The following is a 57671-nucleotide window of genomic DNA, read 5'->3' on the forward strand; positions in this document are numbered from 1 at the left end:
GCTAATTGGCTTTCGAGATTTTGCTTTTCGGTAGCGAATTGGTGCTGTAAAGAAGCGATCGAACTTTCGCGTTCACTCAACTGCTGCTGTAAACTTTCGTAACTTTCTGGCAACGGATTTGGCTTTACACTCACCGAATCCGATAGAGTTTCTGCCGTTACAGCGTCATTAAATTCGCTTTCTTCGGCTGTTTCCCCTTGCAAGTGGGCTGCCTCTACCTCAGTTTCTTCACCTTTTTTCCAAGTGACAGTAACTTCCGTCTTGTCCTTAGAAATATCCAGAGCGCCTTGTGCCAAGCGTTCTAGGAGTTCCGACCTTGATATTCCGAGCTTGCGAGCGATCACGTTTAATCGATCGGCACTAGAAGAAGTCAGCGAAAGTCCGACTTTGACTTTACTTTCTGAATTGGAACTAACTACATTGCGATTTTTTTTGACCATTGGCATTTTCCTCATGCCAACCTACACTTATTAGTGTAGTGGCTGAAGCTTCTATTAAAATTAATTCTTGTTACTTACCAATTGTGCCAGCTTCTGTTCCCAATTGAACAAAAATCCGTGAATATACTCTTCGGTCCATTCCTCGGCGTAGAACCGCTTAAACATTCCCTGACCCGGGGTTTTTTCGGCACGATAGCGCAGATAGCACAGTTGAGCTTGTAAGCCCTTGTTTTAAAGCGAAGCTTCCAAAGTCGCACCTGCAACCCGATGATCTCGATCTTTTGCCAAATAGCTCACAGCAGCGCGAGCTTGAGGATTGTCAAATCTGCTCAGCGCGCGAGCAACTCGCAGCCGAATTCCCCAGTTATGCGAACTTACTAGAGATAATAGTTGCTGTAATGCCTGTTCTTGCTTCACAGTATTTGCCAGCAGACCAAATCCGTCAATTGCTGCTTCCTGAACTGGTAAATCTTCGCCGCTAAGAGCGATCGCACAAATTTCAAATACTGCATCAGGACACTGCATTTCATACAGCGCAGCCATGATACTGCGGCGGACGAGCCAATTGTCATCGCGGCGGAAAGCTTCCACCAAGTGAGAAATTGCCTCGGTTCCGAACCTTGACAAAGAGTTAGCAGCTTCGGCGCGCACGTTTGGATCGCGATCAAACTGCATCATTTTTAACAGCGCCGCAAAAGCTTCCCCTGTTTGAATCTGCCGCAATCCCATCGCCACGAACGATCGCACCATAAACTCGCGATCGTCCACTTTGCTCAGCAACATCGGCAGCGCCACCGCAGAATCGCAGTTTCTCAGAGCCGTTACCCCCCGCAGCCTCTCTTGAGAATCCGAACTTTGCAGCGCTGCTTGGATTTCGTTAATTTTCATAAGCCAATTATAAATTTTTGTTACGTTTCTTTACAATTTTAGCAATTATTCCCGGATTTTGGGCAGATTAAAAAAAACTTCACTGCTGAATAATAAATTTTGTGGGTATTTAAGCGAATTTTTGTATTACTAATGAAGGCAATCAGTACCCTATTTATTTGAGTATGCGGAGGCATCATTATTATCTCGCGCGTAAAATCCCAAATGATTGGAAATTGGACGTTCCTGCATGGGAATTTTATTCTGAATCGGAGCATTCAACAGTTTCGCTCCTGACGGCGATGCTACTGCAAAAGTTACCGACCCGCCGCCATCTAAATTCAGCACTGTCTCGGCTCCCAACTGCATCGAAATATCAGTTATTTCGCTCAATTTCAGCCCTTCACTGTAAAGCCTCTGCTTGCCGTCTGCCAGAATTAACCACAACTTGTCGCCTGTTTTGTCGATCGCCGCGACGGCACGGGGATAGGGTTTATCCTGTGTGCGTTCTTTCTGGCTTTGTGCTACGGGTTGGCCATTTTTTACCAGCAAAGTATCTCCGGCAACTGCATAGGCTGTTCCCGCAGGACAAGTACCGTTTTCGATTATTTGAGCGCGGTTTTTGGCATCAAAACAAAGGGCGGGAAAGCCTGAATGTGGTTGAGAATAAGCTTGGCTTTTGGCAATGGCGTGTCCGACATTATTTACTCGATCGCCACTGCGGGGATAGTAATCCCAAGGTGCTTCCTCGATGCAGGGATAAAAAAAATTGCCGTTGACGGCTAATTGCAATTTAAATTCTTTCAGGAATTCAGTAGCGGTGCGGGCATTGGTTTCTGTTAAATCGGGTGTTGGGTTTCCGGGAGTGACAAAAATTCCTATTCCCGGCGCTTTTAGGTCGATGCTAACAATGTGAATTAGGGTGGGACGCGGATTAGTCCGAAATTCCCTGCGGTAGGCTATTCCTTGAAAGAGCGATCGGGCTTCGTTTGTTTGTTGGGGGCGCAAAAAGTAGGGAATGTTGTAGAGTAGTATTGGTGCGAGCAATATTCCGAGACCGAGAATATGCCAAATTGGTTTGATCGTGGGTCGATAATTCATACCATTTTAGATTTGAGATCGGGGAGGGGAAAACTGACAGATTTATATATTTTCAAGCATCCTGTACTAATATGAAGTATTCGGGTTCCAATAATTTTAGCAATCAAATTTTACGAAATAGATCGTTCCAAGGACAAGTTCTTAGCGGTGCTGATTTCAGCGGTGCGGATGTTCGAGGCTGCAATTTTAGAAATGCTCAGTTAGCGGGTGCGAATTTTATCGGTGCGAAAATCGGGCTTTCTCGGCGACAGATAGCTGTTTTGAGTGCTGGGGCGATCGCGATTTGTTTGGTTGTGGGCGATGTTCTGACTCGACTGATTTTGGGAACTCAAGGACAACTACCGGGCTCTGGCAGTTGGCCTTTTGTTCTGTTGCTGTACGGGGTTTTGAGCGCTGCTGGCTTCGCTTCGGCGATCGCCAGCAAACAGCCAAAAACCTCAAAAGCGGGTAGATTGGCACGAACAATTTCTGCTATTCTATCAGGAGCTTTGCTGGGATTTTTCTATGCTGGGACTGCAACTAATAATAATTCCCAGGCTGCTCTTGCTGGAATGTCGATCGGCGGGGTGTTAATGTTTTTTGTGAATTCCCGGATTCGTAGCCAATTTTCACAGGTGGCGATCGCATCGGCTGGAAGTGTGGCGACTTACGCAGCAGCTTTTTTGTTCAGTGCAACGGCGAGCGCTTTTCTGAGCACTCACAAACTGTTTTGGGGTATGTGTTTCGTTTTGCTGTCGCTGCTGTATCTTTGGTTTGCGTTTGTGTCATTCTCGGCTATTGTTCGAGAGATTGGAAATGCTGAGGGTACTTCGTTCAGAGGGGCAAATCTCGCTGATGCTAAGTTCGATATAAATTACCTCAATCTAAAATCTAAAATTTAAAATCTAAAATTACCCCACTGATATTCAAACAGAAATTGATCCAGGCGAAAGCGACGCTTTGCTGCAAACGGTGAGGGAGCAAATGGTCCTCGCAACTTTCAATCTCAGCGACAGCAAACTGCTCAAAAAGATGGTCGAATGTATGGGAGATTCGCAGGGAATGGTGAGGCTGAGTTTAGCAGAAAGTCTCGGCTCAATTGGCAAACCTGCAACTTTTTTTTGCTGGAAGCTCTAGCACATCACCCCAACCCTGTCGTGCGTAGAGCCTCTGCTAAAACGCTGACTCTGATTTGCGAGGCGATCGCCCGAACCACGCTGCTAGAAGCTTTTTTACACGATGAGGATAAAGTCGGGGGAGGAAGAGTGGGATTAAAGACAAAGCCTGCGGTTTCCAACCGCGCCTACACACACAAAACCCACTTGGAGTGCGTTAAAGAATTTTTACTCGATCGGGCCTTGACGTTTTCCTCTCAAAATGAGAGTATAAGCATAGTATGCAAGCAAAACCAAACGAAAGTAAAACGAAAGTAAAACGAAAGTAAAACGAAAGTAAAACGAAAGTAAACGAAAAACAGAGAAAGCTATGCAGAAAAAAAGAATAAATCCCAGAAAAACCCATGCACCTAATTTCTATTCAGAACCTCCGTAAAGATGCTGCCCAGTATCCCGATGTCAAAAATAAAATTGATAGCTGGAACGAAACTGTAAAGAAAGCAGAATGGCAGAATTTGGAGGAGGTTCGCAAGATTTACCGGGATGCCGAAGCAGTAGGAAACTTCACAGTCTTTAATATCAAAGGCAACGAATATCGCCTGATTGTCGGCATCAACTACGAGGAGCAAACTATTTTCTACAAATATTTCCTAACCCACGCTGAATACGACAAAGACAAATGGAAAAATGATCCTTACTTTTGATGGAGCCACTTATAGCAACTTGCTTGCAGAAATCGCTCCTAGGGCGATCGAAACCGAAGAGGAATACGATCGCCTCCTGGCTGTGGCAGAACGGCTAACGTTCGCTAAAAACCTCACTCCAGAGGAGAAAGTTTTATACAAGTTGTTAGTCACGCTGATTGAAGTTTATGAGACGGAAAATTATCCGATCGAGAAATCGGAGCCTCATGAGATTTTGCAACACATCATGGAATCCAGCGGCACCCGTCAAGCGGACTTGGTAGGTATCATTGGATCGAGCGGCGTGGTGTCTGAGGTTGTGAATGGGAAAAGAGCGATTAGCAAGGCACAAGCTAAGGCACTCGGCGATTATTTTAAAATCTCACCTAGCTTGTTCATTTAATTTGGAAATTGGGCATTGCGAATAGGGCATGGGTTATTTGTGATTAGAAAAACTACTAACCAGTAACCACTAACTATTACCCATGCCCGATGGCCGATGCCCAGGTCAGAGGCATCTAACCCTAGAAAAGCGAGATCCCTTGAGTTTTCTAAAAGAATTCAAGGGATCTCGCTCTAATCAAAGTATTTATCTCATATCAGAGATTTTTGTTGCAAGCTGTTTTTTTTGCCTGAACAGCTTGTTTAACGGAGAGGGAGGGATTCGAACCCTCGTTAAGTTGCCCTAAACACACTTTCCAGGCGTGCGCCTTCAACCGCTCGGCCACCTCTCCAGGGCTAAATACATTCATTTAGCCACAGCTAAACTATCTTAGCAGAACAAATCTGATTTGGGAAGGGGTAACGACATAAATTTGCGGTTTAATATGGGTAGGGTGTGAAACGGGCAGGCTTGGGTTCTCCTCCCTGGGTCGCAAACCCATTCATTTCAAGGATCTTGCCGCGCCAACCCCAATCTAAAATCTAAAATCTAAAATCTAAAATTCCATGACTAACTCTTACACAATTAAAATTCATAACAGACAGACAGGCGATCGCCACACCGTGCGAGTACCCGAAGACCGCTATATCCTCCAAAGTGCCGAAAATCAAGGAGTAGAATTACCATTTTCCTGCCGCAACGGCGCTTGTACCGCCTGTGCGGTGCGCGTCAATTCGGGGGAACTGCACCAGCCAGAAGCAATGGGGCTGTCTGTGGAACTGCAAAAAGAAGGTTATGCCCTGTTGTGCGTCAGCTATCCCCGTTCCAACATCGAGGTAGAGACGCAAGACGAAGACGAAGTGTACGAACTGCAATTCGGTCGTTACTTCGGCAAAGGTAAAGTTAAAGCCGGTTTGCCGTTGGATGAAGAGTGAGGCAATTTGATAAATAATCAACTACCAATTATCCATGCTTTATCGGTTATTTGCGATCGCCCTTTGTCTGTTGTTAGCTAGCTGCCAAAAACCAGAAATGCCCCAAGGTACGATCGCCAAAGTAGAAAGGGCCATCAGCGGGCAAACAATCGAAGTTATCAGTACAGCCGACAAAATAGCCTTATTGGAACAAATCAGGCTGATTGGTATTGATGCACCGGATTTAAAACAGCAGCCTTGGGGAGAAGCAGCCAAACAAAGACTAGAACAGCTAACTAGGGGAAAACAGGTATTGTTAGAATCCGACATCGAACAGAAAGACCAGTTCGATCGCAAACTAGCCTACTTGTGGCAAGATAAAAATTTGCTTAACGAACAGCTAGTCAAAGAAGGTTATGCCCTGGCCTCGGTGCGATCGCCCAACACCAAATATCAGCAGCGACTCATCAACGCTCAAGAATGGGCGAGACTCATGGGTAAAGGCTTGTGGAATCCAAAACGAGCTTTGCGCCAAACTCCCGCAGAATTTCGCCAGCAAAATCGGAAATAGTCAGTAGTCATTAGTCATTAGTCAATGACTAAAAACTCCTCAGTCAGTAGTCAGTAGTCAGTAGTCATTAGTCAATGACTAAAAACTCCTCAGTTATAACTAACAACTAATGAGCAATGATTTCATTCTTCCCTCTTCCCTCTTCCCTCTTCCCTCTTCCCTCTTCCTTCCGCTATAACAACTAACAAATGACAGACAATCAACTGCAAAACTTCTTAGAAATAGCCACCGAAGCAGCCCTAGCCGCCGGTTCCGTCCTGAAATCTTTCTGCGGAAAATTAGAAAAAATTCAAGAAAAAGGCCGATCGGGCGATTTAGTCACAGAAGCCGATAAAGCCTCAGAAGCCGTCATTTTAGAAATTCTGGGCCGCCACGTACCCGACCACGCCATCCTCGCCGAAGAATCCGGCAAATTAGGAGATGCCAGCAGCAAATACCTGTGGGCGATCGACCCTTTGGACGGCACAACCAATTATGCTCACCAATATCCTTTTTGGGCCGTGTCGATCGGACTTTTAATCGACGGCATACCACAAATTGGAGTAATTTACGACCCCTTTCATAATGAATTGTTTCGGGCAGGCAAAGGATTGGGAGCAACCTGCAACCGTTTGCCGATCGAAGTTTCCCAAATCTCAGAATTGAGAACCAGCTTGCTAGTCACTGGCTTTGCATACGATCGGCGGGAAACAGCAGACAATAATTATGCCGAATTCTGTCACCTCACCCACCTCACCCAAGGCGTGCGGCGCAGCGGTTCCGCATCCCTAGACCTCGCACACCTGGCGATGGGGCGATCGGACGGATACTGGGAACGGGGACTCGCCCCTTGGGACGTAGCAGCAGGTGTACTCATCGTCTCCGAAGCCGGAGGTCAAGTGACAGCTTATGACGGCAGTGCCTTTGAGATGAACTCGGGTCGGGTTTTGGCCACAAACAGCAAAATACACGCCGAACTCAGCAGCGCACTGCTAGCAGTTCCTCCCTTATCTTCTTGGAAGTAGCGCCCCCCAGCAATAGATCGGGGGTAGTACGGGGGTCAGAACCCCTTGACTCAAGCTACATTAAAGAATAGTGAAAAGCCAGGAAAGGAAGAGTAAAAGTTATGTCTTTTGAAATGACAAAAGGGCTGTTCAAGTATGACTTTACAGATCAGCACGCAATTTTGGGAATTCCCTTAGACGCCGAGTTTAACGACATCCGCAAGCGCTACATGAAAATCGCCCGCCGGTTGCATTCGGATACTTGCTCTTTTGAAAGCCAAGCTGATAAAGATTGGGCTAACCAATTTTTGTCAAAAGTAGTCAATCCGGCTTACAATAAATTCTCTAAGGAAAGCGATCGCAAAGAATACAGCCTGCTATTAGCAGCCATCGCCAAGCGCGTCGTTAAAGAACAGGCGAAAATGCAAATCGAAAGCGAAGCAGCCAAACAGTTAGCTACCGCTAAAGATTGGGAAGAAGCTTACAAAACAGCAGTTAGCAAACTCGCTCTCAAGCAGTACGAATCAGTTAAGGAAACGCAAGAGGCGATCGATCAAATTAGCGAACTTAACATGGTTTACCTGCTGCGAAAAGAGCGCATTGGCATTGCAACCCCGCCACCACCCCCAACCCCAATTCCCCCAACCCCAGTTCCAACCCCAACCCCAACTCCACCTCCACCTCCGCGCCCCAACCCGCAGACCGAAGCCTATTGCCGCCGAGCTCAAGGATTTATGGACAGCAAAAATTACGCTAAAGCAAGTTTGGAGTTGAGGGAAGTCCTGAAGGGTGATTCAAAACACAGCAAGGCTCACGCTATGTTAGCAATGTGTTACCTTGAACAAAATCAAGCCACAATGGCAAAACTTGAGATGAACAAAGCTTTGGCATCAAATCCTGAAGAACCGACGGCTTTGGAGGTTAAGAAAAAGCTGGAACAAGCTTCCGCAAAAGCCAAAAAAAGTGACGATAAACCAGGATTTTTTGCAAGTTTGTTTGGCGGCAAGAAGAAGTGAGAAGTTGTGAATTGTGAGTCAGGAATATTTAGAAATTGGTAAACTGCTCAGCAGTGAAGTGATCTCGCTCAAAAGCATCAAGAGCTGGTGAGATCACCTCGGAACCCAATCGGAATTGTACCGTCAGTGCGATCGTCCCGCGATCGCGGCTGCTCCAGAAAGAGCGGGACGCTTGCACTGACGGGGAAAATGATTATTCCCATGCAAACCAAAACGCTATCACGCCTTAATTTGTTAAAGTCGAAGGTTAAGCTTGCCTGATTCGACTTTAACAGCCTCTCCTAAAGCTAAGCTTCTAAGCCCAATCTAAAATCTAAAATCTAAAATCTAAAATTGATATGACACATTAATTTGTTAAAGTCGAATGTTAAGCTTGCCTGGTTCGACTTTAACACCGTCCCCTAAAGCTAAGCTTCTAAGCCCAATCTAAAATCTAAAGTCTAAAATCTAAAATTGATATGGTTCACCAACCCCCATCGGGTGCAAGAGATTTATTGCCCCTTGACGTTGCTCAAAAAATTTCGATCGAACGGCGCTTGCAGCAGGTTTTTCACCGCTGGGGCTATCACCGGATTATTACCTCTACTCTAGAAAGGCTGGAGACTTTGATGGCTGGGGGCGCGATCGACCGATCGACCTTAATTCAATTGCAAGACGCCGAGGATGGAGAACTTGGTTTGCGGCCGGAATTGACAGCATCCATCGCGCGCGCGGCTGCAATGCGGATGGCCGGGACTCGCTGGCAGCCTCAGCGCCTCTACTACAACGCTAACGTGTTCCGCAAAGGCCCAGATACTGGCTCAGGCGGGCAACAGGAGTTCTATCAAGCTGGCGTAGAGCTCCTCGGCGCGGGGGGGGCGGTTGCGGATGCGGAAGTGCTGCTGCTGCTGTCTGAGTGCTTGCAGAGCTTGGAAATTGATGAGTGGCATTTGGTTTTGGGAGAAGCGGGCTTGACTGCAACATTGCTAGAACCGTTTCCGCCAAACGTGCGCCAAAAAGTTCGGGGGGCGATCGCCAATCTGGACCGAATTGCCTTGGAAACTTTGCCGCTGTCAACCGAATTGCGAGAAAGAGCTCTGCTGTTATTTGACTTGCGCGGCCGCCCAGAAGAAGTGTTGCCAATTGTTGCCAAGCTGGATTTAGATTTGCCGCAGCAAGCCGCGTTAGATAATCTCAAATCTGCGATCGAATTGCTGCACCAATGCCAGTCAAAAATTCCCAATCTCAAATCCCACATTCACCTCGATTTGAGTTTAATTCAAACATTTGACTATTACACTGGAATTGTGTTTGAAGTTGTCAGCAGCAGTAAGACAGGACAGCGAGTTCTAGGACAAGGGGGACGTTACGACCAACTGTTGGGACTGTTTGATCCGCAAGGGCAAAATTCCCCCGGCATCGGGTTTTGTCTGAATATTGAAGAATTGCACCAAGTGTTGCTGACAGAGGGGCAATTGCCCAGCCAGACGCCTGCTAGCGACTGGTTGGTTGTGGCTCAAACTCCTGAAGCTAGTGCCGCCGCGTTTGCTTACGCTCGCAAACTCCGAGACTCTACTCACCTAGTTCGGGTGGAAATAGATTTGGAGAGTCGGGAGACAGCAGAGTCGGCACGGGAATACGCGCGCGATCGACGAATTGCTCAAATTGCTTGGGTAAATGCCGAAGGATTGCCAACTATTGAAACGGTAAATTAGGCTAATTGGTAATTGGTAATTAGTAGTTGGTAATTGGTTAAAAATCACCCGATATGATATTATGTATCCTGCTGATTCAGAGAAGGTTTTGCCAATTACTAATTGCTAATTCCCTATCTACCTAAAATGTTTTGAGAGAACACTATGGCACACACTATTGTTACGAATATTTGCGAGGGAATTGCTGATTGCGTTGGCGCTTGTCCGGTTGCTTGCATTCATCCCGGCCCCGGCAAAAATGTCAAGGGTACTGATTGGTTTTGGATTGATTTTGATACCTGTATTGACTGCGGTATTTGTTTGCAGGTGTGTCCTGTCGAAGGGGCGATCGTTCCAGATGAGCGGCCTGAGTTGCAGCAAACTCCCTCTTAATTGCAACTTGATTGCAATTGAGGGCTAGATAGGTACATAAACTAAGGGGTAAGGTGCGCGACCCGGCGCACCCTACAGTAACTTTTTTATGAACCGCAGAGGGCGCAGAGGACACAGAGAAGAGAAGTGAGAAATAGTGAAAAAATCTAACGTTTAGATATCTAAGTGCAGGTAATTAATGAGGTTATTTTTGTAAGTTCTTTCTCTTCCCTTCTCTTGTCTTCCTACCCTCCGGGAACGCCTTCGCCGAACGTGTCCTTCGCGTCTTCGCGGTTCGTTTAAAAAAAAGCCCGATCGCACTTTACAAAAAAATCTACACTAAAATCCTATGCAGCCGATCGCACTTTCCGACTCTCACATTTTATCCATCCGCACCCACGCCGAAAGCGCTTATCCTGAAGAATGCTGCGGTTTGTTGCTCGGTCGAGTTACTGGCGATGTTAAAAATATAGTAGAAGTTTGGCCGACTGAGAATGCTTGGAGTGCTGAGGCCCAGGAGAATTGGCCTGACCAAAAAGAATTGACAGAAAGACGCAGATATGCTATAAAGCCCGAAGATATGTTGCGGGCGATGAAACACGGGCGCGATCGCACTCTGGATATTATCGGTATATATCATTCCCATACGGATTGTCCCGCAGTGCCCTCAGAGTGCGATCGGACATTGGCCTGGGCCGAATACTCTTATATCATTGTGTCCGTCCGACAAGGCTGTTCAGAAGACCTCCGCAGTTGGAGTCTTGACGGAGAGGGGAACTTTCAAGCAGAGGAAATTCTCGCACAGGAACCGACTCAGATTAAGAAATAATTAGTAAAAATAACAAACAGGTAAAAATGCGAAAGATTCAGATAGGATGTAATTCAAAATCTGCGCTACACACAATATCATGCTAAATCCTAATCTGGAGGAGATCCAGCTCAACAAACAAGAATACGAACGCTACTCTCGCCACCTGATCCTGCCAGAAGTTGGATTGGATGGGCAGAAGCGTCTCAAAGCTGCCAGCGTGCTCTGCATCGGTACGGGAGGCCTCGGTTCGCCGCTGCTGCTGTATTTAGCAGCCGCCGGTGTTGGCCGCATTGGGATTGTAGACTTTGATGTTGTAGACCATTCTAATTTGCAGCGGCAAGTAATTCATGGCACTTCTTGGGTTGGGAAACCGAAGATTGAGTCGGCTAAAAATCGGATTTTAGAAATTAATCCTTTTTGCCAAGTTGATTTGTACGAGACTCGCGTTAGTTCGGAAAATGCGATCGACATTGCCACTCCTTACGATATCATTATCGACGGCACGGACAACTTCCCGACTCGCTATTTGATGAACGACGTTTGCGTGCTTTTAAACAAGCCCAACGTCTACGGTTCCATCTTCCGATTTGAAGGGCAAGCAACAGTTTTTAACTACGAAGGCGGCCCGAATTATCGCGATTTGTACCCGGAGCCCCCGCCTCCTGGCATGGTTCCTTCTTGTGCCGAAGGCGGCGTTTTAGGCGTTTTGTGCGGAGTTGTCGGTTCTATCCAGGCAACGGAAGCTATCAAAATTATCTTGGGTCAAGGCACTACTTTGAGCGGCAGACTGTTGCTTTACAATGCCTTAGATATGACGTTCCGACAATTGAAACTGCGGCCTAATCCAGTGCGTCCGGTAATTGAAAAGTTAATCGATTACGAACAATTCTGCGGCATTCCTCAAGCTAAAGCGCAGGAAGCAAGCCAGCAAACGCAAATTCCTGAGATGACTGTCACGCAACTTAAGGAGTTAATCGACAGCGGTGCGAAGGATTTTGTATTGTTGGATGTTCGCAATCCCAACGAGTATCAAATTTGTCAAATTCCTGGGTCAGTTTTGGTTCCTTTGCCGGATATCGAACAGGGCGCAGGTGTCGCTAAGGTCAAGGAATTGTTGAACGGCCACCGCTTGATTGCACACTGCAAAATGGGCGGGCGTTCTGCCAAGGCTTTGGGGATTTTGAAGGAAGCTGGAATTGAGGGAATTAATGTTAAGGGCGGAATTACTGCTTGGAGTGAAGAAGTAGACCCGTCTGTACCTCAATATTAAAGCTAATCTTTTTCTCGGGTGGGCGATTTGCCCGCCCGGAACCGACATGATTAGACTTCTTGCACTCATTCGCAAACAATCTCAAAATTATCTGCGTTAATCTATGTTTATCTGCCTTAAATCTGAGGTTTCCGTATTAATCAAGGATTTATGCAATTCCAATCTATTGCGGCGGCAACTGCTTATTTTTACCGAGTAGATTCTTGAACTTACCCAATAGATTCTTGGAATTGGCACTCAGCATAACCACACCCCAAACCACAACCCCCGCACCGATACTAATCAACAATACCAACGCAAAAGAATTAATTCCCACCTTCAAGAAAGGCAAAGCAACCATTTGATTCGGCGGGTCTTGTTTAATTAAATAAGGAGCACTTCCAGTCACTACCCCGGCTACTCCCAAACCAAAGCCCACAGCTTGAATCGTTACCTCTAGTTTGGCATCCCGATAAGCTTCTTCGATCGCCACAATAGATCTAATTGCCTCGGTTGCTTGGTCTAGCAAGCCGGAACCGTGTTTGAAATAGCCTAAATCTGCTTGAATCTGCCTTTGAAACTGCGGGCAAGTTTCTTTACTGAATGTTTCGAGGAAACTTAAATCGGCATCACTATCATTGTACTTTTTAGCTGCTTTGATGTCAAGACTTATTTGATTTAATTTATCCTGGTAATTTTGGGCGTTAATGGCGATCGTATTTTGGCGAAACTCCAAATCAATCAGCATTCGGGCATACTTCACAGCCCGAGGTGGCATCTCAATCATCTGAGTTTCCAGATATTTTAATTCTTCCTCCTTTAAACCCGCACCTTTCGATTGCCTTTGCTGAGCTTTATCTCGCTGCAAATACTTAAAAGTATTGTCAATATCCAGTTCGATTTTTTCATATTCCTCGCGAATTTCGCGGTAATAGGCGCGACTTTCCCAAAAAGCAAGAAGAATTTTATTTCTGTACAAAAACAGCTCCATAAAATCGCTGTACCTGGCTGCATCCCAGATTTCATCTGTTGCCGGACTGTTTAAAAACCAGATCAGAATGTGGCAGTAGGAAGCCTGCTGATTCGGATTGCCATATTCCAAAATTGGACTGCCGAACAACTCGCCTTGACGGTAAAAAGCGGGCAAATTTTGACCGGAAATAAACTTTTCCAGACACTGTTGAGCCAAGCTTTTGAGAAAATGCTCATCTTGCCCCATTTCTTGGTTTTGTTCCGCACTCAGCCAAGCTGTAAGCAGCAGAGTTTGACCAAAATAACTGTTAACAGAATTCGGCAGCAAGCAGTTACTTGGATTCAACTCCTGAAAAATGCTAACATCGACATTAGATGTTTTAATACCATCAATTTCTTCGGGAATGCTAATGTTAAATCCCAAAGTATAACTGTCATCAATCCGCTGCGGTTGAGCAAATCCTTGGAGAAAAATCGGCTGGCTGTGATGCTCAATATTCTTCTCGAAAGGCAGAAAAGCCAGGTCATTTACAGAGTTTTCAACAATCAGGTTGACGCGCCATCCCGGAGGTGCTGTTTTCGCGCTGTATAAATTGCTAGAATTTAATTCCGCATCGACTTTGAGATTATTTTTCAATATCTCGTTGCACTTTTGCCACAAATGTTCGGGATTGACAGGGGAATTTGAGCTTGAAGTTAGGGCGGGCTGTTGAGAATTGACAGGGGAATTTGAGTCAAAACCTAGGGCATCCCAGAGGTGAAAGGCAAATAAATGAACGTTGGGAGCAGAGATTTTGCTATTTTGGTTCATTATCCGTATCCGAACTATTTTCTTGGTTGGGATTTTGTTGTTGATTGTACGCAGTTAGAATGCTGTCGCGCAGAATTTTAGTGATATTAGTTGTTGACCGCCCTGTCGTTAAAGTCGGTTTCGTGGGACGGATATCTTTCCGTGCATCACTTACATTATCAACAAAGTTTTGTTCCTCAATAGCATCTCTCAAAGTCGTTCCCAGTTCGTGTTTGCCACACCACTTGCTGATAGTCATGGCAATCGGGAATAATTCATCATCGGCCGATTCAGCTATTTGTGTTTCTAATTCAGGTAAATCACGCCATGCAGAGATAAAGATACTCGGTTTTTCGTTCAGCCAGTTCAGGAAAGTATTGATAATTTGTTCAGGTTCCATAGGACAGTTCCCCTTTGATAAAAATTTAGGTTTCGTAACTCATCTCACAGATTTTGCAATTACTTCTGGCTTGTTGTTTTTCTGGCGATCGCACTCGCTTTCACATTATACCAAATCTGTTTTCAATCGCCATGCTTTCTCTTAGCCCGCTAGGAGTAGACTTCGTTTGTGTAGTAACGATTTCAAGATGCGATTCCTCTTAATATCCAGTAGCACAGAAGGCAGCCCAATATTGTGGGTCGGAAAATAGTGATTCATCTGGTGTGAAAGACGTTAACCACAATTCGACTTTTTGACTCAATTTTTTATCTAAACCTAACGATTGCATCCAAACACGAAAATCTTTTTCCGTGACTGCGCGCATCCAGTTTTGCGCCGCATTCAAAGCGAGGGCTACTGAATCTGCCTCCGGCAATTCCTGATAAAATTTAATCATCAAAATTGCGGTGGCAAAATCATTGACAGCCCACAGACTGCTGACAACATTCATGCTACCTGCATACAAAAAACCGCTGGGTAAACCAATGTATTCATCCGTGATTGCGGTTGAGGTGGTTAACCCGGTTTCGCAGGCGGAAAGTGTGACGAGACTGCACTGCGGTAACTGCAATTCGGCAAAGATTTCTCGCAGGGTGAGGCATTTTTCTGGGATGGCTTTTCTGCCGCTGCGTAGGGTGACATAGCGCTGTTTTTCAGCGGGCTGATTTGACTCTGGGGGCGGGGGTGAGGTTTGCGGTTCCAGGGAATCGGCTAAGACTAGGGATGACAGCAGCGGATTGTCAAAGTTGAATACGCCGTGACAGGAAAAGTGCAGGTAGTTGGCGTTTGAGAGGTTTTCTCGGTTTTCGTTGAGGGCGGTTTTTGTGGCTTGTTTTTTGAGTAAAATTTGATGCGGATTGAATCTGGTTTTGATGGTTTCTACTTCCATATCCGCGTTGAATAAGTCTTCGGTGGGATTCTGGAGGGCGAATAGTTGTTGCTGATTTGGTGGGGGGGAGTTTCTGGTGGTGATGCGATTTTTTACGAGTTCCAGCAGTTGCAAGCTGGGGGCGTATTTCACGCCTGCGGGGAAGCCGTCGAGGAGGTAGCCGCGAAAGTTGGTTTTTTCTTGAAATCGGGTTTCTGAGGTGAATTGTAGGGCGTGGAGGGGGAATAGGTGCAGGTAGCGGTGGGGTACTAGGATTAGTTGTTTGCAGTTGGGGGGGATGTGGGCGATTATCTCGTTTAGTCGCAGGATTTCTGAGAGTTTTTCGAGTTTTTGGGATAGGGTTTTTTGCCAGGTTGGGTTGGTGTTTTTGTTGCGGTATTCGTCGAGATAGTTGTTTTTCCAGGTTTCTAATTCGGCTATTTCGGTTGTGGTATATGTGAGTGGTTTTATGCTGTCGCGGGTGATGATGAAGGCTGATCCGCCCCAGCTATCGTCGGAGTTGGAGTTATTGCCGATGTACCATTCTATGATTGCTGTTTCGGTGTCTAAGGTTTGTTGGAATTTGGTTATGTCTATGGGTTCGACTTTTTGAGTTAGGGTGAATTCTGGTTCTCGCTGTTTTATCTGTTCTAGCAGTTGGGCTAGTTGCTGTAAGGTTGTTTCTAGTTTGTCTTTTTCTTGTTGGAAAGATTCGGGGCTGAGGCTGCGGGTTTGGGTTGTGCGTTGTGAGGGAGAGTCTTCGGGAACCCCCCCCGGCCCCCCCTTGGTAAGGGGGGGAGAAAGAGGGGGAGGAGATGGGGTTTCTGTTTCTAGGAGTTGTTGGGAGGCGGCGATTTGGCGGCGCAGGTTTTGGAGTTGCTGTTTCTCGGTTTCGGTGGCTGTTTTGGGGTAGATTTCGCTGTTGGTGAAGAGTTCGACTAGGTAGCGGGATTTGCTGCGTTCGATTGTTTGCAGGGCTTTGTCATATTGTTGGTGATTGATGCAGGATTGCATCATTTTTTCGTAGACATCGAGATTTTCTTCGATGATTTCTCGTTTGCGGTTGTCGGAGGTTATCCACTCGCGGCTTTGTTCGACTGCTTCGATGGCTTTTTCGTAGCCGAAGATGGCTGTTTCCCACAAACTTTCTGCAAATCCTAAATTGCCTAGATTTCTGCCTGTTCTCAGACAATCAATTGGCCAAGCGGTGGGAGTGTAAACTTCTAAAGCTGCTTGAAAAAGTTGGATCGCCCTTTCGATATTCTCACCCCGTTCTCCTTTGATTCTGTTACGGTAAGCAATTGCCAAATTATTGTGAGTCGTCGCCCAATCTTGTGGAAAAGCATCGCGGGTGTAAACTTCTAAAGCTGCTTGAAAAAGTTGGATCGCCCTTTCGATACTCTCACCCCGTTCTCCTTTGATTCTGTCACTGTAAGCAGCAGCCAAATTATTTTGAGTCATCGCCCAATCTTGGGGGAAAGCATCGCGGGTACGAACTTGTAAAGCTGCTTCATAAAATGCGATCGCCCTTTCGATATTCTCACCCCGTTCTCCCTTTATTCTGTCTAAGTAAGCAGTTGCCAAATTATTGTGAGTCGTCGCCCAATTTTGGGGAAATGCTGCGCGGGTGTAAACTTCTAAAGCCAAATCATAACAGGCGATCGCCCTTTCGATATTCTCACCCCGTTCTCCTTTGATTCTGTCACTGTAAGCATTTGCCAAATTATTTTGAGTCATCGCCCATTGTTGGGGAAAAGCATCGCGGGTGCGAACTTGTAAAGCTGCTTCACAAAATGCGATCGCCCTTTCGATATTCTCACCCTGTTCTCCCTTGATTCTGTTACGGTAAGCATTTGCCAAATTATTTTGAGTCATCGCCCATTGTTGGGGAAAAGCATCGCGGGTGCGAACTTGTAAAGCTGCTTCAAAAAATGCGATCGCCCTTTCGATATTCTCACCCCGTTCTCCTTTGATTCTGTCATTGTAAGCAATTGCCAAATTATTTTGAGTCATCGCCCAATCTTGGGGAAAAGCATCGCGGGTGCGAACTTGTAAAGCTGCTTCAAAAAATGCGATCGCCCTTTCGATATTCTCACCCCGTTCTCCTTTGATTCTGTCACTGTAAGCACCTCCCAGACTATTTTGAAAGATTGCCCAGTTTTCTGAGTAAGCTTCGCGAGTAAAAATAGTTAATCCTATATCCAAACAAGCAATCGCAATCTCTATGTTGCTTGCCCGACTGCCTTGCGGAAGATTTGAAAAATCAATATGTAAATTGTATAAAATATTAGCAAGATTGTATGCTTGGTCTGCATCCAAGTTTTCCAGAATTTGAGTTGCCAACTCTCGCAAATATTGGGCAAAATCATCGTCTAATAATTCTAGATTGGCTTGCAGGATGGCGGTTTGTTCGTCCCTGGGACAGGTGAGGAGAGATTCAATCAGGGTGAGATAGGCTTGGCGGCGTGGTTGGTTCATTTTTGACTACCCATGTTTGTTTAATTTTACATTTTTGCGGTGGGAAATCAAGGGAGTTTTCAACCCCAGATGTTGGCGGATGGACGGGGATGAACGCAGATGTAAGGGCCAATATATGCGGTAGCAGCCTGCGAAGATTCAGGCAAACGGAAGCGATCGAACTGACGATTAGGCCCCGATCCCCCCTAGCCCCCCTTAAAGAAGGGGGGGACAAGATTCCGATCAAAGTCCCCCTTGTTAAGGGGGATTTAGGGCGATCGAGACTCGGCGATAAAGGAGAGATACAAAGAGTTTTTATTTCCTACAGAAAACCCAGACTAACCCAACCCTTCAACTAACAGATTGCGAGCACTTTCCAACGCTTCCTGCAACTTACTTGCATCGCGTCCCCCAGCTTGCGCCAAATTCGGCCGCCCGCCGCCTTTTCCGCCGCAAATTTGAGCAATTCCCCCGATAAACTTGCCAGCTTGCAATCCTTTCTTATTGACTTCAGGACTAAAAGCTGCCACCAAACTTACCTTGTCCGGTTCAGGAATTGATGCCAAAACAACCGCAGCATTTCCTAACTTTTGCTGCAATCTTTCCGCCGCAGTTTTCAGGGCTTCCGTATCCACATCACCCAATTGAGCTACAATGATTTTGAATTCGCCGATCGCCTCCGCCGCACTCAGCAACTGGTCAGATTTCGCGATCGCCAATTCCGACTTCACAGCAGCCAAATGTTTCTGAGTATCCTTCAACTCATTCTGCAAATTAGTAATCCGGTTCGGCAATTCTTCAGGCTTCGCCTTAAATCGATCGCCCAAATCGCGCACCACCTTATCGCGCACATTCAAATAATCCAAAACAGCTTGACCGGAAACCGCTTCAATCCTGCGAGTTCCCGCTGCTACCCCCGCTTCGGAAACAATCTTAAACAGCCCGATTTCTGCGGTATTGCTGACGTGAGTCCCGCCGCACAATTCCATCGAAACGCCGGGAAAATCGATAACCCGCACCACGTCGCCGTACTTCTCGCCAAACATCGCAGTTGCGCCTTTTTCTCTCGCAAGGGCGATCGGCATTTCTGCAACCTCAGCAGCGTGCGCCTCAGCAATCCAACTATTAACTAAATCCTCAATTTTCTGCAACTCTTCTGCTGTGACAGCGCGCGGAGAATTGAAATCAAACCGCAATCTCTCAGAGGATACCAGCGAACCAGCTTGCGAAATCGAATCGTCCACAATTTTCCGCAAAGCTGATTGTAATAAGTGAGTTGCTGTGTGGTTAGCCTGAATTCGGCGGCGACCGCTATTGTCAATTTTCGCCGTAATACTATCGCCAACTCTCAGCGTTCCCCGTTCCACAAAGCCGAAATGCACGAAGAAATCCGATTCCTTCTTCACATCATCAACTCTTACTAACAAACCCTCTGCATTCTCTCCCTGAATGCTGCCATTCAAATAACCTTTATCCCCAATTTGTCCGCCGGATTCAGCATAAAACGGCGTTTGGTTCAAAACAACTTGTACCTCGGTACCGGCGGCTGCTTCCTCGACAGATTTGCCGTCAACCAAGATAACTTCCACCTCAGCTAAACTCGACAATTCAGCATAACCAACAAACTCAGTTCCCTGGATTGTTTCAGCCAACTTATCCAAAGAACCCTGCACGGTCAAATCGATTGTTTGGCGAGCATCTTTAGCGCGAATTTGCTGTTCCTTCATCGCGGCTTCAAAGCCGTCCAAATCCACAGAAATTCCCTGTTCCTCAGCAATTTCTTGAGTCAGTTCTAAGGGGAAACCGTAGGTATCGTAAAGAGTGAAAGCATCTTGACCGCTGATTTGTTGGTGGGTTTGCTGTTTTGTGCGATCGACAATTTCCTCCAGCAGCTTCTCTCCGCGTTCCAAAGTCTTGAGAAACTGCGCCTCTTCCCTTGCCAATTCCGCCTTAATTTGAGCTTCCCGCCGCCGCACGTTCGGATAAGCTGCTTCCGAAAGGGCGATCGCACTTTCAGCCACCCGCACCGTAAATTCGCCCTGAATTCCAATCAGTCGCCCGTGGCGCACCACCCGGCGAATCAACCGACGCAAAATGTAACCCCGACCAACATTCGACGCGCGAATTTCGTCCGCAATCATGTGCACCACAGCCCGAATGTGATCGCCAATTACTTTCAGCGAAACCTTGACTTTTTCATTGCTATTGTGGTAATCAATCCCGGCAATTTCCGCCGCCGATTGAATGATCGGAAAAATCAAATCTGTTTCGTAATTATTGGGGACTTTCTGGAGGATTTGCGCCATCCGTTCCAGTCCCATTCCAGTATCAATATTTTGATTTTGCAGCGGTGTTAAATTGCCCTCTGCATCTTTATTGTACTGCATGAAAACCAGGTTGTAGAATTCAATAAACCTGCTATCATCTTCGAGGTCAATATTGTCACCTCTTTCTGGGTGGAAATCATAGTAAATCTCCGAACACGGGCCGCAGGGGCCTGTCGGGCCGGATTGCCAGAAATTGTCATCTTCTCCCATGCGCTGAATGCGATCGCCCGGAATGCCAATTTCATCGCGCCAAATCGCAAAAGCTTCGTCATCTTCTCGGAAAACGCTAACAACCAAATTGGACGCTGGTAAACCGAAAACTTCCGTGGAAAGTTCCCACGCCCAGGCGATCGCCTGTTTCTTGAAATAATCTCCGAAACTGAAATTACCCAACATTTCAAAAAACGTGTGGTGGCGGGCGGTGCGGCCGACGTTTTCGATGTCGTTGGTGCGGATGCACTTTTGAGAAGTCGTGGCGCGCGGTGATTCGGCGGTACGCTGTCCGAGAAATATCGGCTTGAATTGTAGCATTCCGGCGATCGTCAGCAACACCGTCGGATCTTCGGGTACCAAAGAAGCACTCGGCAACATCTTATGTCCCCGCTGGGCATAAAAGTCGAGGAATGTTTGGCGGATTTGGCTACCACTGAGAAACTTAGGAGAAATAGGCATGACAAGAAGTGTTAAGTATGTAAAGATGTAGCAATAATAGAACTTACATCTATGTGGATATTTATATCATTATACTTAGTAATGTAAAGACCTATCAAGTTTTGCAAATTGTGCTTTACTGCTCGGAAAGCTCATGCTAACTTAATAATAGACACCGGGACAGAAAGAGAAAGGAGGTCGCTATATTTAGAAAGAAAATTCGAGGATATAGGCATGGTGTCTCCGGTCTAGATTCCGAGGCGCAGCAGAAATTAACCGAACACAACTTGAAATAGTGGCGAACTGCCGATCGAGCAGTCAAGCCAAACCGCAGTCGAGTCAGACGTAGTTGTAGTTGGGGATTAACAGTAAAGCTGCAAAAGTTGTAAACCCTAGTAAGTCACAGTTCTCAACCGGAAACACATCTCGTTTGTTAGAAAAAACAAAGTTCTCATATTATTGGGTCTGATCGCTGTCGATCGGGCCCTATGAATTTTTATAGGGCGATCGCAGGAGAAGAGGCTTCGAGGGGGAGAGATGGGCCGAGTTCGGCTGTATAAATGGTTTCTGGTCAAACGCAACATCCCTGGGAGCCGATCGGCGAGCGATCTGTGCAGCTTTTGAGTTATATATTATATATAATGGGACGTGGAGCAAGCCCGCCCGCTTTTGGCAGGGACTCAAGCGCTGTGGTATGAGGCACTGTCAAGATGCGATATCATTGAGGATGTCAGTACAAGACATTAAAACCTACCCCGCTGTGCTGTATAGCAGCAAAATCTACGCTTCTAGGAGCTTGCTGCAAGCCAAGGATAGCCAACCGCCATTTTTGGTGACAAGACCAGGCTCAAAAATTTGAATCTCAGGATATTTAGAGTCAAGACTCTAAAAAATCCCATCCCCGACGCAGGGGTGAGAGTTCAAAAAATCAAAGCCCCCCCACTCAAAAAAGCTAGTGCCACCAACAACGGTAGTAAATCACTAGCACAGTTCTTAAACTCACAATTTCCGGAGATTCCAGGTATTATGGCCGAAATAACTAAAGAAGAAATGCGCGAACGGCTGGGAAATATCGACCAGATCCGGGATATAATTTTTGGAGCGCAGCTTAGAGAATACGACAATCGCTTCGATAAAATAGATTCCGACTTGTCGATGATGCAGCAAGATATGCAAACTCGCATCGAACAAGTAAAAACAGTTCTTTCAGGAGAAATGAGGGCTGCAGTTGATTCGTTAGAAAAGAAAGTTAAATCGCTCACCTCAAACACCCAAGAAGAAAGCGCAGACATCCGTCAGCAAGTCGATCGCGTTAACCGCAAATTTTCCAGCAGCATGGAAGCCCTCGACGAGGCTATAGACAATCAAACCAGTTCGCTTCGCGACGAACTCTCCCAAACCAGAGAGCGACTATCTGAAGAAACCCGCACTTTGAAAACACAGGTTTTTGAAGAGCTCGATCGTCGCTTTTCTATGCTCAGAGATGTTAAAGTTTCCAGAGACGACATGGCAGAAATTCTGTTTGAACTCGGCATGAGGCTCAAAGGAACAGAATTTGTGCCCGAACTTAAAGGCGTTGCGGATAATAAGTTAAATAACGAATTTCTGTTGCCGGAGCGCCACCATCACGGATAATAACGCATGGCTTTACCGAAAGAAAATCCGGCTGACGACAATGAGTTAGAGGGTTTTGTTTCTCAACCTGACGAGTCTGCTGCCGATGCGGCAACCCAGCTAGAACCCTTGCTGAATCTGTTAGTCGATCTCAAAATTTTTGCGGCTTCCAAGCAGCAAAATGCAGATCCCGAAGATGACAGCAGTGACGAAAATAATCAAGCTGGGGCCCTCGGCGGGTTGATGGATTTGTTAGGTATTTCTGAGCAAGCGCCAGAGGAAGTTGCAGCGAGTGTACCCGAAACTGGATCTCGCCAACCCGAGTCTAGCGATGCCCCGTCTGTTGCAGACGAGTTCAAAAGTTTGCTATTCGCTACTCACAAACTCAACACTTCAGAACTGGAAAAAGACTATTCCTCAGCTAAAACTATAGATGTTTCCGCGATCGCCCAGCCGGATTTGGAGGAGGAATCACAGCCTGTCGCAGAATTGTCTAACTTGACAACGAAAGATTCTTTACAGGAAGTACAGGGTGAAAAATCCCACGGGTTCGATCGGCATTTACAGGATTTTTCCCCTCCCGAAACCGAGTCAAAATTCTCGGTAATTCCCCATAACCCAATAGTTTCCCCAGTCTCAAATCCACCAGAAACTGGATATTTAGATGCTGCGATGGCTTCGGCTTTAGAAATCCCAAACTTACTAGAACAGCCGACAGAAATATTAGGTCAAATTAAACAAGACTTAAATCAAGCCGACAGCGCCATGGAAACGCTGCAAAATCTGATTTTCGGCTCAAAAATATCAGATATCGAGCAAGTCAAAAATCTTTTGGCAGAAAACGATTTGCCGGGGGTGCGCCACCTCATGGCAACAATCGACGATAAATTAGGGAAATTGGAGCACCAAATCTACGAGCCCCAAGAGTTGATTGAGTTGATGCTGCCTTGGATCGCAGAAATTCTCAGCCGCAAAATTGCTGATTCGAGAGAAGAAGTTGTTAACGCGATCGGGCCAATTATTGACGAAGTGATTAGGGCAAAAACTCAGGAAAATAAGTCGGCAATGAGTGCGGCAATAGCTGAGCTGCTGCCCGACGCACTTGCTCAACAAATAGTCAATTCGCCAGCGGATATTGCTCGCGCGATCGCCCCAGAAATCGGCCTGGCAATTAAAGAGCAAATTCGCCTCGACCAAGAGTCGATCGCTCAAGCCCTCGCCCCGGAAATGGGCAAAGCGATTACAGCCCAAATAAAACTCGAACGCGACTCTATGGTGGATGCGCTCTATCCCGTAATTGGCAGTACCATTGCCCGATACATGGCAGAAGCTATCAAGACAATCAATGAAAAAGTGTCAACTGCCATCAGCGTCGAAGGATTTAAGCGAAAAATCCGCTCCAAAGTACAAGGAGTCTCCGAAGCTGAATTAATCCTCCAAGAATCAGTACCCTTTACCGTCCAAGCAGCATTCTTAATTCACAAAGCATCAGGCTTGATTATTTCCGAAGTTCAAAACTCAGAAAGCTACCAGTTAGAATCAGAAATGGTAGCAGGAATGCTCACAGCTATTCGCAGCTTTGTTAACGAGTGCTTCGTGCAGCCGGGAGAATCTTCCGAACTCAATCAAATTGAATACGGCGACTCAAAAATTCTGCTAGAAGTAGCGGGATATTGTTACATGGCCGTAGTGATTAAAGGAGAACCGTCAAACTTCTTCATCCAAAAAATACGACAAACCGTTAGTGATCTCATCCTTAATTATGCTCAAGTAATTCACGAGTTTAACGGCGACCCCGGTACTATACCGGAGTCGCTGCACCCGTGTATAAAAACTTTATTCGATCCGATACTAACGGAAAAATCAACAAAACCCCCGATCGCCCTAGCTGCTATCAGTTTAGCCGCCTTGAGCTTGATCTTAGTACCTTGGGGAATTTATCAGTACCGCAGCAGCGTTGAGCGCCGCCTCGAAGCCAATGCCATCGCAGCTTTAGCATCAACTCCCGAATTAGCAGTTTACCGCTTAGATGTTGCAGTTGATGGCAAAACTTTAAAGCTAACCGGAAAGTTGCCCAATCAAAAATTGCGGGCACAAGCCGAAAAAATAGCTGCATCAACTGCACCGAAATTGCAATTAGATAATAAAATTATAGCTGTAGATGTTCCCCCTGATCCAGTTTTGACGGCGGCTGAGGTGCAGCGGATTACCGCCGTTTTGAATCAGAAAGAAGGCGTTTCTATTTCGACGCGGTATGGCGAACGTAAAGTGACTGTCGAGGGGACAGTTAGAGAGGGTGCAGACGGACAGAAAATAGCTCAGTCCCTGAAGCAAATTCCCGGTGTTCAATCGGTGATTAGCACAGTTAAATTAGAGCCGCTGAAAATTACAACCCGCATCTACTTCCAGCAAGGAACGGCAACATTAGACTCAACATACGGAGAAATGATCGCCAGTGTCAAAAATTTCATGGATCAATATCCTCAAAAACAGATTAAGATAATTGGGCACAGTGATCGAACTGGGGAAATTGCTACAAATCAACAGTTGTCCATCAGGCGTGCCACAGCAGTGCGAGATGCTTTGGTACGGCAAGGTGCTGACCCGAAGCGTCTCCAAACGGTTGGAATCCCCCATCCTCCTGCCGACGTGGAACCCAATCAACCACGACTTTTAAGCAGATGCGTGGTATTTGAACCAATAACTAAGACCATAAACAGTAAATAATTATGTCAGTTACTATATCTAAAAAAATGTGTATGATCGGCGATTTTGGCGTGGGTAAAACTAGCCTAATCCGCCGTTTTGTCGATCGGCAATTCAGCGACCAATACCTCTCCACTGTGGGAGTAAAAATTTCCAGCAAAATCGTAGAATTAGAAGGGGTAAAACAGCGGGAAAATGTGACTGCAAAGTTGCTGATTTGGGACTTAGAAGGACATACAAAATTCAAAGGAATAGCACCGACTTACTTGCAGGGAGCTAGCGGCGTTTTAATAGTTGCCGATGTCAGCCGCTCCGAAACAGTTGAGCGAATCTCCGAACACATTCAGCTTTATTCTTCGGTCAACCCTAAAGGGTCAATTATCGTCGCTTTGAACAAAGTAGACTTGATTGACGAGGAAAAATTGGCGCTGCTAGTGGAAATGTCCCATTCGATAGGTCAAGACAAAGTAATAGCAGTTTGCACAACATCTGCTAAAACAGGCAAAGACGTTGACGAAATTTTCTACAAACTAGCTTACACAATGGTAGAACAAGTATGAACCCCCTATTAAGAAAGCTGTTGGGCCCGCGACAAACACAGTATTTTCTAGTAAATCACCATTTCATCATTCAGGAAACCTCCGCCGAAGTGCAGCATTATGCCGATACTCCGGGCGACGCCATACCCGGTGCAGATGCTCGCCTGAGTTTTCCCGAACTAATTGGCATTGAAAATATCCTCATGTCTATCATTATGGGACGGCTGCCCGGTTTTGAAGTCAAAGGTATCGCTCGGTTTGCCGACCAGAACCGCCCTTTATACTTTGATATGTTGGCTATCAAATATGAAGAGGAACAAGAAGATTTGCCAAGTAAATTGCTAATTTTGATTGAAGATACCACCGAAAAGATGGTAATGAAGCAATCGTTGATTCAGAGGGCGAATGAAGCTAATCTTTTGGTCAGTGCCTTAGCCGCTTCTAAAGATTATATAGATAAAGTTATTCGTTCGATGGGCGATGCTTTGTTGGTGACAACAACATTAGGAACTATCAAAACAATCAATCAATCGACACAATGGTTATTTGGGTATAGCGAAGCAGAATTAATCGGCAAACCCCTGTCTTTAATACTAGCAGAAGAAAAATTAATTTACCAAGCGCGCCATAGCTATATTTTGTCTCAAAAAGAGCTGCGTAGAGAACTAGAAATAGTCTGCACTACTAAAGCAGGAGAAGAAATTTGGGTAGAATTTTCCTGTTCGGCAATTCAGACAGAATTAGAGGGACTTTACGATTTCATTTATATAGGTAGGGACATCACAGAACGCAAACAACAAGAAATAGAAATTCGCCGCTCTTTGGCAAAAGAGCAAGAACTCAGACAGGTAAAATCTCGTTTTTTCTCGATGATTGCTCACGAATTCGGCAATCCTTTAAGTACAGTATTGTTTGCTACTAAAATTCTCCAAGACTACGGCGAGGACCTCACCTACGCGGAAAAACAACAATACCTGCAACACGTTAAATCAGCATCTCAACAAATGGCTCAGCTATTAGATGACGTGCGGTTGCTCAGCAGCGCCGAAGCAGGAAAACTCGAATTCTATCCCGCACCAGTCAACTTAAAAAAATTTTGCAGCGAGTTAGTAGAATCAATTAAAATTAGTTATGGAAAAAATCATACAATTAATTTTATTTATCAAGAATTAGTTACGCCCGCGACACAAAATGATATCGACTCGCAGGAAACGCAACAGTTACCCGCACTAGATCCCAGATTGTTGCGGCACATCTTGACAAATTTGCTGTCAAATGCGGTCAAATATTCGCCCCTGGACAGCCATATTTATTTTGAATTAAATTGTCAGAATAATGAAGAAGCTAAATTTAAAATTAAAGATGCAGGCATTGGCATTCCTCTAGAAGACCAAGAACAACTCTTTGAATCTTATTATCGAGCCAAAAATGTCGGAAAAATACCGGGTACAGGACTGGGTTTATCGATAGTCAAGCAGTGTGTAGATTTGCACGGAGGTCAAATCGAATTTTCCAGCAAGATAGGGTTAGGCACTACCTTTTTAGTCAGAATTCCCTTTGAGAAACAGAGATAAATACATTCACTTTCGATAATTAGATCCAGAGGGCGCATTCAATACTAAAAATCTCGCATGAAAACCTTGTTAAAAAAACTGTTAGTTCCACACCACTTGGAGTACCTAGCACTGGATAAAAACTTTTTAATCCAAGAAATCTCTCTGCAAGTGCAGCGGTTTGCGGACTGTCCCGAAGAAGTAGTCGCCGGCAACGATGTTCGCATTCCCTTTCCAGAATTAGTGGGAACTGAAGAAATTTTAATCGATATTTTTGAAAAACGGTTGCCAAATTTTGAATTAAAAGCGATCACGCGACTATTAGAGAATGGTTCGCGGCTTTATTTTGATATGTATATTGTCGAGTTCACCAATGAGGAAAATCATCATAGATTAATTATATTTTTTCAAGACGTAAGCGACAGGATGGCTTTAGAACAAACTCTCGTCCAAGCTACCAATGAAATGGATATTTTATTGAGTACCTTAGCGGCTACTAATAATTATGTTGAAAAAATTATTAGTTCAATGGCCGAAGTTTTGTTGGTAACAACAGCATCGGGAAAAATTAAAAAAGTCAATCAAGCTGCTCAAAATTTGTTCGGTTACAGCGAATTAGAATTAGTAGGCCAGCAAATAGACGCTCTTGCTGCTTTTGGCTCCTCTTTGCAAGCAGTTAGCCAAGATGAGCCTCAACAATCGCAAACTCACGCGGAAGTAATTTGCACGGCAAAAACCGGAGAAAAGCTAACAGTTTCGTTTTCCTGTACGGCGATTTCGACTGACATTAAAGGTATTTCTGGCTCTTTGCCCGCCCTTCAAGATTTCGTGTACATCGGCCGCGATGTCACAGATAGACAGCGCGCCCGCCAGCGACAAATAACTCAGTACGTCGCCACTCGCATCCTGTCGGCATCCGAAACCATCAAAAAAGCTATAGCAGCAATTCTCCCCGTAATTTGCGACAGCTTGGGATGGGATACGGCCGAACTTTGGATGCCCGAATCTGGGGAAAAACTGCTGTCAGAAACTAAAAGAATAACTGCGGTTTCCGATCCCAATTTGCTTCGGTGCGTCGCCAGTTGGACAAAACGCTCAGTTTCTATCCCCAAATTTGCCGAATTTACCGAACAAATGACTTGTGCGTTTGGCGAAGGATTACCCGGTTTTGTTTGGGCCAGCGGTTCCTCTCAGTGGATTGCCGATGTCACAAAAAGCGACAGTTGTATGCGCCGCGAAATTGCTGCTGAAGAAGGACTACACGGAGCTTTTGGTTTCCCAATTTGGGGCGACTATGACCCTGAAAATTCTGCAAAGTCTGTGTTGGGGGTGATGATTTTATTCAGCCGCGAAGTGCAGTGTTTTGATGAAGAATTGCTCCAGATAATGGCAACTATCGGCTCCCAACTAGGTCAATTTATCAAGCGTAAGCAAGTGGAAATAGCTTTGCGGGAAAGCGAAGAACAACTGCGAGACTTATTTGAAAATGCTACTGATTTGATTCAAAGTATTGGAGAGGACGGTCATTTTTTGTATGTAAATCGGGCTTGGCGAGAAACTCTGGGCTACAGCGAAGCAGAAATTGATCAAATGACTGTTTTTGATATCATTCATCCGAACAGTTCCCCCGAACATCTGGATATATTATATCAAGCTATCACTCAAAAAACAGTTAATGAAAATACATTATATCCAGACTCGATTGAACTAATATTTGTCACTAAACATCGTGAAAAGATTTTGCTAGAAGGTAGCATAAGCTGTAAATTTGCGGCAGGCTCGCTAGTAGCAATTCGCGCTATTTTGCGAGATATTACTGCTCGAAAAATGACCGAAGACGCCCTAGCAAAATCTGTGTCCCTACTGCTAGCAACTTTTGATTCTACTGCGGACGGTATTTTAGCGATTGACAGGAGTGGAAAAATTGTCACTTTCAATCGACAATTTGTGGAAATGTGGGGCATACCCGATGAAGTGATGGCACTGCGAGACGACGCCACAACGATCGCCTTTGTCCTGAACCAACTCAAAGACCCCCAAGCATTCCAAGAGAGAATAGAATCGCTTTACAATCAGCCAGAAGCCGAAAGTTACGACTTGTTGGAATTTCAAGACGGCAGGTTTTTTGAACGCTATTCGCAACCGCAGCGGCTGGGAGATACAATTATCGGGAGAGTCTGGAGTTACCACGACATTACGGAACGCAAGCAAGCAGAAGATGCCCTGCGGGAAGAACAAGAGAAATCAGAAAAGCTGCTGTTAAATATCTTGCCCAAGGCAATAGCAGAACGCCTCAAGCGAAACGAAACTACTATTGCCGAATACTTTCCTGAAGTGACTGTTTTGTTCGCAGATATTGTGGGGTTTACTACTTTGTCGGCAGTCATGAATCCGATCGACCTTGTGGAGATCCTAAATAAGATTTTCTCAGGATTCGACCTTTTGTGCGAACAGCACGGCCTAGAGAAAATTAAGACCATCGGCGACGCATACATGGCGGTGGGAGGGCTCCCTGAACCCAGGGCAGACCACGCAGAGGGGATCGCCCAAATGGCCCTAGATATGCAAGCAGAAATAGCCCGATTTAATGCTAGCCATAATAAATATTTTAGCATCCGCATCGGGATTCATAGCGGCCCGGTTGTTGCCGGAGTAATTGGCATAAAAAAGTTTATTTACGATTTGTGGGGCGACACAGTAAATATTGCTTCTCGCATGGAATCTCACGGTTTGCCTTGGCGGATTCAAGTCAGCGAAACTACTTATAAGTTATTGGAACACAAATATGTATTTCAGGAGCGGGGAACTATTGAAGTTAAGGGCAAAGGGGGAATGAAAACTTATATTCTCCTTGGCATAAAATAAGGCAGCTCATCATTCCTCAGTCATCTGGCTGATGACGAAAAGTGTTGCTAAAGTTAATTAGCAATACTTTTTGACCAAGACTAATGGAACTTGCTAATTTGTCGGCCAATTTACGATCGCCCGACGAAGCTGTCGATCGCCACCCTGTGACGGTTGATCCCTCAACTTCGCTCCCAGAGGCGATCGCCCTGATGCGTCGGGCGATCGACCCTTGCTCACGGCCTAATGCCCCTGCACTTCCCGACTCAAACGAAAATTTAAAAGCATCGATTAGTTGCGTCTTAGTTGTCGATGAAAATCAGCTAGTCGGACTGCTAAGCCCGGAAGATGTGCTGAACTTAGCCGCGGCCGAATACGGATGGCAAGGCATGAAAGTTGCCGAGGCAATGACGCGGAATTTAATTGTCTTACAAGAATCAGAATTTACAGATATTACTACCGCATTCAAGCTATTTTGTCAATACTCGATAGATTGCTTGCCAATTGTAGATGAACGGGGCCAGCTCGTAGGTTTAATCAGTGAAAAAAGTATTCGCCCAGCAATGTATAGCTGGATAGAGGCACTGCATCAAGAAGTGGCAAAACTCCAGGAACAATGCGAACTGTTAGAGGGTAATTGTGAACTAGAAAAAGTCAGCGATCGCCAAAATGCCGAAAATGCCATGCAGCAGAGCGAGGCGCGCTACCTGGCGATTGTGGAAGACCAAACCGAACTGATTTGCCGCTACCTCCCCAACGGTAAAATAACGTTTGTCAATCAAGCTTACTGCCGTTATTTCGGCTTGCAGCAGTTCGACTTACTCGGCAAATGCTTCATGTCGCTGCTGCCAGAAGGAGACCGAGAAATTTTTCAACAGCAATATACTTCTGTGTCTCCCGAAAACCCTATTTTTACCTGCGAACATCGAGTAATTTTGTCGAGCGGGGAAATTCGCTGGCAGCAGTGGATCGATCGGGCTATATTCAACGAGAGCGGACAAATCGTCGAGTATCAAGCAGCAGGCCGGGATGTCACTGATCGCAAACAAGCAGAAATCGCTTTGCAGCAGCTCAATACAGAGTTAGAACAGAGAGTGCAGCAGCGGACACAATGGTACGAAATGGCAGTATCGGCCGGCAAAGTGGGGGTTTGGGACTGGAATTTGGAAACCGACGAAATCTACATTGCTCCGTCTTTGAAAGCTTTGTTGGGCTATCAGGACGCAGAGATTCCTAACCGCATGGAAAATTGGGCGTCTCACGTTCATCCCGACGATCAAGTTTCCGTCGCCGAAGCAGTAAATGCTTATCTAGAGGGTGTGACAGAAATTTATGAAGTAGAACACCGGATGGTGCGTAAAGACGGCAGCACCTGCTGGATACTTGCCCGCGGCAGCGCGATCCGATCGCCTTCTGGCAAGGCATTACGCCTGACTGGCACTGACACCGACATTACCGATCGCAAATTGACCGAAGAAAAACTTCAAAACTCCGAAGCCGAACTGCTGGCGCTGTTTAACGCCATGACGGATATCGTGCTGGTTTTCGACGCAAGCGGTCGCTACCTCAAAATCGCCCCCACGGCTCCCGAACTGCTGTACAAACCTGCTCCGGAAGTACTGGGCAAAACCCTCGCCGAAATTTTCCCAGAAGCGGAAGCTAATTTTGCCCTGGCCCACATTCGCCAAACATTAGCATCTGGGGAAACCCACAGAGTTGAATACAGCATGGAAATTGGCTGCAAATTATTTTGGTTTGATGCCAGTATTTCGCCACTGGATTGTGATCGGGTGATGTGGGTAGCCCGAGACATTACCGCTCGCAAACACGCAGAAGCTGCATTGCAAAAGAGTGAGGAAAAGTTTCGCAACTTATTTGACGATGCTCCGATCGCGCTTGGTTTGGCAAGCGTGCGCGACTACCGCACGATCAAAGTGAATGAAGCTCACCGCCAGATGTTGGGCTACAGCGATTCGGAGTTGGCTAGCATGACTTTTAGTGAACTCACGCATCCAGAAGATATACACGCAGATTTAGAGGAAGTCAAGCAGTTGATCTACGGCAAGATTTCTCGCTTCCAAAGGGAAAAACGCTTGATTAAAAAGAATGGCGAGCTGATGTGGGCAAACTTAACGGTGACGCTGATCCGCGATCGCGAGGGCATTCCTCTCTACAGTATGGGGGCGATCGAAGATATCAGTTATCGTAAGCGAGCAGAAATGGAATTTCAGCAGTTAAAAGAACGCCTGCAATTTTTGCTGGGTTCTAATCCGGCGGTAATTTTTACCGCCGCACCGACGGGGGACTTTTGTACTACTTACATCAGCGACAACGTTCAGACAATCGTTGGCTACTATCCCCAAGAATTGTTAGCAGATTGTAAATTTTGGTCGAGCCGGATTCACCCTGAAGATAGGCCACAATTTCTAGTAAATTTTTTGGATTTGTCCGAGGAAAGAAATTGCATTTGCGAGTATCGTTTTCTACACCAAGACGGAAGTTACCGCTGGCTAAGGACGGAACTAAAATTATTGGTTGACAGCATGGGCATTCCGATCGAAATTATTGGTTATGCCGCTGATATTAGCAATTCTAAATACGCCGAACTCGCTAGAGGGCAGCAGTTCGAGCAAGAACGGCTTGTGGAGGCGATCGCCCGTCGTGTCCGCCAGTCTTTGCAATTAGAGGAAATTCTTAACACCACGGTTGCCGAACTCCAGCAAGTATTATTAGCCGATCGAGTTTTGGTTTATCAACTTTTACCCAAAAGCGGCGGGCGAGTCATTGCTGAAGCCGTGGCAGAAGGATGCAGCCAACTCATAGATAGATGTTTTGGCGAAGAGGTTTTCCCCCCTGACAGTTATCAGCTTTATTTGCAAGGGCGAATTTCTGCAATTTCCGAACTGGATTCTCCCAGCATTACACCTTGTGTGATGGAGTTTATGAAACAAATTCAAGTTAAGGCAAAGTTAGTAGTGCCGATTATTCAGCACAGCAAACTTTGGGGATTGCTTATTGCCCATCAATGCGATCGACCTCGTGATTGGAAAGAATGGGAAATCAATTTATTTCAGCAGTTGGTGAATCAATTGGCGATCGCCATTCAGCAATCTCTACTTTACCAGCAACTGCAAGCTGAACTGAGCGATCGCAAACAAGCGGAAGCAAATTTGAAAAACTCCCTCAGAGAAAAAGAAATTTTGCTCAAAGAAATTCACCACCGCGTCAAAAACAACCTCTGCGTAGTTGCTAGCCTGTTAGAATTGCAATCGAACACAGTTGCCGATCCGCAAGTAAGCAAAATGTTTGAAGAAAGTCAGAATCGCCTTTATTCTATGGCTCTGATTCACGAAAAACTGTACCGTTCGACTAATTTAGCGCAAATTAATTTTGGTGAATATCTCGAAGATTTGGTAAGTAATTTGTTTCACTCTTACAATATTAGCAACAACCAAATTCAGTTGCAGGTATTAGCTGAGCCAATTTCCCTAAATCTTGAAACGGCTACTCCCTGCGGTTTAATTGCCAATGAATTGGTTTCAAATACCCTGAAACACGCTTTTCCTGATGGCACAACTGGTACAGTTAGTGTAGAATGCTATCAAACAGGCGATCGAGAAATCAACCTCTTAGTTAAGGACAACGGCATTGGCTTTCCTCAAAACTTAGATTTTCGGAAAACTCATTCGATGGGGTTTCAAGTTGTCTGTACTTTAACCGAGCAGTTAGAAGGAACCATCGAAATATCCAGAGAATTTGGTACATCCTTTCACTTAAAATTTAACGAGTTAAACTACTTTCAAAGATTGTAATAATATGAGTTTTGCCGAAAAACCAATTAAGATTTTGATTGTCGAAGACGAACTGTTAATTGCTAAAAATTTATCCCCAAAACTAGAGAAATTGGGATATCAAATCGCCGATATAGTTTCTTCAGGAGCGGATGCAATCCAGCGCGCCCACGAACTAAGACCCGATTTAATTTTAATGGATATAGTTATCAAAGGCGACATTGACGGCATAGAAACAGCAGAAATAATTAATCAAGAATTAGATATACCAATTATTTATACAACTGCCTATGCTGACGACGAAACTTTGCAGCGAGCCGAAAATACTGGTTCTTACGGCTACCTACTCAAACCTTTTAAAGAAAGAGAAATGCACGCCACTATCAAGATAGCATTGAGCAAACATCAAGAAGCGGTCAGGTTGAAAAAATTAATGGCGTTGGCAGCAGAAAAAAGCGCAAATACATCGCGCTTTATTTCAATGGCTTACCACGATTTAAACACTCCTTTAACTACCATACAGTTATCGGCTGAAATGTTAGAAGATAGCGACTTGCAGAGAAACCCTGGAACTAGCAATAAAAATGTTGACCGAATTAAAAAAGCCGTCAGTAATATGAGTGGGCTGCTGGAAGATATTTTAATGCTTAGCAAAGCAGAATCCGGGAAAATTTCCTTAAACTTAAATCCGATCAATGCGACGGATTTATGCAATTCTATTTTAGAAGAACTGCAACCTATCGTCACCGACAAACACCTACTATATTTCCGCAGTCACACAAATCCGCTGCACGCCAATCTCGATGCCAAACTACTGCACCACCTTCTGACTAATTTGCTTTCAAACGCTATTAAATATTCTCCCAACGGTGGGAAGGTCAGTTTAGACTTAAGCTGCGAAAACCAACAAATAATTTTGTGCGTTCGAGATGAGGGAATTGGGATGACACCGGAATATCAAGGAAAACTATTTCAGCAGTTTGAACGGGGTGCTAATGTAGGCAAGATTAAAGGATCGGGTTTGGGACTCTGCATTGTCAAACACATCGTTGACCTGCACGGCGGTACAATAAGTGTGGAAAGTGCGATCGACAAAGGTACTACATTTATTGTCGCGCTGCCTTTTTTAGTCATTAGTGATTAGTCATTAGTGATTAGTCATCTATCCTTCTTCCTTCTTCCTTCTTCCTTCTTCCTGACATCCGTTACAGAATGCGTTGCCGAACTTCCTTCTGCCATAAATCGATGGGGAGACAAAAGTGCGATCGCCCTATCTTCTTCTCCCCCCGCCGCCTTCGCAAATCGCTCAGCCAAAGCAGGTACAATAGTCAAAGGATTGCTGAGACCAGAAAAAACGTGCAATCCAGGGCGATCGGCGATCGGCCCCACTACAGGCAAATTATCCGCGCTGAATGCCACACTACACTCGTGCCAACTTGCCGGTAAACCTGCCAAATCAGGCAAAACCTTGCTGATTCCTGCACGAATTGCCGTTTCGCTGGTTTCGCGATCGACTTTAGCATTCAAATCGCTCAAAGTGCGCGACAATTGCCCGATCCGCAAACTCCCATCATTAAATTGAATTGCACCCGAATCTAAAATCGGTGGCTGTAACTCTTTACCAGGTTCATCCCAAATAAAATCCACCTCATTTTTACTAGATTTAGCTTCCAATTCAAAACGTTTTAATACCGCAGGCATCACCAAAGTCCTGAGTTTCAAATCCACAGGTGCAGTTTCCAAAATCTCCGTGCGAGTAAAATAAACTCCCACAGAAACACCAGCGGCTTTCAGCAAACTCCGACTCCAACCTCCAGCACAAACCACAGCATTTTCACAACGATAAATTCCCTGCGCCGTCTTGACTCCCGAAATCCGATTTCCCTCTTCTATAAACCCAATTACTTCAGCAAATTCCATCGTTCCTCCCAACCGTAGAAACCCTTGACAATAAGCTTTATTTGTGGATGTCGGCGAAATGTGACCGTGACGCACAGTCAGAGCTCCGGCGATCGCACTTTTATTCAGCAAAGGTTCCAAATTGCCAGCTTCTGCAACACTCAAAAGCTGCGGAACAATCGCAAAATGCGCGTAATTAGCCGCCACTTTTTCAGCATCATTGCCCCCATCAATTGTCAGCAACAAATCTAACTCGCGAAACTCAGTATCAGCATCTAATTCCACCGATAAATTGCGGTGGCGTTCGATACCTTCCCGACACAATTGCCGAGTTAAATCAGTCGTTCCCGACCAATAAGCCAGGCCACCATAACTAAAACGAGTAGCATTTTGCATGGTAGCATCTCGTTCCAAAAGCAGCACAGCAAAACCTTTTTTTGCCAGTTCGTAACTCAGTGCCACACCAGTAATGCCGCCGCCGACAACAATCCAATCGTAACTTTTCATGGGCAACTCAAAGGGAAGGAAAATATCATGCTTAGATTTTAGCTTAGTTTTTTCCGAACAAATCGAAAAACCTCTACCTACAGGAAGAGGCTGCCTGCGATCGGCCTACCTGAAACTTCCACCCGTCGGGAGATGTTTGTGCAGGGATATTTTTCGTTCAATAGTAGGAATTAGAGTCAGCAAAAAATTAGAAATACGAGAGAGGTTTTTATGAGTATCGACAAACCGGGCAGAGATATGGAGCGCACTGTCAATCCGGGCGATCGTATTTCCGATGAACCGCAAAGCATTGAAGAAAAAGCGCAGCAACTGGCGGTAGACCACGTACCCGACATCGTGGGAGATGTTGTTACAGTTCCAACTTATGTGATCGTAGAAGAACCGGATGGGGAAAAGAAAGCTTTGCACCACGTCAAAGACGCGGACGAAATTTCTGACGTAATTCGGCAGGCCCGCGTTGACGAAAATGGCGAACGGATTTGGGATTAAGTTCAATCCAATAAAAACGGCTTTGTTGTACAAAATTTATCGCTAGAAATCATGGAAACAAATCAAAGAAATAGTACCCCCTATCCGAATATTCCGCCGATTCTAGAAAGTGACGACAGAGAGTATCGCGACGCCGGCATTACGAGTACGCTTTCAGTTGCGGGCCATCCCATCCACCCCATCATCGTCATCTTTCCGGTAGCCTTTTTAGTAGGAGCCGCGGGCACGGACATCGGTTATTGGCTCACAAGCGATCCGTTTTGGGCCAGAGCTTCGGTTTGGCTGATGGGTGTCGGTTTTGCTGCGGGGATTTTGGCAGCAATCACGGGCTTTTTAGATTTTTTCAAAGTTAAAAGAGTGCGCGATCGCAGTGCCGGTTGGTTGCACATGGGCGGCAATGTGGCGGTTATGGTACTTACCCTGATTAACTTGCTGTTGCGACAAGGAAATCCGGCTGAGCCGATCGTATACACAGGTTTAGCTATATCGATCGTCGTGGCAACCTTGCTGGGCATTACAGGCTGGTTCGGCGGCGAACTAAGTTTTCGCCACAAAATCGGGGTCATCGGCCCTACCAGTCATAATTCCTAGGTTTCTGACCATTTTTAGTAGAGAATTCCGTCCCTCTTCATTGGATAATTTAGGACTAAAATCTTGACTACAAACTTAAAGATTGTCCCAGCCAATTGAGATAAGCATCGCTGCCAGCGATAATAGGAATAGCAATAATTTCGGGAACTTCATAGGAATGGAGTTCCTGAACTTTTGTTTTTAAAGCCTCAAATTTAGCCAAATCAGTTTTAATCACCAACTGCCACTCTGACTCGGAATGAATCTCGCCTTGCCAACTATAAATCGAGCGAATTGGTGACAAACTCACACAAGCAGCCAGCTTGTTTTCAACTAGAGATTTTGCCAGATTCTCCGCCTCCGCCTCCGATGCCGCAGTTACCAGCACCACCCCAAAATTAATTGTCATAGTCATCAGTGAACAGTGAACACTCAACAGTCATCAGTCAACAATCAACCATTAATCTCATTAACTTCCCAAGAGTTGACTCTGCCAGCCCCAGCTAAGGAAAAATAGCGCCTAGTAGATTCCGGCAAAATAGCTCCCGCCAACAAAGCATTATCTAAATTAGTTCCTATTAACGTCGCCTCGCTCAAATCTGCTGCCATCAAATCTGCTTGACACAACTTTGCCCAATTCAGATTTGCCCCTCTCAAACAACTTCCCCTCAACTTAGCCCCGGTTAAGTTTGCACCCGCCAACTTCACCCCACGCAACTGAGCCGCGCTGAAATTCGCCCCCGCCAAATTCGAGCCTTCCAAATTAGCTCCCATTAGTTTAGCTTCGCTCACGTTAACGCCGCTCAAATCTACACCGCAGAGATTCACTCCTGTCAACTGCGCTCGCCGCAGACTGACTCCGGTTAATTGAGCTCCAAAAAGTTTTGCACTATTGAGCCTTGCACCGTAAAGGTTGGCCCACTTAAAATTAGCTCCCGTCAGATTCGCGCCCAGCAAGTTAACTAATTGCAAGTCGGCGCTGCACAAATTGGCATTCCATAACACAGCACCGCGCAGGTTTGCGCCAGTTAAAGTTGCGCCACTTAACTTTACTCTGGGCAATTTTGCTTTTACCAAAAAAGCTCCACTCAAATTAGCTTTTGTCAAATCTGCACCCGAAAGTTGGGTTTCACCCATTTTGGCAAAAGTCAGATTTGTTCTTTGCATCTGTGTATCTTTGAGTGTTGCTTTGGTGAGAAACGCTCTGCTGAGGTTCGCCCCGGAAAGATTAGCTCGCGAAAGGTTGACTCCGATTAAGATTGCTCCGCTGAGGTCTTTCCCGCTGAGGTCGGCTCCAGTAAAGTCTCTTTCTCCTTTTTCGTAATTGTTGAGCAGTTCACTAACTTCCATAGGGCATCATACCTTCTATGATTGGGGGGTTTCGATCCAAAAATCTTTACTGTTAAGGTTGTTTCAGAAAGGAAACTGTTTTAGCATTTGCCTCAAACGGTATAAATTTCATTAACATTACTTTCTGTTTAAAGGCAATCTCTTAATAAAGATTTTATATCTTCCTCGCGGTAGCGATCGCGCTTTCGGTATTTTTGAATTAAAAGTTAATGTTTCTTGACATAGATACTCGTTACTTAAGGCTCGACCGTAATTCGCAACTTCAGGCGCAGCGTGCCCTTGAATCCTGCAGGAGGTTGCCAGGAACTCAAGGCGCGGTTGAGAGTTTCTACGGCGTCTGTTGCTTGCAGCGTCGAGGTTTTAGTGTCGTTAGCGAAGCCCTCGAAGAGGATCGCCAATCGGGCAACGCGACCGTCTTGTACCCATAACTCCCACACCGTTTCACCGCTAACCCCCGCCGGGAGATTAACCGATTGCAGGTATTGAGTCAAAGCGGCGATTGCCCCGGCATCCAACCCTTCGGCGCTAACTACTTGGAGGCGAGAGACCAAAGGCTTCGGGCGTTGCGACTCACCGTAACCGGGCTGCCGCGGAATAGCAGGAGCTGGACTCACCGGTGCCGGGCGGGGAGTCAAGGTAACGCTGCGAGTGCCACCCCTAGTTTGCTCTGCCCCCTCCGACTCGAAAATACCTTCATAGCTGACACCCTGCGGCAATTCCACAGGCACTTGCACGCGGCGACGAGATCCATCTGGTTCGACTCGCACTTCTTCGCTCACAGCCACAAAAGCCGTGTATTCCGAAAGCAACCGATAAGTCAGAGCAGTATTAGTCACAGATTCCACCAGAGATTGAGTCTCGCCACCAAACATTTGATTCATTAAATCTTTAATGCGCGATCGCCCCCAAAGTTGAGCTACCGCCGGATTGCCAAAATCCGTAGCCGTTGCTGCGACAGAAGTTGACTCCCGCTGTCGCCCGCCGACGGATTGAGCAAAATTAACGGGTAAAACTTGCTCGTAAGTTTTGCCGCCCGCAAGAGTGCCGCGGATGCGAAGTTGGCCGTTAGTTCGATCGGTCTTTTTGCCAAACAAAACCAGTGGCCCACTCGCAAACAAGTCTGGAGGTGCGATCGGATAAATCTGCGGTTTTTCCCCCATTCCTTCCCAACTAATTTGAATATTAGTCAATACCGGACTATTAATTTCCCGAAAAAACTTTTCTGCTGCTTCTGCCGACGGTTCATCTTGACGAATTACCTGAGACGTGCCTCTTCCCACTTCCGCCAAACGGTTGAGCAAAAACCGATTCACCGAACCGCCAACACCAAAACTATAAAGTCGATTTCCAGGTTTCAGACTCTGCTGAACCAGAGCCAGCACTTCATTTTCATTACCAATGTAACCGTCAGTAATTAATACAATACTCCGCAGCCTTCCCGTTGCCGCCGCCGGAAAATTCATCACTGCTTGAATGCCGTTAAACAATTCACTGCCACCGTTAGCCTGCAATTTGTCGATATAATTAATTGCTTTTTGTCGATTTTCTGGAGTATTTGCTAAAGGAGTTGTTGAAAGCGCTTTTGCAGTGTTTGCAAAATCAATAATAGTAAAAGTATCGTTGGGATTGAACCCTTGAATGAAGCGGCGCATCAACTCCTTAGATTTTGCCAGCGGTTCGCCCTGTTGAGAACCGGAAGTATCCATCAGAAACACGACATCTTTAGGTACAATTTCATTAGTTTTGTAATTTAATGCCGGAATTAGATAAGTAGCAAAATGACCGCCCCGCTTGTCCGATTGAGTCAAAATAGTTGCCCGAGTATTTTCGCCCGCGACTCGATAGCGCAGAATTAAATCTTTATTGGGAATTGTGTCTGAATTGGCTAATTGGACTTGCACAATATTGCCGCTGCGGTCAGTTGTAATTTGATGGGAAGTAGAGCGGACATCGCCGATCGCAACGCCGGCATCTATTTCTACCGAAACAGCAATATTGTGACCCGATCGCGTTCCCGGAGGCAAAACAGGCGGGTTAATGCGATCGGCAGCAGAACTATAGCCTCCCCTTGCTAAGGGGGGGGTCAGATTTCCCGAAATATAACGCGGCCCAACCACCATTGGAAACACAAATTCGTAATCGCCACCGGCAAACTTGAGACTTTCCGTGTAGCGAATCGTAACTTCAATTTTTTCTCCTGGCTTGATATTAGCGAGAAACTGAGTAAAAATATTGTCGCGTTCTTGTTCCAACAAACCAGCAGTCCTGCCTTGCTTTCTGGCTTGTTCGTAAATTTCCAAAGCTTCCTGGCGGCGTTTGATATCAGCTTTAATAATTCGTGAGCCTATTTTAATTTCCATATCATCCACCGCCGCTTCGTCGGGCAAAGGAAATACATAAACAGCTTCTATAGATTCAGGAAAAGGATTTTCAAACTTCTGAACAACTTCGACGCGGGAGATATTGCCAGCTATTTTGGCTTTAACTTCAGTCTGCTTGAGAGGAAAGACTTGTTCTGGAGTAGTATTGGGAGTTTTGACGAACAAACCGCCGACTCGACAGCTAGTTTTGGGCGATCGTCCGCCATTGCAATTAACATCGTTACTAGCGATGATTTTCGGCGACACAGACGAATAATTTTTCCCAGGATCTTTTGCTCGCGCTGCATTGGGAGCGAGCCACGCGCTACACTCGTTAGCGAAGCCCTCGAAGAGGAGCGCAGCGAGCAATGCCATACCAGTACAAAGCAACCGTTGAGGGGATAGAACGCAGACAAACTTCATAGCTGTTTTTTTTTAGCAGACTTGAGGTGCTTTGTATACCATGACTTTACCATTGCCGAAACGTTCCTGAGTTAGCTTTTTGGGAAAAATGACTGAGCGCGTAGGGCTGATTTTTGATTGACTTCACAGGCGCTAATCGGGGACTGGAACTTTTGTCTAGACTGCTGTGGGCTTCCATCCGTATTGGGGTGATGTCGGTTGGGGCGATCGTCGGCGAACCCAACCTAGAAGATTGTATGATAGTTAAATAATTAAATAACTCTAACCTCAACCTCTCAATCTCTAATAAATTGAAAAAGCCATGAATTTTATTAACCCCAAAACCGACTTTGCATTTAAAAAAATATTCGGCTCTGCTGACAGCAAAGACATTTTGATTAGCTTCTTAAATGCCATCCTCTACGAAGCGCAGCCAGTTATCGAAGATTTAGAAATTCTTGACCCTTATTTAGCTCCCAAAATCAAAGGAGTCAAAGATACTTACTTGGATGTTAAAGCTAAAATTGGTGGCAGCAAAACAGTGATAATTGAAATGCAGGTATTGAATGTAGAATCCTTTGAAAAGCGGATTTTATACAATGCTACCAAAGCTTACTCAGTGCAATTGAAAAGCGGAGAAAACTACAATCTATTAAATCCCGTGATTGCCTTGACGATTACAGATTTCCAAATGTTTGAGCATCTGGAAACAGTGATTTCGCGGTTTTGTATCAAAGAAAAAAACAATCGGGTCGAGTATTTGGCGGATGAATTAGAATTTGTATTTGTTGAGTTGCCCAAATTTGACAAGACTTTAGCAGAATTAGAGACTCTGACTGACAAGTGGATATATTTCATGAAAACCGCTCGGACTTTAAGGTCTGTGCCGGAAGAGTTGGGAAATGTACCGGAACTCCGCAAAGCTTTTGCAATTGCCAATGAAGCGAATCTCGATCCGGATGAATTGGAAGATTTAGAAAGGCGAGAAATTTTTATTCAAGACCAGCGCGGGGCAATTACCAAAGCTACCAGAATCGGGATAGAACAAGGAATCAGACAAGGCATCGAACAAGGCATCGAACAAGGCATTAAACAAGGAAATGTGACATTAATTGTTCGTCAGTTGGAGCACAGTGTCGGCGTGCTGTCGCCGGAGATTCAAACTCGCATCGCTCAGTTATCCGCTCAGCAATTACAGAGTTTAGGAGAGGCGCTATTAGACTTTGCCAGTGTGTCAGATTTGACAACTTGGTTGCAAGCACATAACAATCGTCAATAATTTGGTCAAATGGGTGTAGGGGGCAATCCCCCGTGGTTGCCCTTATGGATTACCTATGTCACATTTGAGTCTGACCTGACATTGAAACATCTAAAGTCGAAAATCCTATGAGCAAATTTGTGTTTGTGACTGGCGGCGTGGTTTCCAGCATCGGCAAGGGTATTGTCGGTGCTTCCTTGGGCCGCCTATTGAAGTCGCGGGACTATTCTGTCTCGATTTTGAAGCTAGACCCCTATATTAACGTTGACCCCGGCACTCTCAGCCCGTTTCAGCACGGAGAAGTTTTCGTGACGGAAGACGGTGCGGAAACTGACCTGGATTTGGGGCACTACGAGCGTTTTACCGATACTTCCATGTCTCGCCTCAATAGCGTCACCACGGGTTCCATTTATCAAGCGGTGATCAACAAAGAACGCCGCGGCGAGTATCAGGGGAGTACGGTGCAGGTGATTCCGCACATCACTAATGAGATTAAAGAGCGAATTCACCGAGTAGCCAAAAATACTAATCCCGATGTCGTGATTACGGAAATCGGCGGAACGGTGGGAGATATTGAATCTTTGCCATTTTTGGAGGCAATTCGCCAGTTTCGCAAGGATGTCGGCCGGCAAAATGTTGTGTATATGCACGTCACGCTGATACCTTGGATTCCTTCGGCTGGGGAGATGAAAACTAAACCGACTCAGCATTCGGTGAAGGAATTGCGGTCGATCGGCATTCAACCAGATATTTTAGTCTGTCGGTGTGATCGCCCGCTGTCTTTGGGCATGAAACAGAAATTGTCGGAATTCTGCAACGTCCCGGAAGAATGCGTCATCACATCTCAAGATGCTAAAAGTATCTACGAAGTACCCCTGATGATGGAACAGGAAGGTTTGGCCCAACAAACGCTCAATTTGCTGCAAATGGAACATCGCCAGCCAGATTTGCATCAGTGGCAAACTTTAGTCAACAGGCTTTACAGTCCCAATCACAAAATTGATATTGCTTTAGTTGGCAAATACGTGCGGTTGAACGATGCTTATCTTTCGGTAGTCGAAGCTTTGCGGCACGCGGCAATTGCGATCGGCTGCGACCTAAATTTGCACTGGATTAACTCAGAAGATTTAGAATCGGGAAACCTCGATAATTATCTCAAAGATATCAACGGCATTCTTGTACCGGGAGGTTTTGGGGTTCGGGGAGTGGACGGCAAAATAGCGGCGATCGAATATGCCAAACACCATAAAATACCCTTTTTAGGATTGTGTTTGGGGATGCAGTGTGCTGTGATTGAATGGGCGCGCCACATCGCACAACTAGAGGATGCCAACAGCGCTGAATTTGACCCGGATACATCAAATCCGGTAATTAATTTATTGCCAGAACAGCAAGATGTAGTCGATTTGGGCGGTACAATGCGACTGGGTTTGTATCCGTGCCGTGTCAACCCAGACACGCTAGCTTTCAAACTTTATCAGAAAGAAGTGATTTACGAGCGGCACCGCCATCGGTACGAATTTAACAACGCCTACCGCAATCTTTTCTTAGAATCAGGTTATGCAGTGTCCGGTACATCTCCAGACGGCCGATTAGTAGAAATGATCGAATTTCCCAACCATCCCTTTTTCATAGCCTGCCAATTTCACCCCGAATTCCAATCTCGACCTAGCACCCCCCACCCCTTGTTTCAAGGGTTTATCCAGGCCGCTAGCATCCAGGGAAAGCAGGATGTTTTAGAAGATGAGGGTCGCGACTTGGTGGCTGGGAAAGTTGTCGCAAACTGATCTCATATCATGTGCGATCGATTAGTTCTGATATATTAGATGTCTGTAGGGGCGGTTCAGAGTAGACAATATTCAAATCGCCCCGACAATGGACATTACAAAACCCGCCCAATAGACCAATAGGATTTTATAGGGGTCGCACTTATCGGACTAGATATCGGGCAGCATTCTCAACGAGTGAAAGACCTCACCCCCCAACCCCTATACTAGGGCTGGGGGGCTAGTACCGCAAGGGAGAAGGCAGAAGGCAGAAGGCGGAAGGCAGAAAGCAGAAGGTAAAAATTTGATATTTTTACTTAACTTTTTACAGATTTCAAGGGTGATACCAGTTTCCCAAAAAAATGCAACTTTAGGCAACTTCCCAACCCAGATAGTCATCAGTCATGCCCAATCTAAAATCTACAATCTAAAATCTAAAATGGTAGGAGTTGTCAAACTATCCTAAAATACCAGGAAACACAGGTTTGAGGAGGCTTTGTGGCTTATTGGAGCAAAATTACTTATGAGAAAAGTACATACATAATTGACCTTGACACTATTAGTGCTTTTTCTAGCGAACTGGATAACAAGCGTCTCACCTTTTGGCTGCCTAATAGCAGTCAGCCGATTATCCTCAATCCCCAAGGCAATTATGAGGCTTACAAGCAAGTTCTCGATTACCTCAAAAAAACCATTGATCGCAATTCTAGAGGTTCGTGGATTAAAATTCATTATGACCGCAAAGAATTTGCGATCGATATGAGTCGAATTAGCTCTTTTGCTTGCGAACAGAACGGTCGGCTAAGCTTTTGCCTGCCTGACAGCGCAACTAATATTATTATCCTCCGCCAAAACAACCCGGAAACTTATCAAGAAATTCAGGAATACATTAAAAATACGACTGGACAATCTCTGCCATGAAGCAGTAATTAGTCATTAGTCATTAGTCATTAGTCATTAGTCATTTGTCATTAGTTAGAAGCATGAACAATGAAGGATGAACGGAGACTATGTTTAGTAACTCCTCACATTCATTTTATTTTTTTTAGCTAAAGTGCTTAGGTAGCACCCTCATTTTAGATATTAAAAAAGCGCAGTAAAATGCGCTGCTTTTTTAAATTTTAACTATTGAACAAGCTGCCAAGCTAATTTTGCTGCCCCTACCATGCCTGCTTGATTGCCCAATTCAGCCACCAATAACTGTAAATCTTCGCGAGAACTCGGCAGTACACGTTGCTCAATTTCTTCTCGAACCTTCGGCAAGAAAAATTCTGCACCTGCACTAATTCCACCGCCGATAATAATAGCTTCCGGCGTCAAAATATAAATGAGACTTGCCATACCGATACCCAGATAACGCCCGTAATTTTGCCAACATTCTAAAGCTTTGGCATCTCCAGACTTAGCTAAATTGGCTAATTCTAGAGGTTCCAAACCCGTTTCCCGGCGAATTGCTTGCACCGAAACGTACTGTTCTAAAGAACCGCGATTGCCGCTGTTGCACTCCGGGCCGTCGGGATTTATAGTAATCAATCCTAGTTCTCCGGCCGCGCCTTGATGACCTACAAATAGTTTATCGTCTAGGATAACTGCACCGCCGACTCCTGTACCTAAAGTTATTAAAATTAGGTCTTTAAATTGCCTTCCTGCGCCCAACCAAGCTTCTCCCAATCCGGCACAGTTGGCATCATTTGCTAATATTGTCGGCAGGCCGATTTTAGCTTCCAACCAGTCAGCGAGGGGGACGTTATGCCAGTTTTTGAGGTTAATTGCTACTCTGGCTATGCGGCCGGTGGCATCTGCGGGGCCCGGAGTGCCGATGCCGATCGCACTTACAGCATTTTCGGTCGGATGCAGTTGTAAAATAGCATCGGTCATTGTAGCTAAAACTGCTTCTGGCGTTGCCGGTTGAGGGGTTGGGACAGTTAAGGATTGGTGGCAAATGCCGTCTTCGCTAAATCTGCCTAGTTTAATTGCGGTTCCGCCTAAGTCAATGCCGATTACTTGTGTCATTCGATTTGGATTTGGGATGCAAGGATCTGGGATTAATCCTAATAGTATAAACCTATTGTATGGTGCGCCATGCACCTCTTATCAATTAAGTTTCTAGTGAGGACTTCAGTCCTAAAATTTCTATTTTTACTGTATGATAATTAGCGACGGAAAATGCGCTTAATTCTTAATAGTATCATACGGTTCGCAATACCTAGCAAAAATTAGGGATACCAGCGAGTTCGCCTATGGAATTTCGCCTAACTTACGTTGCGCTACCTCTCGGTTGTGCAAAGCATCGTGATAGTCTGGTTGGAGAGCAATTGCCTGATTATAAGATGCGATCGCATCTTCAAATCTTCCTAAATTATACTGCTCATTCCCTCGATCGCACCACGCCTCAGCCTCTACATTAACTTCCAATTCTTCCTCCGCAGCCTCAGCGCCTCTGCGATTCCCTTCCCCAGAAAAACCCAAACCATCCCCAACAAACACCGCCTCAATCACCCTCCCCTTTGTATCCTCCTCCTCAACCTCCGGCAGCGGAAACCGTGTCAATATCTCCCGGCCAATTTGCCTCGCCACCTCTGACAATTCCCCGCTGCCAATTCTACCTAACAATACCAGCCGCTGCGCTAATTCCTGAAGCGATGCCACCGCATCCGTAGCAGCGGTATCATCATGTTCTCCCTCTAACAATCTTTCCCCAAACCGTTGCAGCCAAGCAGCCAATTCACCATCTTTAAGGCGTTTTGCGATTAAGAATCCCGCTACATCGCCTCGACTCCAGCCAGCATTCACCCCTTCCAGGATTTCCATGAATTTCGACTCGTATTCCGCGTCAGTTACGGTTGGGCGGATGGGGGTATTTCCCGGCGGTGGGGTGGATGGGGTTGGGGTTCCGAACAGCCGCTGAATTAGTCGTTTGAAGAATTGCAGAATTTTGTTGAGCATTTGTGAAGTTGGGAGGGTGGGGTATTTTCTATTTTATAGCAATTATCAAAAGTTGGATTACATATAGATTGTCCGCGATATCTGTAGGGACACGGCAGTGCCGTGTCCGCGATTGCGACGCACCGCGAACAATCACATGAAGTAGAATTAATCAATTAGAATTAATCTACTTTAAAAGCGGATAATACAGTTCTCCTGTTGAGTTGATATAACCGGCCCTATCGCCCGCTAAATTCCCCGTTCCCATGAATACGTCAACTCTCCCTGCGCCTTTGATTGCACCGCCAGTATCTTGATCCAAAACGTACCGATTCACGGCATTTTGTTCGAGTTGTCCCGCCGTATTCGGATAAGGGATTTTTGTACTAATTAATGCTAGTGCACCAGGGGGCATTAAGGCTTTGTCGGTGGCGATCGACCTTTCGGCAGTTACTGGAACTCCAATGCTTCCTGTGGCTGGAACTCCATTAGTATCCCGGAAGAATACAAAGCTTTCATTTTTCGGCAAATATTTGTTCATATCTGCGGGAAAGTTGGTGAAATATTCCCTTAGTTTCGGCAAGTTTAACTCTTCTAAAGTAAACTTTCCGTCTTTAACTAATTCTCGTCCGACTCCTGTATAGCTGTGACTGGTTTTGCCTGCAAAACCGACGGTCATCACGCTACCATCTGTTAGCTGCAATCTCGCAGAACCTTGGACGTGCACGAGAAATGCTTGGAATCGATCGCGCAACCAAACTAATTCTAATCCTCGCAGCAATCCTTTACTTGCCTGCAAAGCATCTTCGCCTTCTAATTGCAATCTTGTCGGGTGAGGTTTCGGCCAAGATGCCATGTTTGGCGGCATCCGGTACAGGGGATAACGGTATTCGGAATTAGCCGTGCGAGATGCTGCATAAGTCGGCTCGAAATAACCTGTAAATGCGACTGTTCCTTTGCCATCTTTGCCCGTAGATTTGTAAAATACAAATTCGCGCTTGACTGATTCCTGAAGTTGTGCGGGGGTTGTGGAACTGACAACTAATTGGCGGAATCGATCGAGGGAACGCCGAACTCGATCGCGCGTAACTCCTGCTACTGGATAGCGGCTGTAAGCAGTGGCGGCGGCCGATGTATTGAGATAGCGGAGGCTGTGGTCGATCGACCTTAACAGCAATTCTTTATCGCCCGGTTTGCCATTTTCGCCCCAGATTTGAGCGTCAAAGGCGATCGACTCCAACTCACTCGCTTGTAATTGATTTACACTCATTGGTTGCAGAGATGGAACTGCAACGGCGGGCACCGAAAAAGCGATCGCCAAAACGCAACAGGCGAGCGCTAATATCTGATAGCGGAAAATTTTGCTCAATTTCCAATCTTTCCTACTCAATTGATTATTTTCCTTATTCATCGAATCTCTCAACGCTAGAAGTAAATACCGGTTCCACGCGAATTGCGAGAACGCTGGTAGGCCGAACTACCATGTATTCGCCTTGAATATTTTTGATCGGGACATTAACAAATTCTGACGAATCTTGTTTGGGAACCAGAGTTTTATACCACTGTTGAAAATCTTGCAGCGTTGAAAAACGGATTTCTTCGCGGTGGCCGCCCTCAAGCAGCAGGTGTACGGAATATTCGCTGGGTGTTCTAGGCATAGGAGATGGGGAGAGTTGTTGCAGGACAATCTAAAATCTAAAATCTAAAATCTAAAATTGATGTGGTTGCCCTCAAGCAGCAGGTGCACGGAATATTCGCACTTGAGTTCTAGGCATATCTTGATTTTTGATTTTTGATTTTTGATTTTAAGCTTTTGGAACGATTCCATATTTTACCTCTTCCTCGGCGCATTCCCTCATCTAGTAGGTTGGATTGAGCCAGAGGGAGAGACGGGAGAGGGGGAGACTGGGAGAAGCCGATGGTGGGAGACACCGGAGAGTTGTTGCAGGAGGAAAATCTCAATCTAAAATCTCAAATCGATAGAGGGGGAGACTGGGAGAAGCCGATGGTGGGAGACACCGGAGAGTTGTTGCAGGAGGAAAATCTCAATCTAAAATCTCAAATCTCGAATCTAAAATCGATTGACGGCAGCCCCCATCTGCGGCTACGCTGTGAAATTAAGGCTGCTTTGCTCAAAGAGGAAGCAGCCCACGTCGCTCAAAAATCTAGTTGCACTGCCCAAAGCTGCTACCAACAGCAATGGACAGCTACCGCCAAACTGAGTAAGCAGTATGGAGGCTAATGGAGAATTTTAACATTCTCTGTAGCCGCCCTGCTCTGTGTTAACGTGCGGGGCGGCTGGGTTTTTGGGTTTTCCTAGAAAACCAAAAACCAGGAGACCATATTATGTCACAGGAATTCCTACCTGACGATAACTTTTCCGCGCGTCCAAATGACGACTCAGCATTATCCGAACAGGAAGTCGTGCGGATCACGGTTGTCGGTTCCCGCGCAGCCGTGTTAGAAACCATCCACACCTTGTACCGACTAGGATTTGCCCAAGTCGGCGATTGGAGCCCGCCACAGCGAGGTGCAAAGCCGGGACAAGTGATAAGCGTACTCATTCGCCGATCGCGCAAAGCCTAAAAATAGGATCAAATGCGGTAGGGACACTCCAAGATCCCTTCTTCGTGTCAACAATCGCCTGAAACCATTGATAAATCTCGCTTTTAGCTAAGTCTAGATCCCCCTAAATCCCCCTTAAGAAGGGGAGTAGGGGTTGACTTTGAGAATACTCTTGTCCCACCCCCTACTCCCCTTTTTAAGGGGGGCTAGGGGGGATCTAGATTTAATACTCAAACAACAGTCTGTGATTGGGTTAGACGTTAAGTTGGCACCAATGGGTTCTTGGAGTGTCTCTACAATGATTAATCGTGCGGAATACAGGGATTGTGTATTTTAGAACACGATTTGACCGCAACACTTAAAATAGTCTTGATTTACCGATCGACTGCACCCTTTTCTCATCAATATTTCTGGTTAGCTGGGGGTGTCTGTGGGCCGGAGTTGCGAGGTTCTGCTTCCAAAATGCTGAGAATGGTGCACAATTTCAAATTAACAACAAAACTTGCACTATTTTGAGTAAGCTTTGGGGGGAACAGCTTAGAAAGCCTGTTTCTAAGACTGATGCAAAATATCAAATTAATCCTCCACCTTGTCCAATTACTAATTACGAACCTATGCCCCGTCGTCAAGACTTAAAAAAGATTCTTCTTATTGGTTCCGGCCCAATTGTTATCGGTCAAGCGTGCGAATTTGACTATTCAGGGACACAAGCTTGCAAAGCTTTGCGAGAAGAAGGTTTTGAAGTAGTGTTGGTGAATTCCAACCCTGCAACGATTATGACCGATCCGGAAACTGCCGATCGCATTTACATCGAACCTCTAACACCTGCCATCCTCGAACAAATCATTGCTAAAGAAAGACCTCAAGCAATTTTACCAACAATGGGCGGTCAAACGGCGCTAAATTTAGCAGTTGCCGTCGCTAAAAATGGCGTTTTAGAAAAATACAACGTCGAGTTGATTGGTGCTAAGTTGCCAGCAATTGAAATGGCAGAAGATCGGCTATTATTTAAGGAAGCGATGGCGCGAATTGGTGTCGCCGTTTGCCCTTCTGGAATTGCCAACACTCTCGACGAAGCCAAAGCAATTGGTCACCAAATCGGCAGTTATCCGTTAATTATTCGTCCTGCTTTTACAATGGGAGGCACGGGAGGCGGCATTTCTTACAATCAAGAAGAATTTGAAGAAATGGCACAAGGCGGGATTGATGCCAGTCCAGTATCGCAAATTTTAATCGAACAATCTTTGATTGGTTGGAAAGAGTACGAACTGGAAGTAATGCGAGATTTGGCAGATAATGTGGTGATTATTTGTTCGATCGAGAATCTCGACCCGATGGGCGTCCACACCGGCGATTCTATCACCGTCGCCCCGGCGCAAACTCTCACAGACAAAGAATATCAGCGCCTGCGAGATGCTTCGGTGAAAATTATTCGCGAGATAGGAGTTGAAACCGGCGGTTCCAATATTCAATTTGCCGTCAATCCTGTTAACGGAGATTTCATCGTTATTGAAATGAACCCTCGGGTTTCCCGTTCCTCCGCCTTGGCCTCGAAAGCAACTGGTTTCCCTATTGCAAAAATGGCGGCAAAATTAGCGGTAGGTTACAGCCTAGACGAAATTTCCAACGATATTACCAAGAAAACTCCGGCGTCTTTTGAGCCGACAATTGACTACGTGGTGACGAAGATTCCCCGATTTGCCTTTGAAAAGTTCCCCGGTTCCGAACCGACTCTAACAACGCAAATGAAGTCTGTTGGGGAGGTAATGGCGATCGGGCGCAGCTTCAATGAATCCTTCCAAAAAGCCCTGCGGGGATTGGAAACAGGCCGCGCAGGTTTCGGGTGCGACAAACCGGAAAAATTGCCGAGTTTGGAACAAATTCGCGCCGGATTGCGGACGCCAAATCCCGATCGCATTTTTACAGTTCGCCACGCGATGATGATGGGAATGTCGGTGGAAGATATCTTCGAGTTTACAGGAATCGATCCTTGGTTTTTGGATAAAATGCAGGAATTGCTGGAAACTGAGAAGTTCTTGAAACGAACGCGGTTGGAAGAGTTGACAAAAGAGACAATGTTTGAAGTAAAGCAATTGGGTTTTAGCGATCGCCAAATTGCTTATGCCACCAAAACATCGGAAGATCAAGTCCGCGCTTACCGCAAACAGTTAGGCGTAATTCCGATTTACAAAACAGTCGATACCTGTGCCGCTGAATTTGAAGCGTTTACACCCTATTATTATTCCACCTACGAAGCGGGAGCGGCAATTTGGGAAGTGGGCGATGAAGAAAAGAAAGTTTCGTCTGTAGGCCACAGTCTCGCGCCGGAGTCGGAAGTTTTGCCTTCTACCAAACGAAAAGTGATGATTTTAGGTGGCGGGCCGAACCGGATCGGACAGGGAATTGAGTTTGATTACTGCTGCTGTCACGCTTCCTATTCCCTAGGAGAAGACGGGTTTGAGACAATTATGGTCAACTCGAACCCGGAGACGGTTTCGACGGATTATGATACGAGCGATCGCCTGTATTTTGAACCGCTAACAAAAGAAGATGTTCTCAACATCATCGAAGCCGAAAATCCCGAAGGAATAATTATTCAGTTTGGCGGACAAACCCCACTGAAATTAGCGCTTCCTTTACAAAAAGCTCTGGAAAATCACCCCGATGTACAAACAAAAATCTGGGGAACTTCGCCGGATTCCATTGATACTGCTGAAGACAGGGAGCGATTTGAAAAGATTCTGCGGGAGTTGGATATTCAGCAAGCTGCTAACGGTTTGGCTCGTAGTTTTGAGGATGCTTTAATAGTAGCTCAACGGATTGGTTATCCGGTAGTGGTGCGACCCAGTTACGTATTAGGCGGGCGAGCAATGGAAATTGTTTATTCCGATGCTGAATTGGAACGTTACATGACCTATGCCGTGCTAGTAGAACCCGATCATCCGATTTTAATTGATAAGTTTTTGGAGAATGCGATCGAGGTTGATGTCGATGCGATCGCCGATGTTACTGGCAATGTGACGATCGGCGGTATTATGGAGCACATTGAGGAAGCGGGAATCCACTCCGGCGACTCTGCTTGTTCTATCCCTTACCAAACGCTTCCTGATGCAGCTTTGGTAACAATCCGCCGCTGGACTGTAGAATTAGCAAAATCCCTGAAAGTAATCGGGTTGATGAATATTCAATTTGCTGTTCAAGGGGAAGAAGTTTTCATTTTGGAAGCTAACCCGCGCGCTTCTAGAACAGTGCCTTTTGTCTCCAAGGCGATCGGAGTTCCCTTAGCAAAAATGGCCTCGCGAGTCATGTCTGGCAAAACTCTAGAAGCTTTAGGTTTTACTGAAGAGATTATACCCACTCATGTTTCGGTAAAAGAAGCTGTATTGCCCTTTGCGAAGTTTCCGGGAACTGATACCTTGTTAGGGCCAGAAATGCGATCGACCGGCGAAGTCATGGGAATTGACACCGATTTTGGCAAAGCCTTTGCCAAAGCTCAATTAGGTGCTGGACAAATGATGCCGCTGTTGGGAACCGTGTTGGTTTCGATGCGCGATCGGGACAAACTAGCGGTTGTACCCGTTGTCAAGGAATTCTTAGAATTGGGTTTCAGAGTAGTCGCAACCCACGGGACACGCAAAGTTTTGCAAGAGCAAGGTTTAGAGGTAGATTTGGAATTGAAACTGCACGAAGGGCGGCCGAATTTGTTGGATTCGATCAAGAATGAGAAAATTCAACTAATTATCACCACACCTTCCGGCGAAGAATCTCGATCCGACGGCATCTTTATCCGCCGCACAGCTTTGACTTACAAAATCCCGATTATTACCACAATAGCCGGTGCCAAAGCGACAGCAGCGGGAATTCGATCGCTCAAATCCCACCCGATGGAAGTAAAAGCAATTCAAGATTATTACCCGCAAAGCTAGAGGGCGAAACACCCTATGTTTAGGGTGTGCAGCGCGAACTATTAGTGTCAACTTAAGCTTTTAGTCCGCCAGTCCTCGCGTTCACCCGGCAGTCCGCCAGGGAATGAATTCCCTGTCTTATAGCGAAAGTCCTCTCGAAGAGGACTGAAGAACTCATTAGTCCTCATAGCGAGGACTTTCGCTTTGAGGCTCTTGTTTCAAACGCTGCTGGACTGAGGGTTTAAGGTTAAGTTGACACCAATGGCCGCGCACCTTACCCTAAACATCAGGTGCACGCCACCAAAACCTAATCTGCATCGGAATCTAAAACTCCGCTAGACAGCATCAACCTCGGCCAAACTAACAAGAAAAAACCCATCCAAGCTAATAAAGGAATCGCGACTAAAAAAGTTATCCAAACAGTTTTTAATAAAAACCAACTACCGCTAATCAGACTCGTGCCTGTCAAAAGAATCGACCAAGGTTGACACCACCAAGGTTTGTAACTCCAAGGACTAATAGCTTTTTGATTGGAAAGTTTTTTATCAGAAATAGATTTCATATTTTTAGTGATTGTTTATGGAGAATAGTCTGGCTAGCTGGATTAACAGAAGTTAAACATTCATCACCTCTTCTGCTGTCAGCGTTAATTCGGGGAAAGTCTGCGACACAATTCGTTCGCTGCCTTTAAACGCGCTTCTTTGATAGTTGCCATCTGCATCCACAAGGTGGACAAATACAGTTGGAATTTTGGGATTTCCCAGAAATTCCCGGCTGCCAATTGCTAAATCATCGACAATCCAATACTCAGGAACTCCGAGGCGCCGATACTCGTCCAATTTGTCTATATAATCGTCCTCCCAATTTGTTGATGTTACTTCTACAGCCAGTTGAATTGGTTCCCACAATGCAGCATAAGCAGAACGGTTCGATCGCCACAAATCGCGATCTATTACGCTGACATCCGGTCTCCGCCCTTGTTCGATGCCGGTTTTAGTTACAGTTCTGATAACGGCGGTATTTTTGACTACATAATTTAAACTTAGCCGTTTAATTTCATCTTTAAATGAGTCCGACGTAAAATCAGCAACATCCTCATGATTTCTTGTGGCATTCATCTCTACAATTTCTCCATTTACCAGTTCATAGAGTCCATTTTCTGGACATTCTACAAGGAATTGGTCAAATGTTAATTTTTGCGTAACTGTTGCAATCATAAGATTCTTCCTTATTTTGCAGTAATACTATTAGTCTATATTACCACAGGCAGGAATGAATTTGTTTTTTTGACCGCAGACATCCAATTATAAAATCTCAAATCTACAATTAAAAATCTCAAATCGATTCAGGTAAATGGTAAAATACGATCGCCATCGGGCAGATTGAGTTAAATATGTCACCTACTTGCTAGGGTAGAAAGTAACAAACCTAGAAATCGAGCCACTCCCAGGTCAACCCCGAACCATGAGACTAGACGAAGCCGTAGAATTTGCCGAAAACCCAGAGCCGCGCTGTCCCTGCGTCCTCCTGCTGGACACCTCCGGCTCCATGCAAGGCGCACCCATAGATGCCTTGAATGAGGGGCTGGAAATTTTTAGGAATGACCTAATTAAAGACGAACTAGCTAAAAAGCGCGTCGAAGTCGCGATTATTTCATTTGACAATCATATCAAGGTCGTGCAAGACTTCGTGACCGCCGACCAGTTCGAGACGCCACTGCTGACAGCTCAAGGACAAACCCACATGGGCGCAGGGATTCAGCTAGCATTAGATACCATTGCGGCCCGCAAATCCGAATACCGCAACAACGGCATTACCTACTACCGCCCGTGGGTATTTATGATTACTGACGGCGAACCTCAAGGCGAATCCGACGATGTTGTGGAAATAGCAGCACAGCGGATTAAAGAGGAAGAAATTAATAAGCGCGTGGCATTTTTTGCAGTCGGAGTGGAAGGTGCTAATATCACCCGTCTGGCGCAAATTGTCGAGCGCACGCCTGTAAAGTTGAGAGGACTAGACTTTAGAGAGATGTTCATCTGGCTTTCGGCTAGTATGCAGAGAGTTTCTCACTCGAAAATTGATGAACAAGTAGCACTGCCACCACCCGGATGGGGAACTGTTTAGTTATTAGTCATTGGTCATTGGTCATTGGTCATTAGTCATTGGTCATTAGTAAGAGTGCCGTGTCCCTACGGCACTGTCGTGTCCCTATAATGGCTAGTACCTACGAACCCAGAAAAGTGCTGTAATTAGGGATAAATAAACCCGTCCAGACTTTGCATAGTTGTGAATTTACGAAGTTTTGAGTTAAAGAGTTATTAATGCAGAATTCATCCTTTAATTGGCAAGTTGTAGCGGCATCGGTGATAGGTACGAGCCACGAAAAAAGATCGCAGCCTTGTCAAGATGCTCACTGCTGGCGTCTCTTGCCAAACGGTGTTTTAGCGGCAGCGGTTGCCGATGGTGCGGGCTCCGCAGCACTCGCAGAAGTTGGGGCAAAAATTGCTGTGGAAGCGGTTGTTGAAACGCTTTGCCAGCAACAGGAAAGGCTGCCTGAAAATGACGATGAATGGCAGGTATTCTTGACAGCATCACTGCAAGCTGCGCGGGCGCAGGTGGAAGCAGAAGCGGCAGTGCGGGAAGTGGCTGCGAGAGATTTAGCCTGCACTTTAATTGCGGTTGTTGCTACGCCAGAATTAATCGCAGTTGCTCAAATCGGCGACGGTGCGGCGGTAGCAGGTGATAGTGCAGGAAATGCGATCGCCCTGACTGTACCTCCCTGCGGGGAATACATCAACGAAACTATCTTTTTGATTTCGCCGAATGCGATAGAAACAGCGCAATTTCAGGTACTGCGGGAAAAACTGCGACACTTGGCCGTTTTTTCCGACGGCTTGCAAATGCTAGCTCTCAAAATCCCAGAAGGCACGCCACATGGGCCGTTTTTTGCGCCTTTGTTTCGGTTTTCTGGCGAGTGGAAAGAAGAGGAAGATGCGAAACAGCAGTTAGAGTCATTTTTGCGATCACCCCGTGTTTCCGAGCGCACCGATGATGACTTAACATTATTGTTAGCAACTTTTTCGAGCAATGTTTAGTCTGTTCAACTCCACTTACAAAAAGCGGATAAAAAATTATGACAGATCCACGAATTAGTGCCAGAAGCTTGTTGCGAGAAACATTTGCTACTACGGGGCCTATATACGCTCCCCTGTTGATAATCAACTCTCCCAGTTTGATATTTGCCACGCTCAATAGTTTGGGCAAGCTAGGTTCAGCAGGTGTTGCTTTCAATATTATCTACTGGTTCGTGGCAATTCCTTTGTTGTCGGGAGCCATGATTTTCTACACTTACCGAAGTTTGACAAAAAATCCCGTAACTGTGGGTCAGGCCTTCAATCAAGCAAACAGAAGATTGCTGCAACTCATTGGGGCTTATATTATGTGTTTGCTGCTGGTGCTTGCTGGCTGCATTGCACTAATAATTCCCGGGCTTTATGTATCATATCGCTTAATGTTTTCATTTTACGCTACCGTCATTGATAACTCTTCGGCGCTGGACAGTATTAGTAGCAGCTGGGAATTAACAAAAGGGCGCTGGTGGTTAGTATTTCGATCGTATTTTCTGATAGTTTTGGTGGCTTTTGTGCCAATAGTTTTGATTCTCATATTAATCAGTTCGACGGGAAATTTGCTAGCATCTCAGCTTGTGGGTAATGTACTCGGATTTTTAGCCGCACCGTTGATGAATGTTTATTTGGTTTTATTGTACCTGCGCCTGCGGGAATCGGCAGCAACTATTAAATAGACATCTCCTAAAAATCAAGTCAAGGGCTGTCAGGATACCTACCCCACAAAAATTGTTAGCGCTGTCTCGCGAGCGGTGAAAATTTGGCGCGGTTCTATAATAAAATCGAGGTGTCAACAATTCTTCTTTAGTTTGTACAGTAGGTCGTCATTTGCAAGCA

The 57671-nt window shown here is 45.7% G+C and carries 50 protein-coding genes and 1 tRNA gene (1 of these 51 cut by a window edge); 32 read left to right on the plus strand and 19 right to left on the minus strand.

The window, feature by feature from the left end; genetic code table 11:
- The 4 genes from QUA24_RS07350 to QUA24_RS07365 form a co-directional block, all read right to left on the minus strand.
- Nucleotides 1–440, minus strand: a 440-nt coding sequence (locus tag QUA24_RS07350; RefSeq protein ID WP_333228454.1) for a ribbon-helix-helix protein, CopG family, incomplete at its 3' end; no start/stop codon positions are given.
- 60 nt (nucleotides 441–500) lie between these two features.
- Nucleotides 501–650, minus strand: coding sequence for a hypothetical protein (locus QUA24_RS07355; protein ID WP_333228581.1), 150 nt, complete (start codon nucleotides 648–650; stop codon nucleotides 501–503).
- Nucleotides 651–671: 21 nt separating this feature from the next.
- On the minus strand, nucleotides 672–1328 hold the full coding sequence (locus QUA24_RS07360; RefSeq protein ID WP_333228456.1) for a HEAT repeat domain-containing protein: 657 nt from the start codon (nucleotides 1326–1328) through the stop codon (nucleotides 672–674).
- A 150-nt stretch (nucleotides 1329–1478) separates the two neighbouring features.
- Nucleotides 1479–2408, minus strand: coding sequence for a phosphodiester glycosidase family protein (locus QUA24_RS07365; protein ID WP_333228458.1), 930 nt, complete (start codon nucleotides 2406–2408; stop codon nucleotides 1479–1481).
- A 71-nt stretch (nucleotides 2409–2479) separates the two neighbouring features.
- Here QUA24_RS07365 and QUA24_RS07370 point away from each other — a divergent pair, with 71 nt between their 5' ends.
- From QUA24_RS07370 to QUA24_RS07385, 4 genes are all read left to right on the plus strand, one after another.
- Nucleotides 2480–3289, plus strand: coding sequence for a pentapeptide repeat-containing protein (locus tag QUA24_RS07370; RefSeq protein WP_333228460.1), 810 nt, complete (start codon nucleotides 2480–2482; stop codon nucleotides 3287–3289).
- A 138-nt stretch (nucleotides 3290–3427) separates the two neighbouring features.
- A complete protein-coding gene (locus QUA24_RS07375) occupies nucleotides 3428–3820 on the plus strand; it encodes a HEAT repeat domain-containing protein (RefSeq protein WP_333228462.1) in 393 nt (130 codons plus the stop codon).
- A gap of 86 nt (nucleotides 3821–3906) precedes the next feature.
- Nucleotides 3907–4206, plus strand: coding sequence for a type II toxin-antitoxin system HigB family toxin (locus QUA24_RS07380; RefSeq protein WP_333228464.1), 300 nt, complete (start codon nucleotides 3907–3909; stop codon nucleotides 4204–4206).
- Complete coding sequence (locus tag QUA24_RS07385; RefSeq protein ID WP_333228466.1) at nucleotides 4190–4588, plus strand: transcriptional regulator; 399 nt, start codon at nucleotides 4190–4192, stop codon at nucleotides 4586–4588. The genes QUA24_RS07380 and QUA24_RS07385 overlap by 17 nt, the downstream gene beginning before the upstream one ends.
- A gap of 246 nt (nucleotides 4589–4834) precedes the next feature.
- Here QUA24_RS07385 and QUA24_RS07390 read toward each other — a convergent pair.
- Nucleotides 4835–4919: transfer RNA gene (locus QUA24_RS07390), tRNA-Ser, on the minus strand.
- Nucleotides 4920–5133: 214 nt separating this feature from the next.
- On the opposite strand from QUA24_RS07390, the gene QUA24_RS07395 reads away from it, so the two are divergent.
- The 8 genes from QUA24_RS07395 to moeB all read left to right on the plus strand — a co-directional run bounded on the left by QUA24_RS07395 (nucleotide 5134) and on the right by moeB (nucleotide 12177).
- On the plus strand, nucleotides 5134–5502 hold the full coding sequence (locus QUA24_RS07395) for a 2Fe-2S iron-sulfur cluster-binding protein (RefSeq protein ID WP_333040827.1): 369 nt from the start codon (nucleotides 5134–5136) through the stop codon (nucleotides 5500–5502).
- Between the two features lie 34 nt (nucleotides 5503–5536).
- On the plus strand, nucleotides 5537–6052 hold the full coding sequence (locus QUA24_RS07400) for a thermonuclease family protein (protein ID WP_333228468.1): 516 nt from the start codon (nucleotides 5537–5539) through the stop codon (nucleotides 6050–6052).
- A 188-nt stretch (nucleotides 6053–6240) separates the two neighbouring features.
- The gene (locus QUA24_RS07405; RefSeq protein ID WP_333228470.1) at nucleotides 6241–7056 is read left to right on the plus strand and encodes an inositol monophosphatase family protein; all 816 of its coding nucleotides are present in this window, start codon (nucleotides 6241–6243) and stop codon (nucleotides 7054–7056) included.
- A gap of 101 nt (nucleotides 7057–7157) precedes the next feature.
- The gene (locus tag QUA24_RS07410; RefSeq protein ID WP_333228472.1) at nucleotides 7158–8051 is read left to right on the plus strand and encodes a tetratricopeptide repeat protein; all 894 of its coding nucleotides are present in this window, start codon (nucleotides 7158–7160) and stop codon (nucleotides 8049–8051) included.
- 458 nt (nucleotides 8052–8509) lie between these two features.
- Entirely contained in the window at nucleotides 8510–9745 is a 1236-nt protein-coding gene (locus QUA24_RS07415; protein WP_333228474.1) for an ATP phosphoribosyltransferase regulatory subunit, read from the plus strand.
- Nucleotides 9746–9889: 144 nt separating this feature from the next.
- Entirely contained in the window at nucleotides 9890–10117 is a 228-nt protein-coding gene (locus QUA24_RS07420) for an indolepyruvate ferredoxin oxidoreductase subunit alpha (RefSeq protein ID WP_006635695.1), read from the plus strand.
- A gap of 328 nt (nucleotides 10118–10445) precedes the next feature.
- The gene (locus QUA24_RS07425) at nucleotides 10446–10925 is read left to right on the plus strand and encodes a M67 family metallopeptidase (protein WP_333228476.1); all 480 of its coding nucleotides are present in this window, start codon (nucleotides 10446–10448) and stop codon (nucleotides 10923–10925) included.
- 79 nt (nucleotides 10926–11004) lie between these two features.
- Nucleotides 11005–12177, plus strand: a complete 1173-nt coding sequence (moeB, locus tag QUA24_RS07430; protein WP_333228478.1) for a molybdopterin-synthase adenylyltransferase MoeB — start codon at nucleotides 11005–11007, stop codon at nucleotides 12175–12177.
- 163 nt (nucleotides 12178–12340) lie between these two features.
- Here the strand turns inward: moeB and QUA24_RS07435 are convergent, their stop codons facing one another.
- The 4 genes from QUA24_RS07435 to alaS form a co-directional block, all read right to left on the minus strand.
- A complete protein-coding gene (locus tag QUA24_RS07435) occupies nucleotides 12341–13939 on the minus strand; it encodes a hypothetical protein (RefSeq protein ID WP_333228480.1) in 1599 nt (532 codons plus the stop codon).
- The gene (locus QUA24_RS07440; RefSeq protein ID WP_333228481.1) at nucleotides 13926–14318 is read right to left on the minus strand and encodes a hypothetical protein; all 393 of its coding nucleotides are present in this window, start codon (nucleotides 14316–14318) and stop codon (nucleotides 13926–13928) included. The genes QUA24_RS07435 and QUA24_RS07440 overlap by 14 nt, the downstream gene beginning before the upstream one ends.
- A 199-nt stretch (nucleotides 14319–14517) precedes the next feature.
- Nucleotides 14518–17703, minus strand: a complete 3186-nt coding sequence (locus QUA24_RS07445; protein WP_333228483.1) for a CHAT domain-containing tetratricopeptide repeat protein — start codon at nucleotides 17701–17703, stop codon at nucleotides 14518–14520.
- Between the two features lie 317 nt (nucleotides 17704–18020).
- Nucleotides 18021–20681 carry an alanine--tRNA ligase gene (gene alaS / locus QUA24_RS07450; RefSeq protein WP_333228485.1) on the minus strand — a complete coding sequence of 887 codons (2661 nt, stop codon included), beginning with the start codon at nucleotides 20679–20681 and terminating at the stop codon, nucleotides 18021–18023.
- A gap of 1005 nt (nucleotides 20682–21686) precedes the next feature.
- Between alaS and QUA24_RS07455 the strand changes: the two genes are divergently transcribed.
- From QUA24_RS07455 to QUA24_RS07485, 7 genes are all read left to right on the plus strand, one after another.
- Complete coding sequence (locus QUA24_RS07455) at nucleotides 21687–22295, plus strand: hypothetical protein (protein WP_333209388.1); 609 nt, start codon at nucleotides 21687–21689, stop codon at nucleotides 22293–22295.
- Between the two features lie 6 nt (nucleotides 22296–22301).
- The gene (locus QUA24_RS07460; protein ID WP_333228488.1) at nucleotides 22302–25001 is read left to right on the plus strand and encodes an OmpA family protein; all 2700 of its coding nucleotides are present in this window, start codon (nucleotides 22302–22304) and stop codon (nucleotides 24999–25001) included.
- A gap of 2 nt (nucleotides 25002–25003) precedes the next feature.
- Nucleotides 25004–25540 carry a Rab family GTPase gene (locus QUA24_RS07465; RefSeq protein ID WP_333228489.1) on the plus strand — a complete coding sequence of 179 codons (537 nt, stop codon included), beginning with the start codon at nucleotides 25004–25006 and terminating at the stop codon, nucleotides 25538–25540.
- Nucleotides 25537–27093 carry a PAS domain-containing sensor histidine kinase gene (locus tag QUA24_RS07470; RefSeq protein ID WP_333228491.1) on the plus strand — a complete coding sequence of 519 codons (1557 nt, stop codon included), beginning with the start codon at nucleotides 25537–25539 and terminating at the stop codon, nucleotides 27091–27093. Before QUA24_RS07465 ends, QUA24_RS07470 begins: the two co-directional genes overlap by 4 nt.
- Before the next feature lie 57 nt (nucleotides 27094–27150).
- The gene (locus QUA24_RS07475; protein ID WP_333228493.1) at nucleotides 27151–29937 is read left to right on the plus strand and encodes an adenylate/guanylate cyclase domain-containing protein; all 2787 of its coding nucleotides are present in this window, start codon (nucleotides 27151–27153) and stop codon (nucleotides 29935–29937) included.
- Between the two features lie 83 nt (nucleotides 29938–30020).
- Complete coding sequence (locus QUA24_RS07480; protein WP_333209379.1) at nucleotides 30021–33728, plus strand: PAS domain S-box protein; 3708 nt, start codon at nucleotides 30021–30023, stop codon at nucleotides 33726–33728.
- Between the two features lie 4 nt (nucleotides 33729–33732).
- Nucleotides 33733–34851, plus strand: coding sequence for an ATP-binding protein (locus tag QUA24_RS07485; RefSeq protein WP_333228495.1), 1119 nt, complete (start codon nucleotides 33733–33735; stop codon nucleotides 34849–34851).
- A 14-nt stretch (nucleotides 34852–34865) separates the two neighbouring features.
- On the opposite strand, the gene QUA24_RS07490 is transcribed toward QUA24_RS07485, so the two are convergent.
- Nucleotides 34866–36113: an FAD-binding oxidoreductase gene (locus tag QUA24_RS07490; protein WP_333228497.1), complete on the minus strand. Its 1248-nt coding sequence runs from the start codon at nucleotides 36111–36113 to the stop codon at nucleotides 34866–34868.
- Nucleotides 36114–36323: 210 nt separating this feature from the next.
- Here QUA24_RS07490 and QUA24_RS07495 point away from each other — a divergent pair, with 210 nt between their 5' ends.
- Both QUA24_RS07495 and QUA24_RS07500 read left to right on the plus strand, forming a co-directional pair.
- Entirely contained in the window at nucleotides 36324–36602 is a 279-nt protein-coding gene (locus QUA24_RS07495; RefSeq protein WP_333228499.1) for a hypothetical protein, read from the plus strand.
- A gap of 51 nt (nucleotides 36603–36653) precedes the next feature.
- The gene (locus tag QUA24_RS07500) at nucleotides 36654–37193 is read left to right on the plus strand and encodes a DUF2231 domain-containing protein (protein WP_333054314.1); all 540 of its coding nucleotides are present in this window, start codon (nucleotides 36654–36656) and stop codon (nucleotides 37191–37193) included.
- A gap of 67 nt (nucleotides 37194–37260) precedes the next feature.
- Here the strand turns inward: QUA24_RS07500 and cutA are convergent, their stop codons facing one another.
- From cutA to QUA24_RS07515, 3 genes are all read right to left on the minus strand, one after another.
- Nucleotides 37261–37581 (minus strand): divalent-cation tolerance protein CutA, encoded by a 321-nt coding sequence (gene cutA / locus QUA24_RS07505; RefSeq protein ID WP_333228501.1) that lies wholly within the window; start codon nucleotides 37579–37581, stop codon nucleotides 37261–37263.
- 44 nt (nucleotides 37582–37625) lie between these two features.
- Entirely contained in the window at nucleotides 37626–38522 is an 897-nt protein-coding gene (locus tag QUA24_RS07510) for a pentapeptide repeat-containing protein (RefSeq protein ID WP_333228503.1), read from the minus strand.
- Between the two features lie 236 nt (nucleotides 38523–38758).
- Nucleotides 38759–41305 (minus strand): VIT domain-containing protein, encoded by a 2547-nt coding sequence (locus QUA24_RS07515; protein WP_333228505.1) that lies wholly within the window; start codon nucleotides 41303–41305, stop codon nucleotides 38759–38761.
- A 113-nt stretch (nucleotides 41306–41418) separates the two neighbouring features.
- Here QUA24_RS07515 and QUA24_RS07520 point away from each other — a divergent pair, with 113 nt between their 5' ends.
- From QUA24_RS07520 to QUA24_RS07535, 4 genes are all read left to right on the plus strand, one after another.
- Nucleotides 41419–41556, plus strand: a complete 138-nt coding sequence (locus QUA24_RS07520) for a hypothetical protein (RefSeq protein WP_333228507.1) — start codon at nucleotides 41419–41421, stop codon at nucleotides 41554–41556.
- A gap of 50 nt (nucleotides 41557–41606) precedes the next feature.
- Nucleotides 41607–42563: an Rpn family recombination-promoting nuclease/putative transposase gene (locus tag QUA24_RS07525; protein ID WP_333209366.1), complete on the plus strand. Its 957-nt coding sequence runs from the start codon at nucleotides 41607–41609 to the stop codon at nucleotides 42561–42563.
- Nucleotides 42564–42670: 107 nt separating this feature from the next.
- Complete coding sequence (locus tag QUA24_RS07530) at nucleotides 42671–44329, plus strand: CTP synthase (RefSeq protein ID WP_333228509.1); 1659 nt, start codon at nucleotides 42671–42673, stop codon at nucleotides 44327–44329.
- Between the two features lie 477 nt (nucleotides 44330–44806).
- Nucleotides 44807–45229 (plus strand): hypothetical protein, encoded by a 423-nt coding sequence (locus tag QUA24_RS07535; protein WP_333080303.1) that lies wholly within the window; start codon nucleotides 44807–44809, stop codon nucleotides 45227–45229.
- Nucleotides 45230–45433: 204 nt separating this feature from the next.
- Here QUA24_RS07535 and QUA24_RS07540 read toward each other — a convergent pair whose 3' ends face one another.
- The 4 genes from QUA24_RS07540 to QUA24_RS07555 form a co-directional block, all read right to left on the minus strand.
- Nucleotides 45434–46321 (minus strand): ROK family protein, encoded by an 888-nt coding sequence (locus tag QUA24_RS07540; RefSeq protein WP_333228511.1) that lies wholly within the window; start codon nucleotides 46319–46321, stop codon nucleotides 45434–45436.
- A gap of 225 nt (nucleotides 46322–46546) precedes the next feature.
- Nucleotides 46547–47254 (minus strand): tetratricopeptide repeat protein, encoded by a 708-nt coding sequence (locus QUA24_RS07545; RefSeq protein WP_333228513.1) that lies wholly within the window; start codon nucleotides 47252–47254, stop codon nucleotides 46547–46549.
- 166 nt (nucleotides 47255–47420) lie between these two features.
- On the minus strand, nucleotides 47421–48644 hold the full coding sequence (locus QUA24_RS07550) for a murein transglycosylase A (RefSeq protein ID WP_333228515.1): 1224 nt from the start codon (nucleotides 48642–48644) through the stop codon (nucleotides 47421–47423).
- Nucleotides 48637–48891, minus strand: a complete 255-nt coding sequence (locus QUA24_RS07555) for a hypothetical protein (RefSeq protein ID WP_333046692.1) — start codon at nucleotides 48889–48891, stop codon at nucleotides 48637–48639. The genes QUA24_RS07550 and QUA24_RS07555 overlap by 8 nt, the downstream gene beginning before the upstream one ends.
- A gap of 260 nt (nucleotides 48892–49151) precedes the next feature.
- Between QUA24_RS07555 and QUA24_RS07560 the strand changes: the two genes are divergently transcribed.
- From QUA24_RS07560 to carB, 3 genes are all read left to right on the plus strand, one after another.
- A complete protein-coding gene (locus tag QUA24_RS07560) occupies nucleotides 49152–49475 on the plus strand; it encodes a hypothetical protein (RefSeq protein WP_333228517.1) in 324 nt (107 codons plus the stop codon).
- 104 nt (nucleotides 49476–49579) lie between these two features.
- Nucleotides 49580–49819, plus strand: a complete 240-nt coding sequence (locus QUA24_RS07565) for a hypothetical protein (RefSeq protein WP_333228519.1) — start codon at nucleotides 49580–49582, stop codon at nucleotides 49817–49819.
- 593 nt (nucleotides 49820–50412) lie between these two features.
- Nucleotides 50413–53724, plus strand: a complete 3312-nt coding sequence (gene carB / locus QUA24_RS07570; RefSeq protein ID WP_333228583.1) for a carbamoyl-phosphate synthase large subunit — start codon at nucleotides 50413–50415, stop codon at nucleotides 53722–53724.
- A 286-nt stretch (nucleotides 53725–54010) separates the two neighbouring features.
- Here carB and QUA24_RS07575 read toward each other — a convergent pair whose 3' ends face one another.
- Nucleotides 54011–54265: a DUF6737 family protein gene (locus tag QUA24_RS07575; protein ID WP_333228521.1), complete on the minus strand. Its 255-nt coding sequence runs from the start codon at nucleotides 54263–54265 to the stop codon at nucleotides 54011–54013.
- Nucleotides 54266–54317: 52 nt separating this feature from the next.
- Nucleotides 54318–54920 (minus strand): Uma2 family endonuclease, encoded by a 603-nt coding sequence (locus QUA24_RS07580; protein ID WP_333228523.1) that lies wholly within the window; start codon nucleotides 54918–54920, stop codon nucleotides 54318–54320.
- A gap of 247 nt (nucleotides 54921–55167) precedes the next feature.
- Here QUA24_RS07580 and QUA24_RS07585 point away from each other — a divergent pair, with 247 nt between their 5' ends.
- From QUA24_RS07585 to QUA24_RS07600, 4 genes are all read left to right on the plus strand, one after another.
- Complete coding sequence (locus tag QUA24_RS07585; protein WP_333080292.1) at nucleotides 55168–55830, plus strand: VWA domain-containing protein; 663 nt, start codon at nucleotides 55168–55170, stop codon at nucleotides 55828–55830.
- Between the two features lie 197 nt (nucleotides 55831–56027).
- Nucleotides 56028–56801 (plus strand): PP2C family serine/threonine-protein phosphatase, encoded by a 774-nt coding sequence (locus QUA24_RS07590; protein ID WP_333228525.1) that lies wholly within the window; start codon nucleotides 56028–56030, stop codon nucleotides 56799–56801.
- A gap of 38 nt (nucleotides 56802–56839) precedes the next feature.
- Nucleotides 56840–57511, plus strand: a complete 672-nt coding sequence (locus tag QUA24_RS07595; RefSeq protein WP_333228527.1) for a hypothetical protein — start codon at nucleotides 56840–56842, stop codon at nucleotides 57509–57511.
- A gap of 151 nt (nucleotides 57512–57662) precedes the next feature.
- Nucleotides 57663–57671 carry the 5' portion of a hypothetical protein gene (locus QUA24_RS07600; RefSeq protein ID WP_333228529.1) on the plus strand. It continues 684 nt past the right edge of the window, so 9 of the gene's 693 nt are visible here — the first part of the coding sequence; its start codon is at nucleotides 57663–57665; its stop codon lies beyond the right edge, outside the window.

It is taken from the genome of Microcoleus sp. Pol12B5 (genome assembly GCF_036701335.1).
Taxonomy (GTDB): domain Bacteria; phylum Cyanobacteriota; class Cyanobacteriia; order Cyanobacteriales; family Microcoleaceae; genus Microcoleus.

Coding starts and splice junctions, on each gene's coding strand:
- QUA24_RS07580 (WP_333228523.1), bottom strand. CDS start 54,920: ATGATTGCAACAGTTACGCAAAAATTAACATTTGACCAATTCCTTGTA.
- QUA24_RS07555 (WP_333046692.1), bottom strand. CDS start 48,891: ATGCCTAGAACACCCAGCGAATATTCCGTACACCTGCTGCTTGAGGGC.
- QUA24_RS07400 (WP_333228468.1), top strand. CDS start 5,537: ATGCTTTATCGGTTATTTGCGATCGCCCTTTGTCTGTTGTTAGCTAGC.
- QUA24_RS07415 (WP_333228474.1), top strand. CDS start 8,510: ATGGTTCACCAACCCCCATCGGGTGCAAGAGATTTATTGCCCCTTGAC.
- QUA24_RS07560 (WP_333228517.1), top strand. CDS start 49,152: ATGGTGGGAGACACCGGAGAGTTGTTGCAGGAGGAAAATCTCAATCTA.
- QUA24_RS07420 (WP_006635695.1), top strand. CDS start 9,890: ATGGCACACACTATTGTTACGAATATTTGCGAGGGAATTGCTGATTGC.
- QUA24_RS07490 (WP_333228497.1), bottom strand. CDS start 36,113: ATGAAAAGTTACGATTGGATTGTTGTCGGCGGCGGCATTACTGGTGTG.
- QUA24_RS07475 (WP_333228493.1), top strand. CDS start 27,151: ATGAAAACCTTGTTAAAAAAACTGTTAGTTCCACACCACTTGGAGTAC.
- QUA24_RS07395 (WP_333040827.1), top strand. CDS start 5,134: ATGACTAACTCTTACACAATTAAAATTCATAACAGACAGACAGGCGAT.
- QUA24_RS07470 (WP_333228491.1), top strand. CDS start 25,537: ATGAACCCCCTATTAAGAAAGCTGTTGGGCCCGCGACAAACACAGTAT.
- QUA24_RS07465 (WP_333228489.1), top strand. CDS start 25,004: ATGTCAGTTACTATATCTAAAAAAATGTGTATGATCGGCGATTTTGGC.
- QUA24_RS07550 (WP_333228515.1), bottom strand. CDS start 48,644: ATGAATAAGGAAAATAATCAATTGAGTAGGAAAGATTGGAAATTGAGC.
- QUA24_RS07370 (WP_333228460.1), top strand. CDS start 2,480: ATGAAGTATTCGGGTTCCAATAATTTTAGCAATCAAATTTTACGAAAT.
- QUA24_RS07575 (WP_333228521.1), bottom strand. CDS start 54,265: ATGAAATCTATTTCTGATAAAAAACTTTCCAATCAAAAAGCTATTAGT.
- QUA24_RS07405 (WP_333228470.1), top strand. CDS start 6,241: ATGACAGACAATCAACTGCAAAACTTCTTAGAAATAGCCACCGAAGCA.
- QUA24_RS07460 (WP_333228488.1), top strand. CDS start 22,302: ATGGCTTTACCGAAAGAAAATCCGGCTGACGACAATGAGTTAGAGGGT.
- QUA24_RS07510 (WP_333228503.1), bottom strand. CDS start 38,522: ATGGAAGTTAGTGAACTGCTCAACAATTACGAAAAAGGAGAAAGAGAC.
- QUA24_RS07435 (WP_333228480.1), bottom strand. CDS start 13,939: ATGAACCAAAATAGCAAAATCTCTGCTCCCAACGTTCATTTATTTGCC.
- QUA24_RS07595 (WP_333228527.1), top strand. CDS start 56,840: ATGACAGATCCACGAATTAGTGCCAGAAGCTTGTTGCGAGAAACATTT.
- QUA24_RS07455 (WP_333209388.1), top strand. CDS start 21,687: ATGGCCGAAATAACTAAAGAAGAAATGCGCGAACGGCTGGGAAATATC.
- QUA24_RS07590 (WP_333228525.1), top strand. CDS start 56,028: ATGCAGAATTCATCCTTTAATTGGCAAGTTGTAGCGGCATCGGTGATA.
- QUA24_RS07480 (WP_333209379.1), top strand. CDS start 30,021: ATGGAACTTGCTAATTTGTCGGCCAATTTACGATCGCCCGACGAAGCT.
- QUA24_RS07440 (WP_333228481.1), bottom strand. CDS start 14,318: ATGGAACCTGAACAAATTATCAATACTTTCCTGAACTGGCTGAACGAA.
- QUA24_RS07515 (WP_333228505.1), bottom strand. CDS start 41,305: ATGAAGTTTGTCTGCGTTCTATCCCCTCAACGGTTGCTTTGTACTGGT.
- QUA24_RS07585 (WP_333080292.1), top strand. CDS start 55,168: ATGAGACTAGACGAAGCCGTAGAATTTGCCGAAAACCCAGAGCCGCGC.
- QUA24_RS07385 (WP_333228466.1), top strand. CDS start 4,190: ATGATCCTTACTTTTGATGGAGCCACTTATAGCAACTTGCTTGCAGAA.
- carB (WP_333228583.1), top strand. CDS start 50,413: ATGCCCCGTCGTCAAGACTTAAAAAAGATTCTTCTTATTGGTTCCGGC.
- moeB (WP_333228478.1), top strand. CDS start 11,005: ATGCTAAATCCTAATCTGGAGGAGATCCAGCTCAACAAACAAGAATAC.
- QUA24_RS07380 (WP_333228464.1), top strand. CDS start 3,907: ATGCACCTAATTTCTATTCAGAACCTCCGTAAAGATGCTGCCCAGTAT.
- QUA24_RS07365 (WP_333228458.1), bottom strand. CDS start 2,408: ATGAATTATCGACCCACGATCAAACCAATTTGGCATATTCTCGGTCTC.
- QUA24_RS07445 (WP_333228483.1), bottom strand. CDS start 17,703: ATGAACCAACCACGCCGCCAAGCCTATCTCACCCTGATTGAATCTCTC.
- QUA24_RS07425 (WP_333228476.1), top strand. CDS start 10,446: ATGCAGCCGATCGCACTTTCCGACTCTCACATTTTATCCATCCGCACC.
- QUA24_RS07495 (WP_333228499.1), top strand. CDS start 36,324: ATGAGTATCGACAAACCGGGCAGAGATATGGAGCGCACTGTCAATCCG.
- QUA24_RS07545 (WP_333228513.1), bottom strand. CDS start 47,254: ATGCTCAACAAAATTCTGCAATTCTTCAAACGACTAATTCAGCGGCTG.
- QUA24_RS07375 (WP_333228462.1), top strand. CDS start 3,428: ATGTATGGGAGATTCGCAGGGAATGGTGAGGCTGAGTTTAGCAGAAAG.
- QUA24_RS07485 (WP_333228495.1), top strand. CDS start 33,733: ATGAGTTTTGCCGAAAAACCAATTAAGATTTTGATTGTCGAAGACGAA.
- QUA24_RS07500 (WP_333054314.1), top strand. CDS start 36,654: ATGGAAACAAATCAAAGAAATAGTACCCCCTATCCGAATATTCCGCCG.
- QUA24_RS07540 (WP_333228511.1), bottom strand. CDS start 46,321: ATGACACAAGTAATCGGCATTGACTTAGGCGGAACCGCAATTAAACTA.
- cutA (WP_333228501.1), bottom strand. CDS start 37,581: ATGACAATTAATTTTGGGGTGGTGCTGGTAACTGCGGCATCGGAGGCG.
- QUA24_RS07410 (WP_333228472.1), top strand. CDS start 7,158: ATGTCTTTTGAAATGACAAAAGGGCTGTTCAAGTATGACTTTACAGAT.
- QUA24_RS07525 (WP_333209366.1), top strand. CDS start 41,607: ATGAATTTTATTAACCCCAAAACCGACTTTGCATTTAAAAAAATATTC.
- QUA24_RS07360 (WP_333228456.1), bottom strand. CDS start 1,328: ATGAAAATTAACGAAATCCAAGCAGCGCTGCAAAGTTCGGATTCTCAA.
- alaS (WP_333228485.1), bottom strand. CDS start 20,681: ATGCCTATTTCTCCTAAGTTTCTCAGTGGTAGCCAAATCCGCCAAACA.
- QUA24_RS07565 (WP_333228519.1), top strand. CDS start 49,580: ATGTCACAGGAATTCCTACCTGACGATAACTTTTCCGCGCGTCCAAAT.
- QUA24_RS07530 (WP_333228509.1), top strand. CDS start 42,671: ATGAGCAAATTTGTGTTTGTGACTGGCGGCGTGGTTTCCAGCATCGGC.